Below are 57,671 nucleotides of genomic sequence, written 5' to 3'. Positions count from 1 at the left end.
GCGACCTGCGCGTCCATGACGAGGAGATCGCCGAGGCCCTGCGCATCATCCGCTCCGAGCACGGGCACGACGTCGTCGTCCTCAACGGGCACTCGACCGGCGGGCTGCAGGCGGTCATCTGGGCGGCCGACCACCCCGGGACCGTGGATGCGCTTGTCCTCAACTCCCCGTGGTTGGACCTGCGCGGCTCGGCGCTGGTGCGCTCCTACGGCTCGGCCTTCGTGGACCTCCTCTCGCGGCGGGACCCCGAGCGCGTCATCGGCGAGCCGGGCAGCGGCGATGAGGACAACTACGTGGCGGCCCTGCACCGGCGCTGGCGCGGCGAGTGGGACTGGGACCTGGCGCTCAAGCCGGCGCCGTCCTTCCCGGTGCGGGCCGGGTTCCTGGCGGGGATCCGGCGTCTACAGCGCGAGGTCCACCACGGGCTGGGGATCCGGGTGCCGATCCTCGTGTGCTGCTCAACGGCCAGTGGCGGCGTCAAGGCGAGCCTGGAGGAGGCGCAGCGCTCCGACGTCGTCCTCGACGTGGAGCAGATCATCGACCGCTCCCAGTACCTGGGCGACGACGTGACCGTCCGCCAGATCCCCGAGGGCGTCCACGACCTGGCCCTGTCCGGGCCACTGGCGCGCGCCGAGTACCTTCAGGCCATCATGCGCTGGCTGGACAACCGCCTGCACTGAGCGCCTGCGCTGAGTCGCTGAGCCTCAGTCGCGGCGCCCTAGTCGCGGAGCGCGGTGAGCTGCTCGGCGAGCTCGTCGCTGACCCGTTCGACGACCTCGAGGGTGTCGAGGAAGTCGGCCATGGTGCCGTACCAGGGGTCGGGCACGTTGAGGACGCTGCGGGAGGACCCGCCTGCGGCGACCGCCTCGACCTGCTGGGTGGAGGCCGGGTCGAGCTCGCGGTACATGCGGATGCGGTCGGGCTCGGCCCCCAGGCTTGCGGCGCGGCGCTGGAGGACGTTCCAGTGGGAGTCGGTCATGGCCAGCAGGAGGTCGGCCTCGGTGATCTCGGCGTCAGTGACGCGGTGGGCGGTGTGGGAGGCGATGGCGATGCCCGTGGCGCGCGAGACGTCGTCGGCGCCGACGCCGTAGCCGGCCTCGGTCAGGACGCGGCGGGCCCGGGAGTCGATGGGGTTGCCACGTTCCTCGTCGGAGACGCCGGCGGAGGTGACGGTCACGCCGCCCGGCCCGGAGTCGGAGATGCCGGCGGCGGCGAGGCGGTCGCGCAGGACGATCTCGGCCATGGCGGAGCGGCAGATGTTGCCGGTGCACACCATGACGACCCGGTAGGGGCCGACGCCGCGGCGGCCGGGCAGCACGGCGAGCGCAGTGGAGGTGGCGGAAGAGGCGGAGGCAGGGGCGGTCGTCTCGGTGCTGGCGTCGGAGGAGCTCACATCCCGAGCCTTGCGCACGCCGAGCTCGCCTGTCCACTGACCTGTCCACTGATGCAGCCTCCCGGCACCGAGGACGTGCGCTCGCCGACGGGGCCATCCCACGCGTCCGGGGACTTTTGCTCGCGGCCGGGGACACCCTGCGCGTGCGGGGACCGGATTCCTGTCCCCGACGGCGTCGAATGCCCCCGCCCGGAAGGACACGCACCCGGCCGCGCAGAATGTCCCCGCAGGCACAAGATGAAGCGTGCGCGCGGTCGTAGGGTAGGTCGCGCAGTCGCGCCTTCAACCCTCGACAGCGCGGCATAAGGCTCGACCGCGACGGCGAGGCCTGCGTGCCGGTGTTGTACAGGCGGGCTGCGCGGCCGGGCGGCTGCTCGGACCCCGGTTACAGCGCGCGGCCCTCGAGGACGTCGGCGACCCAGGAGCGGGCCACGACGAAGTCCTTGTCGCTGGTGCCGGCCAGGACCGCCGTCGGGCGGGCGTCCAGCCGCGGGTAGGAGCCCAGGAACCGCACCACCGGGCAGGTGCGGTGCAGCCCGATGAGGGCGGCCTGGACCCGCTCCTCGCGCACGTGCCCCTCGACGTCGATGGAGAAGCGGTAGCGCCCCAGGGAGTCGCCCACGGGCCGGGACTCGATGCGCGAGAGGTTGACGCCGCGGGCGCTGAATTGCTCGAGCATGTCCAGCAGGGCGCCGGAGCGGTCGTGCGGGAGGTGGACGAGCAGGGTGGTCTTGTCGGCGCCGGTGGGCTCGCCCACGCGGCCGGGCCGGGTCACCTTGACGAAGCGGGTGACGGCGTCGGGGTTGTCCGCCACGCCCCCGGCGATGACCTCCAACCCGTATTGCTTGGCGGCCAGCGGGTTGCACAGGACTGCCTGGAAGCCAGTGTCCCCCTCGGTGGTGGCCAGCGCGCGGGCGGGCGCCGAGGTGGAGGTCCCGGCGACGTACACGGCCTCGGGGAGGTTCTGGTGGACCCAGCCGCGGCACTGGGCCCAGGCGTGCGGGTGGGTGGAGATGGCGCGCACGTCCTCCAGGCGGGTGCCGGGGCGGCCGGCCAGGACGAAGGTGATCGGCACGGCCATCTCGGCGGCGATGACCAGGGGCGTGGAGGCCACGAGGTTGTCCAGCGTGGCGTTGACCCCGCCCTCGACGGAGTTCTCAATGGGCACGACGGCGGCCTCCACTGTGCGCTCGCGCAGGTGGTCCAGGGCGGTGGGCACGTCCGGGCAGGGGTCGAGCTCGACGTCGACGGGGGCGACCTGGCGCAGCGCCATCTCGGTGAAGGTGCCGGCCGGCCCGAGGAAGGACCAGAGCGGAGCGGGAGCAGTCATGGGCACAGGGTAGCCAGTCCGGGCGGTCGGGCCGGTGGCGGTTTGCTCCGTGGAACGCAGGGGCTCTCACCGGCGGGTCCGGTCCCGCCGCTTGGCCTGGTCCGGAGGGAACAGCCCAGGTCCGGCCAGAGCCGGCCTCCCACAGACTCCCCCGCCACCGTCGTAGGACCCCGCGCCCTCCCGCGGCGGCGGCTGGCCTGGCAGGCTGGGGCCATGAGTGTCTTCCGCAAGCACGACGACGGCCCGGTCTCCACCGCCCTGGAGGCGCAGGGCCTGACCTGGCTCGCCGAGGCGATGGCCGACGGCGGGGCGCACGTGGTGCCGGTGACCAGCGGCCCGGGCTGGCTGGAGGAGCCACGCCTGACGACGACCGGCGTGACGCCGGCCGGGGCGGAGGCCTTCGGTCGGGCACTGGCCGTCACCCACGCCGCGGGCGCCCCGGCCTTCGGGGCGGCGCCTCCCGGCTGGGACGGCCGGGCGCAGATGGGCCGCTCGGACATCCGGCTGCGGCCGCACGCCGTCGAGGAGGGCGAGCCGCGCCGCTGGGGCGAGTTCTACGCCGAGGACCGGATCCTGCCCTACCTGCAGCCCAGTCGGGACAACGGCTCGATCAGCGCCGGCGGGGCCCGAGTCGTCGAGCGGCTGTGCGAGCGTCTGCGCGACGGCGACTTCGACACCGACCAGCCGGCCCTCGTGCGCGCCAGCGCCCGCGAGCGCGGCGCGCGGGTCGCGGTGGCCCGCACGCACGGGGACCTGTGGTGCGGCAATGTCCTGTGGACCCCAGCAGATGAGGCCGCCCAGTGGGCGCTGCCGCGGGCCGGGCTCGGGCCGCAGGAGCCTGACCCCGGGCAGACACCCGTGGGCGGGCCAGCCGGCGGGCCGACGGTGGTCGGCGTACTCATTGACCCGATGGCGCAGGGCGCGCACGCCGAGACCGACCTGGCGGCCCTGGGCGTGTTCGGGCAGCGCTACCTGGATCGCATCTACGCGGCCTACCACGAGGTCTCGCCGCTGGCGGAGGGCTGGCGCGAGCGGGTGGGCCTGCACTCCTGGCACATCCTCATGATTCACGCCTTCCTCTTCGGCGGGGGCTATGGCGGGGAGGCAGTCGCCGTGGCCCGCCAGTACCTGTGAGCGGCCCGGCCCCGTAGGCTGGTCGGGTGAGACCTCGACGACGTCAACAGCGCCTGGTGCGCGGGGTCGTGTACGTCCTCGTGCTGCTGGTGGTCATCGGCATGATCCTGGCGGTGGTGGGTCCGGCCCTCGCCACCGCGGCCCCGACGGCGCCGGAATCCGAGGCAGCACCGGCGTCCCAGCAGGCCTCCCAGCCGGCCTCCGATGCCGCCTCGTCTTCGCGCTCGTCTTCGCGACCGGCGCCGGTGGTCGTCCTGGCGACGAACAATCTCACCTGGGCGGACCTGCAAGCACAGGCCTCCCGCGAGGGCGCCGGTCAGGACTCCGATTCTTCCGGCGTCGGCCCGGCGGCCGACCGCCTGTTGGCCTTCGCCGGGCGGGGCGAGCCGATGAACCTGTCCGTGCGCACTCCGGCTGACCGCACCTGCCCGGCCGACGCCTGGCTCACCCTGGGCCGGGGCAGGCGCGCGAGCGCCGTCGAGGCGTCCGCTTCCTGCGCCGGCCCCACCGCCGCGATCCCCCACAGCACCCCCCTGGTCGGGGCGCTCGGGCAGGACGTCTCGATCCAGACCGTCGGCCCCGGCACACAGCTGGCCACAGGAGCACCGGGGAGCTCACCGGGCAGGCCAGCCCCCGGGGCGCCGTCGGTGGCCGATGCCCTGACCGCCGACGCGGACCTCACCTTCATCGACACCGCGAGCGCCGCCTCCACCGACGCCGAGCGGATCGCCGCCCTCGACGAGGCCCTGCGCACCGTCCAGGAGCAGTCGCGTCCCGGCACTCGCATCCTCGTCGCCTCCCTGGCCGACGCCGAGGCCCCCGGCCCCCAACTGGCGGTCCTGCCCGCGGGCACGAGGAGCGCGCGCGGCACCTCCGGGGGTCTTGTCGTCGGCGACTCCACGCACCAGGCGGGCCTGGTCCAGCTGACTGACCTCACCCCGACTCTCGTCTCCGCCCTGGCCGGCCGCCGCGACCCGGCCTTCGACGGCCACGCGCTCACGCTGCCCGAGACCGGTCGCGCGGGCGTGGCAACGACCGACACAAGCACCGCCACCGGGGGAGCCCGTATCTCGGGGCTCGCCGACGATGCCCTGCACGCCCGCGCCTCCCAGGCCACGGTCATGCGGGCCGGCGCCCTGCTCATGGGCCTGGCCGTGGCGCTCCTGGTCTGGGCGGCCGTCGCGCTGCGCGCCCCGAAGGCGAGCCGGCGCGAGGTTCTCCGCCGCCGGGTCACGTGGGTGGCCGTCTACCTCGGCGGCCTGCCGACGGCGTTGCTGCTGGTCAATGCCGCCCCGTGGTGGCGCGTGGGGGCCCGGGCCGGTTCTCCCTCGGGGTGGGCCTCACTCGTCGCCGTGGTCGCGGCCGCGCTGATCGCGGCCGGGATCGTGGGACTGGCCGCCGGGATCGTGGGACTGGCCGCCGGGATCGTGGGACTGGCCGCCGGGATCGTGGCGCTGGTACGGCGGCGCAAGCGGCCCCGCTCCGCCACCTCACCGAGTCCGTCACCCTCAGCGGTTGGTGCCGCAGCCACCCCCGAGCCGACCGGTTCCGCTGGCGCCCCCTCCGCCCAAGGAGAGGCCACGGCCGATCCGCCGCCGGGCGAGGCCGACGGCCCCGAGCCCGCCTTGCCGTCTCCACCCCGCAACGGAGCGAGCCTGACGGCGCTGCTGGTTGCGGCGGCGATCCCGCTGGCCTGGCTGGTCGACGCCGCCGCGGGCGCGCCCCTGGCCTTCAACAACCCGCTGGGCATGAACGCGGTGGTGGCGGGCCGTTTCTACGGGGTGTCGAATACGGCTTTCGCGCTGGTGGCCGGCGCGCTCATCGTCGTCATCGCCGGCGTCTGGGAGGTTCTGGGCGGCGGCCGGCGGAGCGCGCTGCTGGTGACGGCCCTGCTGGGCGGGGCGGCGCTGCTCGTCGATGGGGCCCCTCAGCTGGGCGCGGACGTGGGCGGCGCCCTGACTCTGGTGCCGACGCTGGCCTTCCTCGCTGCGGGCCTGGCGGGTCTGCACCTGAGCTGGCGGCGCTGGTTGGCCATCGGGGCCGCAACGGTCCTGGTGGTGGGCGGCTTCGCCGTCGTCGACCTCCTCCGGCCCGGTGGGCCCACGCACCTGGGGCGCTTCGCCCGTCAGGTGGCCGACGGCTCGGCCGCCGGCGTGCTGGGGCGCAAGGCCTACGCGCTGGTCGGCCCCTTCGTCACGAAGCCGGTCATGGCGGCAGCCCTGGCCTGCGCCGTGGTCATCGTGGTCGCGGCCCTGTGGTGGGGGCGCCGGCAGGTACGGGCCTGGCGCTCCGGCACGAGCCCCTACGCCTGGCTCGCCCCCGCCGCCCACGGGGACATTCCACGCGTGGGGGGACGGGAATCCGGTTCCCCAACGCGTGGAATATCCCCCTCCGCGCGATGGGTGACGACGGCGCTGAAGTCCCTGGGTGTACTGACGCTCGTGGCCGTCCTGGTCAACGACTCCGGTGTCACGATGGCCGGCTTCATCCTGGCGTCCGCCGCCCCCGCCCTGCTGGCGCTGACGCTGGCCGGCAGTGAGTCGGCGCGCTAGCTCTCGGCCGTCTCCGAGGCGGCCTGCGAGCCCTCACCGTGATGCGGCTTCTCCGCGACCTCGACGTCGTCGTCGGCCTTGGGGGGCTGCGGCACGGCACGGTAGGCGAAGAAGTGGTCCTGCTCGGCGGCCGCCCTCTCGAAGGAGGCGCGCGGTACGCGGTGGCGGCGCAGCTTGCGCCGGGTCACGGCCCGCAGGACGTCCTTGTACTGGGAGGCGCGGTGCATCGTGCCGGCCCGGTCGTTACCAGTGACGCGGTGGGTGATGTCACAGGGGACCTCGATGACGGCGAGCCCGGCCACGAGGACGTCGATGGTCAGGCCGACCTCCACCCCCCAGCCGTCGGCCAGAGGCACCGCCTTCTCATAGGCCTCACGGCTCAGGCATCGCTGACCGGACAGCGGCGCCACGGGCAGCCACCCAGTGGACAGCGAGATGGCCCGCCTGGCGGCGCGCACGACCCGGCCGCGGCCGCCTGCCCCGGACTGCTTGGGAGGAACCGCGATGGACATGTCGGCCACGCCGTCGACGACCGGAGGCACCAGCTCGGCGCAGGAGGCGGCCGAGTCCCCCAGGTCGGCATCGATGAACAGCAGCAGCCGGGCGGGACCGTCGGAGTAGTCGCGCATGGCGACGACGGAGGCCCCGGTCTCCATGGCGGAGGCCTTCCCGCGTGAGACGGAGTGGCGGACTGTCACGGCCCCGGCGGCGCGGGCGTGGTCCTGGGTTCCGTCGGTCGAGCCGTCGTCGACGACGATGACGAGGTCCACTCGCGGGATGGAGCGGCAGGCCCGGACAGTGGTGGCGATGCGCTCAGCCTCATCCTTGGCAGGGATGACCACGGCAACGCGCTGGTCGGGCCGCTTGGTGGAACTCACTCCCCCAGGGTATCCAGACTCCCGGCCTCCAGCCGATACCTGAGCGCCTCGTTATCGCACGCCTTTTTTGTGAGGCCCGTCAAGTTCTGCGATCTCATGCCATGCGGCGTGGAATCCTCGGGATTCGCGCGCAGCACAGGCACACCCACCGACCCCCGCGCACGTCGCGCCGACCGCTGCGACACGCCGATGCACCACGAGGAGAGCACCCCTCGCCACTTTCAGACTTTCCTGGGTGATCTTGTGTCAAACCTTCAGCATGGGACCACGGTCCCCGGAGAAACTGAGAAATCTTGCAGCAATGAATCAGGATTCCTCATTCGGGAGCTAGAGTCACGTATTTCGGCATGTCACACCCGGTTCTCGTGGCACAGTGGAGACAAGGAGCCCGTCAACGGAGCCGGGTTCCGCCGGCGCATTTCGCGTCCTTCCGTGTGCCGGGGCGACTCCCCTGCCGCCCCGGCACGCCTTGGTCCTCCAGCCCTGCATCCTTCATGCAGGTCAGTGCAAGGCGCTTGCGAGCAGATCGAGCCCCACGCTGCCCAGGTCGATGCCCCGGTTGTGGAAGGCGCGCAGATCCAGCTCGCCGCCCTCGGTGCGGGCCTGCGCCTGGGCACTGCGCCGACCGGCCTGCCAGACCCGTTCCCCCACCGCGTAGGCCAGCGGCTGGGCCGGCCACCCCAGGTGCCGGGAGACCTCGAAGCGCAGGCGCCCCTCGGAGATCACGGTGTGGTGGCGTAGCACGGCGGTGACGGTCGCCCGGTTCCACTCGTGGCAGGCCCCCGGGAGGGCGGCGACGTCGTCGGGCACGGGGAGCCGGGAGTGGACGCCCAGGTCCACGAGGACCCGGGCCAGGCGCCACCGGCGTGCCGCCAGGCGGCCGAAGCGGTCCTCGGGCGTGGGCATGAGCCCGAGCTCGTCGGCGAGGGACTCGGCGTACAGGCCCCAGCCCTCGTCGCAGCCGGGCACGGAGCCCAGGTAGCGCTGCCAGGCGGTCAGGCGCGTACTGGTGGCATGCGCGCCGACGTGGACGTGGTGGCCCGGAACCGACTCGTGCAGGACGGTGGTCCGCTCCATCCACGGCCACACCAGCTGCTCGCCGTCGGCCAGGGAACGCATGATGACGCCGGGCCGGCGCTCCCCGCCGGTTCCGCGCGGCTCCTCGTAGTGGACGGCGCCGTCGCCGGGCTCCCCGAGGCGCACCCGGGGGCGCCCCAGGCCGTCGGGCGGGTCGAGGATCCGGCCGACGACGGCGTCCCAGGCCTCGTCGGCCACTTCCTGCGCCCAGATCGTGTAGTCCTGCGCGCGCACGGCGCGGGTCGGGTCGGCGCGCAGGTGCCGGTTGAGGCTGCCGGCATCGGCGCCAGGCCCCAGGATGTCGACGGCGATGGCGTCCTGCTCGGCGATGACCCGCCCCAGCTCCTCGGTGGCCCAGGCGTAGGTCTCCTCGGGGTCCACCCGGGTGCCCAGGACGCGGCGCATCCACAGGGCGTGGCGCTGCGGGCCGACCCCCTCAGCCTGGGGCGCCCGCGGCGAGAGCGTCGTACGCAGGTGGGAGGCGAAGTCCAGCGCGGCGCGGCGGGCGACGATGTCCGCCTCCTGGAGCTGGACGTGCAGGGTGGCCGGCAGGTCCTCGGGCAGCCCCAGGGTCCGACGTCGGGCCAGGTCGCGCGCCTGCCCGGCGACGACGTCGACCTGACTGAGCGGGGCAATCGCACCGGCCTCGGCGGAGGCGGCCAGGGAGGCGGCCAGCCCCTCCAGTGCGGCGGGCAGCGCCTCCAGGCGGGTGCGGTGCAGGTTCCAGGCGTCCTCCCACTTGGCCTCGGCCTCAGCGAGATCCGCCTCCTCGGAGCCGGCACGGTCGGGGGCCTCGGGGGGCCGGTGCAGCTGGCGGGCGATCTGCTGGAACGGAGAGGAGAGGAAGCCGAGGTTTCCGCCCTCCTCCCCGGCGGAGATGAACTGGATGGAGGTCTCCAGACGCTCCAGGAGGTGGCGGCGCAGGAGCTCGTCGGAGCCGGTCGAGCGGTCGACGGCGGCCACGCGGTGGCGCAGGGAGCGCTCGGCACTGAGACGCTCGACCAGCCCCGCGGGCGAGTAGTCGGGCAGGATGGTTCCGCCGGGCAGACCGGTACGGGCGGCCGCCTCGGGGTCGTGTGCGCACAGAAGCAAGGCGTACTCGTCGGCAAGGTCGCGCAGGACGACGCCGGCCGCCGCGGTCTCGGAAGGCGAATGGACCGAGGAGCGGGTGGCGGACTGGGCGGAGGTGTGGGCGGCGGGCGCCGCGGAGGCGGCTGCCTCGACCTCACGCACGCTCAAGGGGACGCCGGCCGTGCGGACGGCCCGCCAGGTTCCTGAGCTCGGGTGCTGCGGATGAACCGGCGGCCGCTCGGGCGGCCCGGTGCTCACCGGGCTGGTGGCGGGGGCGGGTGCGACGTCCGCCGTGTCGGCGGGGGCGCCCTGCGGGTGGGAGTCGGCCGCAGAGGCAGCGGGTCCGGTTGGAGAGTGCTTCGAGGAGTGATCGGTCATAACAAGCAGGCCTTTCGCTTCACTCGCCGCATGGCGGGCGGGCCCGGCGGCGACATTGCCGTCTCACCAGGGCGCCAGGAAGCGGAACAAAGGTCCATAGGCGTCGCAGATCTGACGGCGAAGAAGATTGGATGAATTGGTGGGCGCCCCGCTCTGTTCGAGGGCGGTGGGCGCGGGCGGGAACTGGTACTGGTACTGGTGCTGATGCTGGTCCAGCCCCGGGGCACGTGACTCAACGATGAGCCCGGGCCGGGACCTCGGTAGCGGGCGAGGGAGCGGGACTCCCTGCCCCCTCCTGCCGGTGCGGAGGCCCGAGAGGGACTGGCCGGCGATCAGCAGGGGCTACCGGATAGCGGTCGAGGGGCATCGATGGCGGCCGGCCGATGAGCAGGAGCCCAGCAGGCTGACACGCATAGCCGTCAACCGCGGCGTGGAGCCGCAAACAGTACCGGTCATCAGTGCTCCTCTCATCCTGGACGGGCCGGGACGCCCCGGCGCGGGGCGCTCGTCGTGCCGTTGTTGTGCTGTGATGGTTGTGACACGATTGAAGGACGCTGTGGCGGCGGTGTCAAGGATCTGCGGCCGCGGTTCACCCATACCGATATTCGCGCAGGTCAGAGGTATCTTGACGATCGTCATGCATCGCTGCGCTGCCGCCATTGGGAGCGCTCACAGGCGAGTGCCGCGCCGTCGTCAGTCCGTACCCTCCGGCCCGGACCGACCGCATGGTGGTCACTCGTCATTGACAGCACGTGCCAGGTGTGCGCAACACGGCCCCTCCCCATCCACCCCGCCACGCCTGCCCGCCGCTTCCCGGACCGCCGCCAATGCTGAGGGGGACATTCCGCGCGGCCAGGTGCGTGTCCTTCCGGGCGGGGGCATTCGACGCCGTCGGGGACAGCAAACCCGTCCCCCAACGCGCAACACGTCCCCAGCCGGAAGAAAGTGTCCCCGCACGCGCAGGATGTCCCCACATGCCAGCGAGCTCTCGGAGACACGGCGTACGTTGGTCGTACCCAATGCCGCGCGCCTTCCGCTGAGTCGGTGGCACCGGTGCCCGCGGATGGCGACCGACAGCACCACCGCCGACACCACCTTCGTCCGCGCAGCCTTGCGCACCATCGTCACGATTGGAGACAGCTGATGACCGCTAAAACGACCCTCAAGAACACGGGCGACCGCACTCTCATCATCTACGCCCACCCCTACGACGGCTCCTTCAACCATGCCGTGCTCGAGACTGCTACCTCCGCCCTGGACAAGGCGGGCCGCCCCTACGACGTCGTCGACCTCTACGCCGACGGCTTCGACCCGCGCATGCCCACCGAAGAACTGGCCCTGTTCACGGAGGGCGGCACGCTGGACCCGCTGGTGAGCCACTACCAGAAGCTCATCGAAGGGGCCTCGCGCATCGTCATCATCGCACCGATCTGGTGGAGCGAGGTGCCCTCCATCGTCAAGGGCTTCGTCGACAAGGTCATGAAACAGAACTGGGCCTACCACCCGACTGCCTCCGGGGTGAAGGGGCACCTCACCCACATCCAGCAGGTGCTGGTGCTCACCACCTCAACCGCCCCGACCTGGTTCCTGCGCCGGTTCTGCGGCAACTACGTCGGCTCGGTGTTCCTGGGCGCCGTCCTCAAGCAGCTGGGCATGGGCGGGCGGAGCTGGGTCAACTTCGGCAAGGTCGGCAAGACCGGCCGACGCCAGCACAAGAAGCACCTCAAGCGCGTGGCCCGGCTCGTGGTGAAGTGACGCATGAGCCCCGGTGTGACCGCGGCGCGCCAAGCCGAGCTGAACTCGGGACGAGACGAGTCCCGAACCCTGGCGGAGATCCTGGCCATCACCCATTCCGCACTTCTGACGCAGGTCGTGCCGGAGGCGCCCGAGGGGCTGGTGGAGGCGGCCAAGCACGCCGACTCGCTCGGCATCCTGGCCCGTATGCAGACCATGGGCGAAGCGCTGTATACGCACCTGGGTCACTCCGCCTGCCTGGATCTCGCTGACCACCCGGCCGACACCGTCCGGGGCTGGGCGGTCTTCGCCCTGGTCTCCCAGGAGAAGGACGCCGACGTCGACACGCTGTTGGCCCTGGTGCGACCGGCCGCGGACGACCCGCACTTCGGAGTGCGCGAGTGGGCATGGATGGCGGTGCGACCGCACCTGGTGTCCCAGCTCGACGAGGCGATCCGCGCGCTGCGGCCATGGACCTCGGAACCCTCGGAGCGCATTCGGCGCTTCGCCAGCGAGTCGCTGCGTCCGCGGGGCGTGTGGGCGCGGCACATTCCCGCGCTCAAGAAGGAGCCCGAGCGGGGCCTTCCGCTGCTCGAGCCGCTGCGTGCCGACTCCTCCCGCTATGTGCAGGACTCTGTGGCGAACTGGATCAACGACGCCGCCAAGACCCAGCCCGCCTGGGCCAGGGAGCTCTGCGAGCGCTGGCAAGAGGAGTCGCCCACCCCCGCCACCGAACGGATCATCAAGCGAGCACTGCGCTCGATCCGGTGATGGTGTCGGCCGGCTGGTGGCCGAACCCGGACGGGCTGTCCTCTCAGTAGTCACGTGCCCCTCGACGGGGGCATTCCACGCGGCCGGGTGCGTGTCCTTCCGGACGGGGGCATTCGACGCCGTCGGGGACAGCAAACCCGTCCCCGAACGCGCGAGATGCCCCCGGCCGGAAGAAAGTGTCCCCACACGCGCAGGATGTCCCCGGCCGTGAGGGAATGTCCCCATCAGCGGGGCAACGTCACGGCGCTGGCATACTTCGGTCGTGCCCGATACCGCTCGCCTCCCCCTGAGTCGGTGGCGCCTGCTCCCCCGCCGCCTGGTCCAGTTCGCCCTCCTGGAGCTGGCCTGCTGCGCCTTCGCCATCGCCATCTTCGTCGGACTCGCGGCCAGTGCCCTGATCTGGAAGTACACGAATCCGCCGATCGCCCGTTACGACGCCCTGCTGATCTACGTCGTCGTCGTTCAGATCGCCTTCGTGGCCCTCAAGCAGGAGACCTGGCGCGAGCTCGGCGTCATCTGCGCCTTCCACCTCATCGGGCTGGCGCTGGAGGTGTTCAAGGTCCACACCGGCTCCTGGGCCTATCCGGACGCGGGAGTGGTACGCGTCGGCGGGGTGCCGGTCTTCTCCGGATTCATGTACGCCTCCGTCGGCTCCTACATCTGTCAGGCCTTCAGGCGCCTCGACCTGCACGTGGGCGGTTTTCGGTGGTGGCCGGTGAGTCTGCTGGCCGTGGCTGCCTACCTCAACTTCTTCACCCATCACGTCATCGTCGACCTGCGCTGGGTGATCGCGGCCGGTTTCCTCATCGCCCTGTGGGGAAGCGCCGTCCACTTCACTGTCGGCGGTGACCGCTACTGGATGCCGACGACGGTGGCCTTCATCCTCATCGGGGGCTTCCTCTGGCTGGCGGAGAACCTGGCCACGGCGCTGAGCGCCTGGCGCTACCCCAACCAGGCCGACGGCTGGCACCTGGTGCATGCCGGCAAGTTCGGCAGCTGGGCGCTGCTCATCTCGCTGAGCTTCGTGCTCGTGGCCGCCATCAAGGCCAAGGAGGGCACCCTCTACGGACGCGGCCTGCCGCGCGTGACGCGCCGGCGCCTGCACATCGCCGAGACCTGAGCCGCGCGCTGCGGCCCCGGGTTCACCGTCCACCCATTCGACCTGTACGTCTTCACGTAGGGCTGCGCACTGCGCACGCAGGCCCACCACCACGTCCTCGTCACGTCGCCAGCGAGCACCGGCCTACCGCGATCTCTCGACCGACAGGCCCACCACCTGACCCCACCACCGACACTGACGGGGGCATTCCGCGCGGCCGGGTGCGTGTCCTTCCGGACGGGGGCATTCGACGCCGTCGGGGACCGGATTCCCGTCCCCCAACGCGCAAGATGCCCCCGGCCGGAAGAAAGTGTCCCCGGGCGCGCGAGATGCCCCCGTCAGCGAGGGGCCGGTCAGACCAGCAGGAGGAGTCGCCCGCCCCAGCCAGCACCGATCCGGGCATTCTTCGCAGTACCCGGCAGAAATTCCGGAGGGCGACGCGACGAATGCCCGGCTCGACAAGAAAAAGAGTCAGAGATTGACCTGGCGGGAGATGATGCCGGCCTTGGCGCGGCGGACCTCGGGGCTCAGGGGGCTGGTGTCGGCCAGTGCTGCCTCCAGGCGCTTGCCCATGGCCTGCAGCGGCTTGGTGAGCTCCTCGGCCTCCGTGCCGGCGACGAGCTCCCACACCGGGATGGCCAGGCCGTTGGCCCGGAAGGCGCCGACAAAGCGCGCCCCCTCCTCCAGGTCGGACTCGCGCGCGGCGTAGATGCGGGCGAAGGCGTTGAAGAACTCGTCCTCATCCTCCCCACGCGCCCAGCGCACGAACTCCTTGGCGCCCAGTCGGCACCAGTAGGCGTGCTCGACGCCGGGAACGGGCCGGGTCGGGGCGATCTCCTCCTTGGCGCGCTCGATGGCCTCCTCGATGACCTGGCGTGCCTGCTCGTTCTCGCCGGCCGCCTGCGGGTCGATCCAGAAGTCGAAGGTCTCGCGCACGGAGACGACCGGCGGCTCAGTGGTGTCGAGGATGTCCTGGAGGCGCGGGCCGGGCTCGGGCAGGCCGTCGGTACGCAGGGCCTGGCCCTCCGGCAGCTCGAGGGTGGCCAGGACGGCGGCGGCGACGTCGCGGGAGGCGTCCCCAGAATGCATGGAGGTCTGCATGGCCACGAGGACCTCGCCGTCGGAGCGCTTAAGCCCCTGGACGAACTCGGGAAGGAGCGTGACGAGCTGGACCTGCTTGCCCCCGTACTCCTTGGTCAGGCGCACGGTGGCCGTGGCGGCCGGGATGATCTGAGCCATCGCCACGAGGTCCTCCTCGGCCGGCAGACCGGCGAAGGGACGGGCGACGAACTCGATGCTCTGCTTGCGGGGCTTGGCCGACGCGGGGGCTGGACGGCGCCCGTGGCGCTTCTTCTTCGACATGCCCGTCAGCCTACCGGCCACGCGGCGCCCCACCCAGGCCGACGGCGAGCCGTCACCGGCCCATGACGCGCCTCACGGCAGTTCTCCCCACCGGTTCCCCCGACGTCACAGGGAGAACAGTCCCGCCGCCGCATGGAGTGGGGAATGCTAGTCCCATGCGATTCAGTGCGGTGGGCCTTCGGCACCTGGGGATCCGTGTTGCTCGAATGGCCTGGAGCAGCCGGCTGCTCCAGACTGCACTCGTGCTCGTCGTCATCAGCGTCTTCCTCACGCTCGCACAAGCGTGGGCTCAGCAGCGACCAGTCATGGCGTCCTCACTCACTCAACCGGAGGCGCCGGCGTACTCAACCTGGCAGGCCTCGGCCGAGACGAATGAGACGACGTCATGCGACACCTCCACCGGCACGAGCCCCGCACCGGGAACCCAGTGGAGTGAGGCCTGGCGCTTCGACAGCGGAACCGACCCATCCGCGACTCTGAGCTCCCCCGTGATCCACCGATGCGGGAACTACCTCGTTGTGGAGTCCCGCGGAGAGAAGGGCGCTCTACGCGGTTACCTCCTTGACAAGACAGGCCCAAGGATACTGTGGGAGCTGCCGGACAAGAACATCCACGTATGGGGATCTCCATGGTGGGGCGGGCACTTGGTTCTCAATCACGAGATTCTCGATCCGGCCACCGGGCGCACAGAAGCCGCCCCGTGGTCCTCAGACGACTGGCCGTACGTCATCTCCCCTCATCTCATCATCACCTGCGACACCTACAGCAGCACCAACCGGTGCAGCGCCTGGGACTGGAGCGGCGGGCGGCCCACTCGGCGCTGGGAGCGCAGGTACGACGCCCAAACCACCCCTCTGCCGTCACGAATCGCAGGAGATGACGCCACTGGAAGCATCCTGGTGTCGGCCGTCTCGGTTAACAACAACTATGCGGCACGGACTGGTCTCATGAACCTCGCTGACGGGAGCGTCCGCACCGACTGGGCGGGCGAGGATCTGGGGAGGGAATCGACATACATCCCCGCGCACGACGGGTGGATCCACATCCCCCGGGACTCCGAGACCGCTGAGGCCTACTCCCTTCAAGGAGAGCCGAGGGGGACATTCCCCCTCTCCGGGAGCAATGCGGCGCTGCTCCTGTCGGAATCGGGAACCCCCACCGTGGAGCAGTTCCAGCGGGCCTACGAATCGGGGGACCTCTCCTGGGCCACGTACACCGTCGAGTGCGCCTCCCCCAGCGCCTGCACCTTCAACGGCACCCCCGTGACGCTGCCCCTCGAGAAGGGCCTCGACCGGACTCCGGGGCGAGGCACGCTGCAGCTCGGCTGGCATCTCACCAGCGACCGACACATCCTGGCGGCCCCGTTCGCATTCCACCGCCAGTGGAGCCAGGCGACAAACGATGAAACATCCCTCGTCATCGACACCCGCACGTCGCGGGTCATCGCCCCTCCGGGGAGATTGGCGCATATTCAGGCCAATCTCACCGACTCGCACCTGATGATCGGCATCCACGGGACCGAGATCGTCGGCTACATGCCCACCGCGTGACGGTCCGCCTACACCCGCACCGCGGTTGCCGTCGACGTCGCGGCAGCGGCATTGGCGACCGCATCACGACGTCGTGCCACCGCCGTTTCCACGGCGGCCACGAGGCGAGAGATCCGATCCAGCTCAGCCAGCGCGGCAGCCGGAGAAATCTCGCCTTGATCCAGGCTGTTGGTCAGCTCTCCCAGCCTCCGATTCTGGTGGCCGACCCAGTTCTGGACAGCCTCGACCTGGAGCCCGGACCGGCGGCGGCTTGCGGATCGCACCATCCGGGTGACTGATCTCAGGCGCTCAAGAACCGGTTCCTGCAGCTTGCCCCAGACCTGCTCCCAGGTCGGGGACATCGTCAGCATGGACACGGTGTCCACGATGACATCGTCGCCGTCATCAAGGGCTGCGGAGCGCCGCTCGAGCTCCAGGGCCTCGTGTTGAACGCTCTTGCTGAACCAGTCGATGCCTCGAGGTTCACCGAATCTGTTCCAGGCGCGTGCGACGTCGTCATACTCGGCCTCGAAGCGCTGGTAGCGCTGTGCGAGCTGATGTGACTCCGGTGAACCGGGCTCGAGCGTTCCCACGCGTAGGGCGGTTGAGTCGTAGTCGTAGGTCACCTGTGCGTAAGAGCGGGCGGCTGCTCTTGCTCGACGACGGGCACTGAGCCCTCTCCGACAGTAGATGACGAGCCTGACCACTCCTGCCGCGCACAGCACCCCTGCACCGACAACGCCGATGCCCGAGACCGTCATACCGTAGGGACCCAGGTAGGTCTCGGCTTGACGTCCCATCGCCACGACACCGCCGTTCCAGTCCTGAGCGGCGAAACGTGACGCCGCCGCGTCCTGGATGGCGACCTGCTCGGATCGCTCCAGTGACACGTCTGCGCCGGGGTAGAAGGCCATCTGGTGCGCGTGAGGGGCCACCGCAATGACAACCACTCCTTCTTTCCAGCGACCTCCGCCCGAGGCTCGAAAGTCCTGCCGGTAGTCGAAGATGTTCTCGGCGTAGTTCGCGGTAGCCGCATCCAGGTTGTTGATACCCCACCCCGTCAGCGATACGACTTCAAAACGAATGTCTTGCCGGAATCTCAGACTCTGCAGATCACGCTGAAGAGCCCGGGAGTCGAAGATGCCGGCTTCGTCGCGAACATTGACGGTGGGGGCATGGCCTTGCCGGAACGGACCGAGAATCGCGAGTGGAAGCGCAGAGATCATCAGCGCACATAGCGCAATATTTGCAACAAACGTGATGACATCGGAGGTGTTGCGCCGCTGACGCTCCGGAACAGTTCTCCCTAAGACCATCGTATTGCCCACTTCCGCTTCTTGCTGGGTTCACGCTTCCACCAGGGATCCCTAAATAGCAGGGCATACCGGTAGGCGTTGTACACATCCATCACTGGGATACTCACGGACAGTGCACCCACGCCCTCAGTCGTTACCGCGACCTCATCAACCGCGGGCGACCTCGTGAGCATACGCACAGTGCTTGACATTCGCGACACTCCTCCCCACCGGTCAGCGGACTTCAGCCCCTCGACGTCAGGAGCATCTTGCCCGTCACGCCCGATTTGAGCACCACCCAGCATCATGGAGATCTTCGAGCGCGGGCTGCTGCTCCACGAATTCATGTACTTCTTGTACCGGCGACGACACCTCCTCCTCTCACCCCTCGACATTCCGGCAAACACCCCATCGACAAAGCGTTCCGCGACCTGCCTCAGTTCCGAAACCACGCGACCCAGAACATCGAGCCCCTCCGCAGGCCTTATCTGACCTTGAGACAGCCTGCCTTCAAGGCCGTCGACCATCGAACGCAGGGAGGCCACCTGCTGCATTGCACTCGTGAGCTTTGAGTCATACGCGCGCCCGCCTGATGCGCCGAACCGCTTGACTGCCTGCATATCTGCGAACACCGCATCGCACTCGTTCTGCCACGCGTCTCGCCAGAACTCGGTCAGAGACAACAGTCGGGCACAGTTGATGACCGCCTGCTGAACGGCATCCAATTGCATTGAGTAGGCTTTGACATAGGCTGCTTTATTCCCCACTCTCAGTCCGTACCACTGAAGTCCTACAGGAGTCCCCAACGCACTCCATGATCGCTCAAGTCGACGATAGTGCTTCTGAAGCACCATATACCTGGCAAGAACCTGAACCCCGTACGGCTCGTCAACAGGAATGAGCGACATGAACGCACTCATATCGGCACGCCGGCCAACGAGCCGCTCGTAGGCCTGCCGAGCCTCCTCAATGCCCGAGCGCGCTATTCTTCCTCTCGTCAGATAGTATCGAAACCAGAGGTTGGCAGCAGCCATGAAGATCAAGAACAGTGCGGTGACCCTGAACATCCTGGTAAAACCCAGGTGCCAGCCGATATAGGAGGAGGCAGTTCTCACGGCAGTGACCACGAGCGCATCCTCGTCACGGTCACTCTGGGTCAAATACTTTTGAATCGAGTACCACACCGCACTTTGGCCGTCCGAGTCAATCTCCAGATTCGGCCCGTAAAAGAAGTTCCTCCCCTGTCCTGCCAGCACATCATCATAGTCAGTATGTGGCGCTTGAGCGACGATCATCACGTTATCGGCCCAGCGCCCTGAGTCCTCCCACGAGATCCATGGGACATCCGTGGGGTGGGTGCGAGCGTAGTTCCGCACTTCCTCCTGAAGGCTTTCAACTTTAGAATTGGGGAGGTTCACGACCACCACATGGGTCGCCTGCCGGAAGGTGAGCTTCTCAAGCTCCGACTTGACCTGGTCCCGATGAAGAATTCCGGCCTCATCATGGATCTCCACTGTCGGGTGAAATTGTTTCGCAGGATAGAAGGGGGATTGTCCGCCGTTGATAATGAATGGCGCGACCACAAGTGCTACACCAATAAGGAGATTACCTACATACCCGAGGATCGCTCGTAACCCACCGAGCTCAGAGACTGTTGGCGGCTTCTTCACAGAGCAGCACCCCCAGGATTCTGGATCGTGTCCACCCGAGTCGCGGCGCCGGTATTCACAGCGGCGTCGAGCTCGATCAAACTGGCCGTCCTCTCAGCGAGACGAGCGGCCTGAGCACGAATACCGCGACCGAACCATTGAGCACCGCGCGGCTCCCCGAAGTCCTTCCATGCTCGACTGACGGTGTCATACTCGTCCTGGAATCGTCGGTAGTCGGAACCAACATCCCGACTCTGGCGGGACCCCTCCGGCAGGGTTCCCGCCTGCAGCTCGGTGAGATCATAGTCGTAGACGACCTGCATCATCTTCTTGTGGGCAGCCCTGCCAAGGCGCCGGGCCGTGACGCCCCGCCATATGTAGAAGGCGAGCCATCCGCTTCCCGCCATGAAGGCGAGGACCGCTCCGGCCACCCGCATCATCGCGCTGTTCCCACTGTCTGAACCGATGTATGTCGCCAGCTGCTGCCCCATCGCCACGGCTCCGCCATCCCAGTCGTTCTGGGCGTAGTGGCTTCCCGCGGCGTTCTCGATCGCCTCCCGCTTGTCGGCAGACAGCTGCAAGTCCTTCGCCGCATAACAACGCACCCACCGCGACTCGGGCGCCACGACGAAGAGGATCGTTCCATTCACCGGACTATCGACTCCGGTTCCCTGGAACCAGGGGGAGCCCTGCGTACTGTCGCCAGCGTACTTGACGGTCTCCTCGTCAATGTTGCCGATACCGGCCCCGGGGACCGAGAGCACAACGATACGAACCTCACGATCGTAGTGCTGCGCCTCCAGACCGCGGCGAAGAGTCTGCTCGTGATAGATGCCGGCCTCATCGCGGACGACCACATCGGGACGATGCCCAGATGCGGAGGGGTAGAGGAGCACCGCCGGCAGAAGCAGGATCGCGATCAACGCTCCGGCAATATTCATCACGAACATTGCGACCGCTCGAAGACCTCCAAGGCGGATGATCGCAGATTGCTTCATGTGACATTCCTTGTTAATAACCGAGCCAACCTCGAACGACGTACCACCTCCGCTCTCGGCAGGTTGAGGTTAGCAGCATCAATCGACCGCTCTAGACCAAATGTATTCAGTTCGTCGTTGCGGACCAGTGGACCGGCGCAAAACCCGGCTCAGAAGCTCGAGGAGGAGCCCGCCCCGGAGAATCCGCCGCCACCCCCGGAGAAGCCACCCCCTCCCGAGGATCCGCCGCCCGGGGTGAAGGTTGACGCCGCGCTGTAGCCCATCACCAGGGACGAGACCGGGACGAAGGAACGGAAGGCCGCATTGTCGAAGCCAGTGAGGCCGGCGATCGCCGGCGACGCCGAGTTGACGCGGATCGTGGCATGGGGGTCGTACCTGCCGTAGCCGCCGCCCAGGGACCAGGCGCCGCTGTAGGCGGCGTACCGACCGGAGCCGCGGTAGCTGTTGAAACGGCGACGGCGCTCATCGGCGTACCGCGAGGTATCGACGTCGATGGCGTAGCGGGCCAGGCCGTCGGCCTCCCCATGGGTGGCGTCGGCGATCCGGTCGAGCTCGTCGAGGGCCTGAGACGGCTGGAGCCTGCCCGCCGAGAGGTCCATGGTCATGTGGTAGAGGCGCTCATGAAACCAGCGAACCTTCTCCCGCGTACCCATCGTGTTGACCGGCAGCCTGCCGGAGGAGTCGATCTTGTGGCACAAGGTGAGGAGCGCCTGGAGGTCCTCCAGGGCCGGCCCCTGCTCGTTGTACCAGGCCTGCTCCCAGCCACGGTCCTGGTTGAGGAAGGTTGCGGTGTTGGCGACGACGTCGTCAAGCGTGTCCAGCGCGGCCGATCGTCTTCGCAAGTCGGTCGCCCTGCGGAGCATGGAGAGACCGAACCACTGGGTGCCTCGGGGGCTGCCGAAGTCTTGCCATGACCGGGTCAGGTTCTCGTACTCGTCGCGGAACCAGCGGTAGCGGGCCATGACCTGCGCCCCGTGGGGCTCCTCAGTGGGGATTCGCTGGGCGTGCCGTTCAGTGGCCCTGTAGTCGTGAGCGACCTGCGTGTAGTGGCGCAGCGCCTCACCGGCCCGACGGCGGGCCATGAGTCCTCGCCACAGGTAGACACCGATACCGGCGGCACCGATCCCGGCGACCGGGAAGGACACCTGCAGGAGGAAGGCTCTCAGGTCGCTGCGAGGCTTACCGACGTACTTCGTGGACTTCTTCCCCATGGAGACCAGACCCCCGTCCCAGTCCTTCTCCCGGAACTGGGACTTAGCGGCTTCCTGGATGGCGTCCTCCTGGCTGCTCATCACCTTGACGTCCTCACCGAAGTAGCAGCCCACCTTGCGCGAGTCGGGGGCGACCGCCAGGATCACCAGGCCGTCACTCCAGTACTTGGGGTTCGACGTCGAGACCCACGGAACATCAGTGTCGCTCGCATGCGAACGGGCATACTCCAGCACAGCGTCGTCGAGGTTGGAGACGTCCTCACCCGGCACTGTCAGGACAGCCAGGTGGACCTGCTTGCGGAACTCAAGGTTCTTGAGCTTGTCGCTCAGTGCTGCGCTGTCAAGCACGCCGGCCTCGTCCTGGACCTCGATCGTGGGCCGGTAGGTGGCCACCGCCTCCTTCTTCGATGGCCAGAGCCATACGATCAGCGGCGAGAGGACCATGGTCAGGCCCAGGACCATGATGGCGGTGAAGGCCACCACTGAACGGGTTCCGCCCGAGCGTGTGGCGGGGTTCTGCCCCAGCTGCTCCATCCGAGCCCCACTTCCCTCCTGAATCCCTACTGACCGAACGTTTTCAGTGCCGATCCTAGCGGGGGCCGGGCGGCCCCGGAGGCGGGCAGAGGCAGTATCGACAGGGCCCGCCCGCACCGGCTCAGAAGCTCGAGGAGGAGCCGGAACCGGAGAAGCCGCCACCACCGCTGTAGCCGCCGGAGAAGCTGCTTCCCGAGAAGCTGGACCCGGAGCCGGAGCTGCTCGACGGCGTGTAGGAGGAGGCCGAGCTGTATCCCACCACCAGGTCGGAGACCGGGGTGAAGGAACTGAAGGACCCGCCGGCACCGACGCCCGAGCTGGACGAGCCGGATGAGCCGATGGCAGAGATGGCCGGAGACGAGGGGTTGAGGCGGATCGTCGAGTGCGGGTTGTAGCTGCCGTGTCCCCCGCCCAGGTACCAGTAGCCGGCGTAGGCGGCATCCGTGGACGAGACCGAGTCGTCGTAGCGACGACGGCGCTCGTCGGCGTAGCTGGAGGTGTCGGCGTCAATGGCCTCGCGGGCGAGCCGGGAGGCCTTCGTCTTCGTCTCACTGGCGATCTCGTCGAGCTCGTCCAGCGCAGCCGAGGGCTGGAGCGAACCGTCCTCCAGCCCGGCGGTCATGTCGTCCAAGCGCTGCTTACGGGAGCGGACCCAGTCCCGCTCCTGCTTGGCGCGCTCAGCGATCGAACCGTTCTCGGCGGCGTCGGAGCTGTCGACCTGATGGCACAGTCTCCGCAACGACTGCAGGTCCTCCAGGACCGGCCCCTGCTCGTTGCTCCAGACGCGATCCCAGCCGGGCGACAGGCTCAGGAAGGTGGCGGTGTTGGCGATGACGTCGTCGAGCGAGTCCAGGAGCTCGGAACGCTTCTCCAGCTCGGTGGCCCGTCTCAGCACCGACATGCCGAACCACTGGGTGCGGTAGGGGTTGCCGAAGTCCTGCCAGGAGCGGGTGACCTTCTCATACTCCTCACGGAACCACCGGTAGCGGGCCATGACCTGGGCACCGTGCGGCTCATCCTCGGGGATCGTACCGGCCAGGAGCTCGGTGGTCTCGTAGTCGTGGGTGACCTGCGAGTAGTGGCGCAGCGCCTCGCGCGCCCGGCGTCGCGCCGCGAAACCGCGCCACAGGTACCACCAGAGCCAGATGAGGCCCACGAGTGCCGAGATTCCGGGCAGGACGTAGGTCGTGCCCACGTCGCCACCGCCGGGCCGACCGATGACGTCGGCGGTCTTGGCCGCCATGGAGAGAGTGCCCCCGTACCAGTCGGCCCGGCGGTACTGTTCCTTGGCGGCGTTCTGGATGGCGGCCTGCTGCTCCAAGGGGACCGCGACATCCTCACCGAAGTAGCAGCCGACCTTGCGCGCCTCCGGGGCGACCGCCAGGATCACCAGGCCGTCGCTCCAGTAGTTGGGGTTCGACGTCGAGATCCACGGGACGTCGGTGTCGCCCTGGTGCAAGCGGGCGTACTCCAGCACCGAGTCGTTAAGATTGTCGACGTCCCAACCCGGGACTGTGAGCACGGCGACGTGGACGTCCTGACGGAAGCGCATCGCCCGGATCTCCTTGGCCAGTGGCTCGCTCTGGAGCACCCCGGCCTCGTCATGGATCTCCACGCTGGGGTGATGGCTCCCCCCGAAGGGCCAGATGACCATGATCGGCAGCACGGCGATGAGGGCCAGGCTCACCACCACATTGGCGACGAAGGCCGTCACCGACCAGATTCCACCGAGCCCGACGATGCCGGACCGTTTCATGTGCCTCATCAGCACTTCCTTCCTCTGACGTGAGCGTGGCGTGTGAGGTGTGCCGACGTCAGCATCCCGGGAAGGTCCCGTCCCCGAGATATCCCGCACCGGCATTCAGGAGCCGTCGCGGACCGGCGTGGCCGACAGGCACGACGGCTCTCCCATTGGCACCAGAGCTGACCGGGTTCCAGTAGCCGGCGTTCCTTCCGGGTCCGACGACGTCCGGCAGGGCGTGGGTACCCGGACGGGCGGAGGCTTCGCCGTCGAGAGAACCGAGAGAGCTGCTGAGGGCAGGCTCCGCACCGGCCGCACTGAGCGACAGGCCATGCCCCGCCCGGCGAGCATCGGCCGCCATCCAGGCAAGCTCGTCAAGCGCCGCCGAGGGCTGCAGCAAGCCGGCCGACAGCTCCGCGGTCATCTCGCTGAGGCGCTGGTGGTGGGCCCGCACCAGCTCGCGCACCTCCACCGTGCCGCGGGGAGTGAACGCGTAGGAGTCGATCCACTGGCACTGGCTCAGGAGCAGGTCGAGCTCATGAAGAACCGGCTGCTGCTCCTGGCGCCAGAGCCTCTCCCAGTTGGAGGACAGGCTCAGGAATGCGGCATTGCTGGCGATGATGTCGTCGGTCGACTCCAGCGCGGCCGAGCGTCGCTTGATCTCACGGACCCGCTGGAACACTCCCGGTTCGAACCACTGGGCGCCCCGGGGGCTGCCGAGGTCCTGCCAGGAGCGGGTCAGGCTCTCGTACTCGTCGCGGAACCAGCGGTAGTGGGCCATGACGTGGGCGCCGCGGGTCTCGCCTTCAGGGATGAGACGGGCATGGAGCTCGGTGACCTCGTAGTCGTCGGTGACCTGCGCGTAGTGCCGCAGCGCCTGCTCGAACATGCGCCGTGCGGACAGACCGCGCCACAGGTAGTAGGCGATCCCGCTGGCGCCCAGCAGGGCCGGCAGGAGCGTGAGGGCGGCGAGCGAGGGCGCCCACGCCGCTACGGCCACCGGTGAGAGCACGGCCGCCAGGCCCACAGTCATGATGATGCAGAAGGACAGCAGCGAGCGGATCCCTCCGAGGCGGATGACGAGGGGAAGGCGCGTGGGCGGCATCGTCTTCCTCTCATGAAACCTCGACGTGGGTCCTGGCCGGCTGGTGACTCTGCGGCCGCCGGCCGTGCCTCATCCTTACCCGCGGTCACGCCGTCTGCCATGGGGAGAGCAACACGGGGCGCCCTCGACGAGAGGACACCCCGTGGACGTGGAACCGGGAAAGAGCCTAGTGAACGGGTCGCCCCACCGGCAGGGTCAGACACCCCGTGCTGGTGGGGGCGGCGCCCCATCGGATGCAGCCGGCCCCGGTTCGCACCCGTACGACCAGCGCCGGTTGCGCGAGTGCCGGCGTGGCTTCGGGGACGGCTCTCGATCGGACCGGCTCAGGACCGGGCGGCTCAGGACCGGGCGGCGATGGCCTCGATCTCGACGCCGGCCCCCAGCGGCAGGGCGGCCACCCCGAAGGCGGCTCGGGCCGGGAGGGTCTCGCCGGTGAAGTAGCGGGCGTAGACCTCGTTGACGGCGGCGAAGTCGGCGATGTCGGCGAGCAGGACCGTGGTCTTGACGACGTCGTCGTATCCGAGCCCGGCCTCGGCCAGGATGGCGCCCACGTTCTTGAGGACCTGCTCGGCCTGGGCCTGGATGTCTCCCTCGACGAGCGCGCCGGTGGCCGGGTCGAGCGGCACCTGCCCGGAGACGAAGACGAGCGAGCCGGCCCCCTGACCGGTGGAGACGCCCTGGGAGTAGGGGCCGACGGCGGCGGGGGCGTTGGTCGTGGCGATACGGCTGACGGTCATGGGTTCCTCGTTCCTGCTGGACGCTGGGGTTCGGCCGCGTTCCCGGCGGGCGGAGTGGCGGCCCGGGTGGCAGCGCAGTGGCGCCGACGCCCGGGCCAGACTACCCATGCCTTTCGCATCGCCCGCTTCCTAGACTCGGGGTGGTCGACCGCATCGGGGTCGGCGCACCCCGCTTCGCTCCTATCGAAGGACTGCCGTGAAGCTGCCCTCCATCCCCTCGCGCGACGACCTGACCGCCCGGGCCCGTGGCCTCGCCGGACAGGCCGCTTCCGGCGCCGCCAAGGCCGCGGACACGGTGTCCCGGGCCGCGGCCGGCGCGGCCGCCCAGACCTCCCAGCGCCTCGGCGTCGACCGGCTTCCAGGCCTGCCCGGCCTGTCCCGGCCGGCGAAGGATGACGGAGCCCCGATCGACGTCGACGCCGGGCCACAGATCACGGGCACCGCCTTCGCCCGGACCCTCGCCACCGCCTTCGCCGCCCGTCCTCACACGCGCAGCGCCAGGAGCCTCCTCATGGGCGCCGACTTCCTGCGCACCGGCCTTCGACTGGGAGGCCGCGAGCGCAAGCAGCTCAAGAGCCGCGGATTCGCAGCCGAGACCACTGGCGCCACCGGCGCGCCCGACCTTGATGTCGCCGAGCTCATCCACGTCCACGGCCGCCGCCTCCCCAATCTCATGCGCAACGCCTCCTACCGGGTCATCAAGCGTGACGTGCGCGCCGTCACCGACCACGGATCGGCTACCGGCTCACTGCACTGGATCGGCGTCTCGGAGCAGGAGCATGCCCGGGGCGCCATGGGGTGGACCCGCCTGTGCGTGGACACCGATCAGACGGACCGGCTGCCCATGCTCTCCGGGGACCATCACCTCGACGTCGTCATCGCTCCGGTGGGTCAGGAGCCCGGCGAGTACGCCAGTGACATGGCCGGCCTCCTGCCGCAGGGGATACCGGCTGAGGCGTGGCAGGCGCTGACCGCCGACCCGACCCGCCCGGTCACGCGCCTGCACCTGCTGGGCCAGGACCGTATCGGGGTCGACGCCGGCGGAGACACCTACACGTTGTTCAGGAACGTGCCGCACACGGTGCGCGGCTCGCTGCTCATCATGGGCAACCGGGTCAGGCGGGCCGAGCTGTGGCTGGCGGATCGTGCGAACATCGACATCCTGGAGTGGCTGCCGGTGTAGGTGTAGGGGCACCGGGTCTCACCCATCGGGCCTCGCGCCCACCGCTGGCCACCCGCCTCCAACCCACCACCTCCAGCCCGCCGGTCGGCAGCACGGGCAGCCGCATGGCCCCGACTGGCCGCGCCCGCCCCGCCGCCCGGGACCTACGGCACTTCCATGGCGGCCCTCGCGGCGAGCCCTCCCACAACGCCGTCGTCGTCGGACATAGAGCCCCGCCGATCACCGCGTCCCGGCCTCGGAACGGCCAGTGTTTCGCACAGCGAAACGGGCTGATCCGGCCAGTGGCACGTGACACACTGTGCCCATGCACGCACGCGCAGGACAGCCAGCACAGCCCGAAGACCTCATCGACGTCGACGAGGTCGTCTCCGCCTACTACGACCTCGTCCCCGACCCCGCCGTCCCGGCTCAGAAGGTCGTCTTCGGTACCTCCGGGCACCGCGGCTCCTCTCTGGACACCGCCTTCAACGAGGCCCACATCGTGGCCACAACCGCGGCCATCGTGGAGTACCGCCGCTCCCAGGGCACCGACGGCACCCTCTACCTGGGCCGCGACACGCACGCCCTGTCCGAGCCCGCCTGGCGCACCGCCGTCGAGGTGCTCACCGGGGCCGGGGTGACCACCGCCGTCGACGCCCGGGGTGCCTACACGCCCACCCCGGCCGTCTCACACTCCATCCTCCTGGCCAACGGCGCCGGGACCGAGGCGGGGGTGCGCACGAGCGGCCCCGGCCTGGCCGACGGCATCGTGGTGACCCCCTCCCACAACCCGCCACGCGACGGCGGCTTCAAGTACAACCCGCCCACCGGCGGCCCGGCCGGCTCCGAGGCCACGACGTGGATCGCCAACCGCGCCAACGAGCTGCTCGCCTCCGGGTGGCAGGACGTCCCGCGGGTCCCGGTCGCTGAGGCCCTCGACGGCCCCCACATCATCAAGCACGACTACCTGGAGACCTACGTCACCGACCTGGAGAGCGTCATCGACCTCGAGGCGATCCGCAAGGCCGGCGTGCGCATCGGGGCCGACCCGCTGGGCGGCGCCTCGGTGGACTACTGGGGCGCGATCGGTGAGCGCTACGGCCTGGAGCTCACGGTGGTCAACCCCGAGGTGGACCCGGCCTGGCACTTCATGACCCTGGACTGGGATGGCAAGATCCGCATGGACTGCTCCTCCCCCAACGCTATGGCCTCGCTGCGCTCGACGATGACGCCCGACGCCGAGGGTAAGACCCCCTACGACGTCGCCACCGGGAACGACGCCGACTCCGACCGCCACGGCATCGTCACCCCCGACGGCGGGCTGATGAATCCCAACCACTTCCTGGCCGTGGCCATCGAGTACCTCTTCACCCACCGGCCCGGCTGGCCCGCCGACGCCGCCGTCGGGAAGACCCTGGTCTCCTCCAGCCTCATCGACCGGGTGGCGGCCGCGATCGGGCGCACTCTCATCGAGGTGCCGGTGGGCTTCAAGCACTTCGTGCCCGGGCTGCTCGACGGCTCGATCGGCTTCGGCGGCGAGGAGAGCGCGGGGGCGTCCTTCCTGCGCAAGGACGGCACCGTGTGGACCACGGACAAGGACGGCATTATCCTGGCCCTCCTGGCCAGCGAGATCATCGCCGTCACCGGCAAGTCCCCCTCCCAGTTGCACGAGGAGCAGGTGGAGCGCTTCGGCGCCAGCGCCTACGCACGCATCGACGCCGCCGCCTCCAAGGAGGAGAAGGCCAAGCTCGCCGCCCTGGCCGCCGAGGACGTGACCGCCACCGAGCTGGCCGGCGAGGAGATCACCGCCCGGCTGGTCGACGCGCCCGGCAACGGGGCCCCCATCGGCGGGCTCAAGGTCACCACCGAGGACGCCTGGTTCGCCGCACGCCCCTCGGGCACGGAGGACGTCTACAAGATCTACGCCGAGTCCTTCAAGGGGGCCGACCACCTGGCCCAGGTGCAGGAGGAGGCCAAGAAGGTGGTCGCCGCGGCCCTGGGCGACTGACGGCGCGCTGACCTTCCCTGCCCACCGAGCCGGGCATTTCTCGAGGCCCCGACAGTATTTCTGTCGGGCTACGCGAGAAGTGCCCGGCTCAGCACCTGCCCGCCTCCTGCCCTGCCTCACACCACCCTGTCTCTCGCCGCCCTGCCCACGGGGACATTCTGCGCGTACGGGTGCGTGTCGTTACGGCCGGGGGCATTCGACGCCGTCGGGGACAGCAATCCCGTCCCCGGGCGCGCAGGATGCCCCCGACCGGAAGAAAGTGTCCCCACACGCGCAAGACGTCCCCGGTCGCGGGGGCGGGACGCGCGGAGACGGTAATGCATGCTCGACGTCGATCTACCGACTGGTGAAAATATGGTCATGGGTACCACCGACTCCCCCGTCCTCCACATCCGCACGGCCCGGACAGCCCGGGCGGAGCAGGCGCAGGACGCGGCCATGGCCGCTGCCCTGGAGGCCATCTGCTTCCCACCCGAGCAGGCCGCCAGCCCGACAACGATCGCCGAGCGGATGGCTACCTACGCCGACCACTTCTGGCTCATCGAGGACGAGGGCGGCATGCTGCTGACGCTGGTCAACGGACCGTGCACCCACGCGCGCGATCTGAGCGACGAGATGTACGAGGCGCCCACGATGCACGACCCCGACGGGGCCTGGCAGATGATCCTCGGCGTCGCCACGGCTCCCGCGGCTCAAGGGCAGGGGCTGGCCACCCGACTGCTGCGCACTGTCATCGAGACAACGCGCGTCCATGGCCGCCAGGGCCTGGTGCTCACCTGCCTCGACGACCTCGTGGGCTTCTACGCGCGCCTGGGTTTCGTCGACGAGGGCCTGTCCGCCTCCCACCACGGCGGCGTGCCCTGGCACCAGATGCGGCTCACCCTGGTCTGAGCATCCCGCAGCATTCGGAGCTTCACCCGAGCGGTGCCGTCTTACCCCGCACTACCCCACGGGGACATTCCACGCGGCCGGGGGCGTCTCGTTCCAGACGGGGCCATTCGACGCCGTCGGGGACAGCAATCCTGTCCCCGGGCGCGCAGGACGTCCCCGGCCGGAAGAAAATGTCCCCGAACGCGTGAGACGCCCCCGGCTGGAGTGGAACGTCCCCGGGCGCGCCGGACGTCCCCGGGCGCGCAGGATGCCCCCGGCCACCACTGCCGTCATCGCAACCACCACCTGGCCCACCCACCACCGCAGTGTCCCCACACGCGCGGAAAGTCCCCGCAGATGGCGACTCGCCGGATGCCACAGGTCGCCGGGTGCAAGCCCCCTCCACAGGGCTGACGCCGTCGGGCGCCTCCTCCCGCGCTTCGCCCCACGATGGGAGACATGAGTGCCACCATCCTCGAACGCACCGACCTCGCACACAGTCCCAGCCCAGCACCATCGCTACCGCTGCTCCTCACCTCCGACCCGGTCATGACCGGGGCATCCCGTCTGTTCGCGGGCCCGGGACTCACCCGCATCGCTCCGGGGACCTACGTGCCCTCCCAGGAGTGGGCGGAGGCCAGGCCGGACCTGAGGCACATGACCCTCATCCGGGCCGCGATGGTCAAGACCCGCGGCGACGTCGTCCTGCTCGGCCCATCAGCGGCCGTATGGCTCGGGCTGCCCCTAGTGGGCCGCCTCCCCGGCCGAGTGCAGTGCCTCCGCCTCAGCGAGGCCCGGGCGCGCACAGCACTGCTTCAACGCCACCGCCGCCCCGGCCTGAGCGACCTGCTCAACGCATCCGGCACCCACACCTCGTCCGTCGCCGACACGGTCGTTGACCTGGCCCGGTGGGGCGGGCTCACCCAGGGCGTCTGCGCCATGGACGCCGCCCTGGCCGCCCACCTGTGCACCCGCGCCGAGCTGAACGACGCCGTCGACCACCTGGCCACCGGCGCCCGCGGCATCCGCAGCGCCCGCACCGCCGTCCACCTGTCCGACGCCCGCTCCGAGTCCCCCGGCGAGTCCCTCTCCCGCGTGCGCATGTGGCAGGCCACCCTGCCCCGCCCCGACCTCCAGCACGAGGTCCACATCGACGACCACACCTACCGCCTCGACTTCCTGTGGCCCCGCACCAAGGTGGTCGGCGAGTTCGACGGCCGCATCAAGTACCGCAAGAACAGCTTCGGCAAGGACGCCGAGGACACCGTCCTCAACGAGCGCCGCCGCGAGCTCGCCCTGACCCGCGCCGGTTACGACGTCGCCCGCTGGACCTGGGAGGAGGCCTGGCCAACCGACGCCCCCGCCATGCTGCGCGAGCTCGCCCGCCACGGCATCCACCCCACCGGGGTGCGCTGGTAAGACGCGGCCGAGCCGGGCACCGACCTAGCCACGGGGACATTCCGCGCGGCCGGGTGCGCGCCGCCCCAGACGGGGGCATTCGACGCCGTCGGGGACAGCAATCCCGTCCCCCAACGCGCAGGATGCCCCCGGCCGGAAGAAAGCGTCCCCGCACGCGCAGAACGTCCCCGACCGGAAGAGAACGTCCCCAGCCAGCTCTGGGGGCAAGCGATTAGGGTGAGGGCGTGAGCCAGTCACGCCCGTCGAGGCCGTCCAAGCACCACGTCGAGCACCCCTCCGCGCACACCGATCCCCCGCGCCCGACGCCGGCCGCCGGATCGGCGGACTCCCCCGCGCCTTCCGCATCCTCCGCGCCAGCGGGCTCCCCAACGAGCCCGGAGGCCGCGTCGACCAACCAGGCCCTGACTCCGCCGGGAGCCACCACGGCGCCCTCCGGCACCACGGCGCTGCGCCGAGCCCCCTCTCAGCAGTCCCGCCCCGGCCCGCAGGACGACATCATGCTGGCCACAGGCAAGCCCCGGCAGACCGCGCGCCCCAAGCCCCCCACCCAGGAGCAGATCCGCCGCCAGCCCGGCCGCAAGGCCTGGGTCCCCAACCAGCACGGGGCCTGGTCGATGCTGGTGCTGCCGCCGATCGTCGGCTGGGTGGTGGGCGGCTTCAGCTGGGTGAACCTCCTGTTCCTTCCCGCCTGGTGGGGCGGCTACCTCACCTACTGGTCCTGGTCGCAGTGGCTGCGCACCCGCTCGGCCCGCAAGCGCGCCCTCATCATGCTGCCGCTCCTGGTCTACACCGGCTGGACGGCCTCCCTGGCCCTCATCACTCTGCTGGTGGCGCCCTACCTCATCCAGTGGGCGGTGCCTCTGGCGCCACTGTTCGCCATCGCGTTGCACCAGGTGTGGCGCGGTCACGAGCGCTCACTGCTCTCGGGGCTGTCGACGACGACGGCCGCCTCCCTCATGGCGGCCGTCACCTACAGCCTGGCGGTGCGCGGCGACGGCGGCTTCCTGGGCCTGGGGACACCGAGTTCCCCACTGCCGGGGGCCTCCCCCAGCGGCGCCCTGACGGGCTGGTCCTGGATGTGGCTGGCCACGGCGCTGACGGCCGCCTACTTCGGCGGGACGGTCCCCTACATCAAGTCGATGATCCGCGAGCGCTTCAACTACACGCTGCTGGCCGGCACGGTGGCGGCGCACGCGGTGGTGGCGGTGGTGACGTGGTGGCTGGCGTCGTCGGGGATGCTGCCGTGGGGGCACGCCGTCCTGTGGGTGGTGCTGACGGTGCGGTCGCTGGTCATGCCGCTGTGGCAGTGGCAGCTGGTGCGTGCGCGCCACCGCCCGCTGCGCCCGGGGACGATGGGCATCGTCGAGGTCTTCATGTGCGTGGCCTTCCTGGTGACGATCTCAGTGTGACCAGGCGTGCGACGACGCCGTCACCCGCCCCAACCTGTCGGCGGACCCGCTCCGGCGAGCCTCAGTGCTCGGCGCGCCAGGCGGCCGCAGCGGCCAGGACTCTCTCGTTGTCCGACGTCGTCCCCACCGAGACCCGCACGCCCTCACCGGCGAAGGGCCGCACGAGGATGCCGGCGCCGCGGAAGTGCTCGGCCAGCGTCGTCGTCTGCTCGCCCACGCCAAGCCAGAAGAAGTTGCCCTGAGCCTCGGGGACCTGCCAGCCCTGGGTACGTAGGGCCTCCACGACCCGGTCCCGCTCGGCGGCGACGGCGGCCGAGCGCTCGGCGGTTCGGGCCAGCTCTCCCTCCCCCAGGGCCGCAGTGGCGGCGGCCTGCGCGGGCAGGTTGACCCCGAAGGGTGTGGTCACCGAACGGATGGCGGCGGCCAGGCCCGGCTCGCACACGAGGTAGCCCACGCGCATCCCGGCCAGGGCGTGGGCCTTGGAGAAGGTCCGTGAGACCACAAGGTTGGGGGCCCCGGCCAGGAGGGTGAGGGCGTCGCCGGCCCGCGGGTCGGTGACGAAGTCGAGGTAGGCCTCGTCGATGAGGACGACGACGTCGCGCGGCACCCCGGCCACGAGCTCGGCCAGCTCCTCGGCGGTCAGGATCGTCCCGGTGGGGTTGTTGGGGGTGCAGGCCATGACCACGCGGGTGCGGGGAGTGATGGCCGCCAGCATGGCGGGCACGTCGTGGCGGGCATCGGGGGTCAGCGGGACGCGCACGGCCCGGGCACCGGCGACCGCCACGCAGATCGGGTAGGCCTCGAAGGAGCGCCAGGGGATGACGACCTCGTCGCCGGGCTCGCAGACGGCGTCGAGCAGGTGCTGGATGAGGGCGACCGAGCCATTGCCGACGACGACCTGCTCGGCCTCCACGCCCCAGCGGCGGGCGAGGGCCTGCGTGAGGCTCTCCCCAGTCATCTCGGGGTAACGGTTGACCCCGGTGGCGGCGCGGGTGATGGCCTCGACGACCGCGTCCTGCGGCGGATAGGGCAGCTCGTTGGAGGAGAGCTTGGCGATCTGCGCCGCCGTGGCGGCGTCGGGGCGGGCCCCGGGCACGTAGGCGGGCAGGGCGGCGACGTCGGGGCGGATGCGCACAGTCGTCGAGGGGGCGCTCTCCGAGCCCCCGGCGGGTGACGCGGGACTGGGGCCGCCGGGCACTGGGGTCGCTGCAGGATTCATGCCCCCATCTTGGCACCGGCACAGGTTGCCCGGGCACAATGGGTCCCATGGAGATCGTGGCACGAACCGTCGGAAACGCGGCCGGCCTGTGGCTGGCTACGCGCCTGCTGTCCGGGCTGAGTGTGCCCGAGGGTGTGGGCACCTCCCACATGTGGCTGAACCTGCTGGTTCTGGGCCTGGTGCTGGCGCTGGTGAACTCGCTCATCAAACCGGTGGCGAAGTTCCTGACCTTCCCGCTCTACATCATCACCTTCGGGCTGTTCGCCCTGGTGGTCAACGGCGCGATGCTCTCGCTGACGGGCTGGCTCACCGACCACATCGCGGCACTGGGCGCCGGCGGCTCGGTGCCGCTGGGGCTGGAGGTCGCCTCCTTCGGCTCGGCGGTGGCCGGCTCAATCATCGTCTCGGTGATCTCCTCGATCATCGCCGCGATGCTCGTGCGCCACGAGGACTGAGGTCGACGACGTCGGAGGTGCACCGGACGGCTCAGCTGATGCCGGCCGGCGTCGCCCAGCGTCACCCGGCGTCGCCCAGTGCCTCGCGGAGCAGGCCGCCACCCGCGCCCCAGCACACGTCACCACCGTCATGACCTCACACCTAGTGCTCGCCCGTCGACTGCGGGCTCGGGGTGGGCCGGGGGTAGGAGGGTTGCGCCGAGGGCACCTTGCCCCGGTAGGTGGCGCCGCCCTTGTAGATCCCGTTGGGGTCGGTGTTGCGCTGGACCGCGAAGGTGTACTCGGTGGTGGTCGTCCCCTGCTCGCCGGCGCCCGAAGCCCGCGAGAAGGACTTGTTCCAGTCGGCCAGCTCGGGCGCCTTGTCCTCCAGCCCCTCAGCGGCCTGGGCGTAGGCGGAGGAGGCGTGCGGGTAGCCGTTCGTGCTCGTCTGGTGGGTGTCGAGCATCGCGACCTGCCGGTGGGGGCCGGTGGGTGTGGGGGCGGCGTCGAGCCCGGGGACGGCGTCACCGGTGTTCTCCAGGTGCAGGGCGTGGACGTCGTCGGGGATGTCCGCTCCCGCGGTGGGCGAGCCGGCGGTGAGGACCGTGGTGATGTTGTAACGCCCCTGGATCGCGGGGTCGGCGGCGATGTTGGAGACCGTGATCCCGCCCTGGGAGTGGCCGTAGAGGGCGACCTCCTCCCCCGGTTGGATACCGGCCTGGCGCATGGCGGTGACGACGCCGCTCTCCATGGCCGTGGGCGTGCCACCCACGGCCTCGAGGTTGGTGAGCAGGTCCTGCGGCTCGCCGTCGCCGGAGGTCCAGTCCGTGGTGCCGGGGACATAGACGACCCAGGAGACTCGGCCGTCGGCATGCTCGACCCGCTGGATGGAGATGACCCCGGCCTCCTCGTAGCCCTGCCCCAGGGAGTTCTTCGAGGACTGCACCTCCTGGCAGTGGGTGATGGTCTCGGAGATGCTCTGCGGGGACTTGGCCTCCTTGCCCTTGCCGGTCATACCGGGATTCACGGCGCTGGCGAGCCCGAAGGGGTCCTTGGCGGCGGGCGGCAGCACGGTCGATCCGGTGCCGCCGACGGGGGTGACCGTGACGCCGCTCTGGGTGCCGTAGACCCCTGCCCCGATCGCGGCGGCGTTCGCGCCCAGGACCATGGCGACGCGTTGCATGGACGTGAGGCTCGTGGTGTCGACGGTCTGTGTCCCGACGGCGACCTGCCCGGGCAGGCGCTGCTTCGCCCAGGGGTCGAGACGCTGGGAGACCTGCTGGAGGTAGGCCTGGACCGTGGCGGCCTCCCGCCCGGTCTTGGCATTCTTCAGCCAGCGCGTCAGCAGGACGATCCTGACGAGGTCCTCCTTGACCCACTGCTCGGTGGTCGGGTCACTGAGCAGGAGCTGGAGGACCTCGACGGCGGCCTGCCCGTCCTCGTTGTCCTTCACCAGCTCATAGAGCAGCCAGCTCGTCGCCGGTGAGGACGCCAGCAGAGTTGCGATCGTGGGGAACTGAGAGGCGATTGCGACGGACCCCAGCGCCATCTTGAGGAGACCGGAGTCGAAGGCCCGCACGTCCACGGGTCCCACCAGACCATTGACGGGAGTGGCCTTCCCGTCGGCCAGGGTGTGGGCCTGGGAGCAGGCGGTGACGTCGGAGGCAATGCCGCGCAGCGTACCGGCGACGGCCTCGAGCGACCCCGGCCCGGTGGTCAACGCATCCAGAGCCTGAAGAGCGTCGGACTTCTCCAGATCGACATCGAAACCGATATGGACACGTACATCACCCCAATCTCGGATGAGGCTGTCAATAGGAGAATGATCCTCATTCTTCGGCATAGGAACGCACTGACCATTAATGTCCTTCCACTTTGCACTTAGAGGGGCAAGAATGTTCGAAGTAAGAGGGCCGAATTGAGCTGTAGGTGGAGACGGAGACGGCGCCATACTCACTTCGGTGACCACGTTGGCAATGAGTGATCGCGCATCATCCAGGGATCCGGCCGCCGAGGTGAGGCTGTTGGCCAGGGAGTCAAGGTCACTCGTGTTCACGGAGACGGTTCCGCCCGACACCACCACCGCAGGGCCCCCACTCCACATGGTCCAGCTATGACCGGTATCCTCTGGAGCCGGCCCGGCGTACGGGGCCGGGGAAGTCTTGGGCTTCGGGGGCGCCGCCTTGGAGGCCGGCGACTCCGTCGCGTGGGGGTTCTGCTTCCAGGCGGGGTACGGACTGTCTCCGTCCATGGCAACCGGGCTCATGATGAGCTCGTTCCCACCGATGAGTTTCGAGACTCAACGACACCGACCTTGGAGGCGGCCGTGTCATAGCGCGTCGCCAGCGCGGTCAGGAGCCCGGAGGCATTCGTGAGCGCCGTCTGGCAGGCGGTGGAGTCCGCCCCCACCCAGCTGGCGGGGACCGAGGTGGGGAACTGAGTGACAGCGGCGTCGTAGTCCGCCCTGGAGCGTGACAGTGAGAAAGACATGACTCGACGGTAGGGCGACCTGAAGGCGGCCGCAGCGCCGGCTTGCAGCCCTGTGGATCAGCCCTGCACTCTGGCACCTGTGGCCCCCGGCGAACCACACGGCCGCGCGACCAGCGACAAGATGGGAGGATCCACACCGGCACTTACCCGCGACGTCCCCCGGAGAAGGAGACCCGCACATGGATCCCACAACGGAGGAGCTCCTCTTCATGGGCCTAGAGTGCGAGACCAGCGGCATCGAGGCCTTCAACACCGTGCGAGACATGGAGCACCTCGACGCCGAGGCCGCCGTCGAGCGGACTCGCACAATTCTGACCTGGCTGGCTTCCAGCAACATGATCGACCTGTTCCTGGGCAATCCGTTCACGTATGAGCCCGACCCCCACGACGGCGACCCGACGGGCACCGACCTCATCCGCGCGGACAGGCTCTGGACCATGGACGGCCCCGATGACAGATGGCTCTTCTACGACGCCACCCCCTGGGGCAGACTCATGCTCGAGAATTGGTGGGCCACACGCCGGGAGGCAGAGAGGGGCTCATCGCGCTGATCGATGGCCGGCCCCCACCGGCCCCACTGATATCCGGCCTCAGCCACCCAGCTCGGCCGCACACTCGCTCGGTAAGGGGCTCAGGAAAGGACTCGGCCCGCGGTCCGGTTTCCCGGACCGCGGGCCCAAGCCTCGCGAGGTCCTCCTGCTACCCGGCTTCCCATAAGGCCGGGGAGGCAGGACCTCCTTCACCAGAACGTCCGGTCCGGGCTCCCTAAGACCCGTTCCAGACTCGGAGACCTGCCAGTCATCGGGCTCCCCAACCCTCGTGACCGGTTCCGTCCGGCGGCAGTAACTATGTAACCCACCGATCCTGAGCGGACCCCCCGAATTCCCCTATGAACACGCTGAGAAATAGGCACCATTCCGCCATTTCTACGTAGTGTGCACCACATTCCGGCGAATACCCAGAATATTCCGGCACTTCTTCAGGGCCCTTCCCACGGCTCGTCCATCAAACCGAGGCCGGCGGCCTGCGCAGGCACACGACGGCGTCGGCCCGGTGCCCCTCCTGGCCGTCGGGCCCCGTCGCCTGCCGGTCCCGCTCCTCGCCGACGACGACCTCCCAGCCGGCCGTCGCCTCGGCCAGGCCCTCGAGGAGCTCGGCGGCCGTGTAGGTGCGGGCGTGGTGGGTGTGCCAGGGCGGGTTGACGGCGTGCACCGCGGTGAGCAGGTGCCCGCCGGGGGCGACGCGGGCGGCGGCGTCGGACAGGAGGGCCATGAGGTCCAGAGAGCCCGGCTCGTGGCCGCCGTGGACGTAGAAGCTCGTCACCAGGTCGAAGGGGCCGACCGGCAGGCCGTCTCCGGCGTCGTGCACGCGGCCGGTCACGCGCGAGGCGACCCCGAGCCGCTCGGCCTGCCCGGTCAGGCGCCCGATGGCGGTGGCGGACAGGTCCAGCCCGACCACCTGCCAGCCGCGCTCGGCCAGCCACAGGACGTCGGCGCCCTCGCCGCAGCCGATCTCCAGGGCGGTCCCGGGGCTCCAGTCGGTGGCGAGCTCCGGCAGCCAGTCGTTGGGGCGACCCGACCAGAGCTGCTCGACCGAGGCGTAGCGCTCCTCCCAGCGGGAGGCGGAGTGAGCGGCGTCGGACTGCTGATCGGAATGCTGCTGGCAGGGCTGCGTCATGCCGCGATCCTACCGACGCCGGGTCACCCGGCAGACGGTTCGGCGACGGCGCCCGGCGGCCCGGTGGCGACGCGAGCGCTCCGCCCGATCTATCCTCTGCCCATGACAATCGACACCTCCTGGGTCGCCCAGCGCAATGCCGCCTTCCTCGCCGACCCCGCCGCCCGCCTGGCCGGCAACGCCGTCGCCACCACGGACGTGGAGCAGGTCTCCCTGGACCGGACCACGGTGACCTCCATCGACACCTCCGTGTCCGACCTCGTCCCGGACGCCTCGATCACCGACCAGAAGCAGTCGGGGCGCTGCTGGGCCTTCGCCGGCCTCAACGTGCTGCGCGCCTCCATGCTCAAGGAGCTCGAGCTCGACTCCCTGGAACTGAGCCAGGCCTTCCCCTTCTTCTACGACAAGCTGGAGAAGGCCAACGCCTTCCTCACCCGCGTCATCGCCGAGGCAGACCGCCCCCTGGATGACCGCGAGGTCGTCGACTCCCTGTACTCCCCCATTCCCGACGGCGGCTGGTGGCCGGAGTTCGCGCGCCTGGTGGCCAAGTACGGGATCGTCCCGGCCTACGCCATGCCGGACACAGTCTCGGCCGGTAACTCCGAGGCGATGAACGAGCACCTGGCCACGCTGCTGCGGCGCACGGCCCTGCGACTGCGGGCCGCGGTGGCCGACGGCGCCGACCCTGAGCCGCTGCGGCGCACGGCCCTGGAGCAGGTTCACCGGATGCTGTGCATCCACCTGGGGACCCCGCCCGAGGAGTTCGTATGGCAGTACCGCGATAAGAACAAGGAATTCCACCGGGTCGGGACGCTCACGCCGCGACAGTTCGCGCAGCGCTATGTCACCGGGGTGGAGGAGTTCGTGGTCGTGGCCCACGACCCGCGCCCCGAGATCGCGGTCAACACGCGCTACGGCATGGGCCGCAGCGACGTCATGGTGGGCGAACCGGTCCAGGATCACGTCACCGCCGAGCTCGAGGTGCTCAAGGCCGCCGCGATCGCCGCGATCCAAGACGGCGAGCCGGTGTGGTTCGCCTGCGACGTCGCCAAGCAGCGGGACAAGAAGGCCGGGATCTGGGACGCCGCCCTGCATGACTACGAGGGCCTGTACGGGGTGGACCTGTCGATGACAAAGGCCGAGCGGCTGGTGGCGCGCGAGTCTGCGCTCACCCACGCCATGTGCCTGACCGGCGTCGACCTGGTCGACGGCGCCCCACGGCGCTGGCGGGTGGAGAACTCCTGGGGCGACAAGTTCGGGGACAAGGGCTTCCACACGATGAGCGACTCCTGGTTCGACGAGTACGTCTTCGAGGTCGTGGTGCGCGCGAGCCGCCTGCCCGAGGAGGTCCGCGCCGCCCTGGAGACCGAGCCCATCATGCTGCCCAGCTGGGACCCAATGGCCTGAGGTGGCGGGGCAGGCCCTGGCCGGCGCAGGCAGCTCGACGACGCCCCGCTCCCGGCCGTCCCGGCCACCGCGGCCGCCCGGGCCCGCCGGGCACTACCCCGTCCAGCACCCGCCCATCGCCGGAATTCTTTCGGCATTTTCTCCTGTGTTCTCAGCAGCAGGTCCTAAGCAAGCCTTCAACCATTCCGGTTATGGTTCGCCTTAGCACGAGATCAGACGACCGGGAGGCGGACACGCAGATGGCACGTGGTGGGAGGGGATTCCAAGGCACAGTGCTCAAGGCGCTGCGGGCGCCTGAGCACAAGCTCACGGTCACCGGGGTGCGCGAGCTGGCGCCCTACACGGAGCTGACTGTTCACTGTCCGAGCCTGCTGGGCACCGGTGCCGCCATGTTGCCGCCCACCGCCTGGGTGCGCATGTGGATCCCGCAGGGCGGCCGCCAGCACCAGCGCGCCTACACCATCACCCGCATCAACCGCGAGCAGGCCACCGCCATCATCCTGGTCCTGCACCATGAGCCCAGCGGTCCGGCGTCGCGCTGGTCGAAGCGGGTCAAGCCGGGAGCCACCGTGTCCGTCCAGGTCATGGGCGGCACCAGCTACCGCTTTCCCTCCCCCGGCGACAAGATGCTGCTGGTGGGCGACCAGGCCTCCGCGCCAGCACTCGCCGACGCCGTCGCCGCCTCCCCGCCGAGCAGCCTGGCCACCGTCGTCATGCTGGCGCCCGAGACCGGCTTCCTGCCCCTGGCTGCGCGCGACCATCGGCTCATCCGCGTCAATCCCGAGGTCTCCGAGGAGAAGCTGCTGGCCGCCGTCGACCGCACCCTGTGGGCGGACACCGGGGACCTGGCTCTGGACTGGGTCTTCATCGCCTTGGAGACCAGCGCTACTAAGGCGGTGCGGCGCCACCTGATCGCCTCCGGTCTGAGCCGGCGCAGCATCCAGCACCAGGGCTACTGGATCCGCGGCCGCGCCATGGGCACCACCCCCGAGGGTTGAGGCCCGGGCCCTGCCCTGAGGCTCGAGCCCTAAGGTCGTCCGCCGGTCGCCAAGCGGCGTCGACTCACCCTCCCCACCGGCCGGCCTCCGGCCAGGGCACCGGCTTAGACTGGGGATGTTCGCGACCGCAACCCGTTCGCCGAGGTGCTCGCCATGCGACTCATCAAGCCCGCCATTCTTGTCCTTGCCCTGACCGTCCTGGTCACCTCGATCGGGAGCATGCTGCTCGGGTGGCAGCTCAACAGCCTGACCTCATCGCTGTGCATGCTTCTGCTCGGCCTCATCCTGCTGCAGGCCCAGAACTCGGGTCCGGGCGAGCGCAGCCTGCCGCCGTCGGGCGTTCGGCTGCTGGGGGCCGTCGGAGTCATCCTCTCCGGGCTCGTTCTCGCGCGCGGCCTGTACCGGTCCGACGTCGACGTGCTCCTCGCCCTGCCCGCGCTGGGCCTACTGGGCTACGTCCTGGCGCGCAGTCTGAGGGACCGGCAAACCCGCGAGGCCACCTCACACACGACCTCGGCCCGATAGGGCCCGTCACCCCCCCCGGCCCCGGTCGCCAGGCCTCTCGGCGACGTCGATCGAGAACGTACTTTCGCGACGAGGACTGCGCTGTCCCCCAGATGACTGGGGGCGGAGACACGACATTTGGAGGAGAAGCACGTCCTCGGCGCGAAACGCAGTCCTCGACATGCGCCGTTCGGAATCAGGACCGCCGCACGCATCGGTAGCGGCGGCGCCCCGGCCAGCGCGGGTCCGACGGCGCAGGGTCGATGTCGAAGTCGAGCGCCCGGTAGAAGCCGACGGCATCGTCGTCGGTCTCGGCGACAACCTGCCCCGACACACTGGCAAGGGCATCAACGAGCGCCCGCCCGATTCCGTCGCCACGTAGCCCCGGAGCCACGGCAATGTACTCCAACACGACGCCATCGGGTCGAGACACGTAGGCAGCTACCGACGTGGGCACGCCCCGCGGGCCCGTACCCACGACCTCCATGAGCACTAGCTCCTCAGCAATGATCCTGCGCAGCTCGGCGTCGGGCAGTCCCGCGGCCTCGCGCATAAGAGCCAGCATCTGCTCACTGGCCAGGTCCTGCTCCACCAGAACTCTGACTGCCGCTCCGTGCTGGACCCGGTCCGTCGTCATAACCGCATTATCCACTGACCCGCACAGCACCCAAGGCATCACAGAGGCATCACATTCTCCCTGGTCGGAACCTACTTCACGGGTCCGGGGCCGGCGGGCCGTATAGGCTGGTGGCGACCGGGGAGTGCTCCCCGCCAACGACGACGGACCACTTGTTGAAAATGCCACAAGGATCCGGCAGGATTTTGCCCGGTCATACCATTCCCCACCATGTCCGCCCTAGAAGGTCATCTACCATGCGACTCCTCCCTCCAGTCGTCTTCACGCTTGCCACGACCGTCCTGGCCCTGACGGTCGGCGGCGGCCTGTTCGGCTGGGAAACCTCCCTCCTGACGCCTCTGAGCCTGCTGACGGTCAGTCTCATCCTCTTCCAGGCCCAGCACGTTCAGCGCGCCGAGCCGTCCCAGCGGATCCCGGGCCCCTCGATCCTCGCGCTGGCCGTCATCGGCCTGGGGCTGGCGGCCGCCCTGCTCGGCCACGGCCTCTACAGCCATGAGCCCGCCGCCGCCATCAATCTGCCGTCGGCCGGCATCCTGCTGTTCGTCGTCGTGACCGCCTACCGCCGACGCCGCCCCGAGGCCCAGCCCGCCCTCATCTCGACCCAGGAGGCCCCACTCGCAGAGATCGGTGCCAACCTGCCACAATGAGCGGCATGGTCGATCTCTCCGCAGTCTCCCCCGCCATCGCCCTGGGCCCCCTGGACGGCCGCTACCGCGCCGTCGCCGCCCCGCTGGTCAACCACCTCTCCGAGGCCGCGCTCAACCGGGCCCGCCTGCAGGTCGAGGTCGAGTGGCTCATCCACCTCACCGACGGCGGTGTCCTGCCCGGCGCCCCCCGCCTGAGCGAGACGGAGAAGAGCTACCTGCGCGGCGTCATCGAGGACTTCGGGGCTGAGGAGATCGCCGAGCTCGGCGCCATCGAGGCCGAGACCCGCCACGACGTCAAGGCCGTCGAGTACCTCCTCAAGCGGCGCCTGGTCGCGGCCGCCCAGGCCCCCGGCGTCATCGGCGCCGACGGCGGCCCCACCGTGCTGCCCACGGTCGGCGAGATCGTCCACATCTTCTGCACCAGCGAAGACATCAACAACCTCTCCTACGCCCTGACGATCCGGGGTGCCGTCGAGCAGGTGTGGCTGCCAGCCGCCCGCGGGCTGGTCGAGGACCTGGCCGCCATGGCCCACGAGCACGCCGACGCCGCCATGCTGGCGCGCACGCACGGCCAGCCGGCCACCCCCACGACGCTCGGCAAGGAGATGGCGGTCCTGGCCCACCGGCTGCGCCGCCAGGTGCGCCGCGTCGAGGCCACCGAGTACCTGGGCAAGATCAACGGCGCCACCGGCACCTTCGGCGCGCACGTCGTCTCCGTGCCCGGCGCCGACTGGCAGGCCGTGGGGCGCGGCTTCGTCGAGCACCTGGGCCTGACCTGGAACCCGTTGACCACCCAGATCGAGTCCCACGACTGGCAGGCCGAGCTCTACTCCGACGTCGCCCGCTTCAACCGGATCGCCCACAACCTGGCCACGGATGTGTGGACCTACATCTCGCTGGGCTACTTCCACCAGCGCCTGAGCGCGCAGGGCTCCACCGGCTCGTCGACCATGCCGCACAAGGTCAACCCGATCCGCTTCGAGAACGGCGAGGCCAACCTGGAGATCTCCTGCTCGCTGCTGGACACGCTGGCCGCCACGCTCGTCACCTCCCGCCTCCAGCGTGACCTCACCGACTCCACCACGCAACGCAACGTGGGCGTGGCCCTGGGGCACTCGCTGCTGGCGGTGGACAACATCCGTCGGGGCCTGGCCGGGCTCGACGTCGACCGCGTCCGCCTGGAGGAGGACCTGGAGGCGACCTGGGAGGTGCTCGGCGAGCCCGTCCAGCAGGCGATGCGGGCGGCCGCCGTCGCCGGGGCGACGGGCATGGCCGACCCCTACGAGCGCCTCAAGGAGCTCACCCGCGGCAAGAAGGTCACGCCCGAGGGTATGCGCGAGTTCATCTCCGGGCTCGGCATGCCCGACGACGTCGAGGCGCGGCTGCTCGCCCTGACGCCCGCCACCTACACGGGCCTGGCCGCCGAGCTCGTCTCCCACCTGGACGACTGAGGACCCGCGGGCAGGTCCAACACTGACCCAGTGTCCACAGCGCTGACATCAGCGCGCCAGCCCTCGAAGCGCCTGACACAGATCGTTGGAATCCAGGGGTTTCTTCTCAGGCTGGGAGGTCAGCGCGGTGTTGATGTCAGCACCGTGGACACCAAGACCTCACCAGGCCTCTTCCCTTCGGCCCCACCCTCACCTCTAGGACCGCCAGCCTGCCCCGGGTTCCCGCCCGAGCGAGTGTCTCAGACGTGAGGAGACAGCACAGATGATCCCCAGCTCGTGGAGTACACCCGAACCGTAAGGCAGCGCTCCCTCCGATCATCGCCGCCTCCTGCAAACCCCGCGCGATTCGACTTCCCCACGATATACAAAGCCAACCAGAGGCAATTCATGTGTGAGTGGATGTTCTGTCTCTATAAATTGAGAACGTGCAGACGTATTGAATCCAGAATGATTCATTCAACTCCAGGTCAAACCGTAGACCGTCGACGATGCCACAAACAGCAGAACTGACGCTATCGCAAACATTGCCTTAGGCGCCGTCCCGGAAGATCGAATTGAGCCGACGGCGCCAAGCAACGCAGCAACCATTCCGACAGCACCTAGCATCCGGGCGGCCAATATATGTCCACCATCGACGGCGATGAGAATACCGGCCGCAGCTGTCGCGGCGACACCGACGACGAGTCCAACGATTGTCCTCACACGAACAGAATTTCCAGGACCGGCGGATCCACTCATAGAAAATACTCCTGGCTAGAAGGGCGCTAGACATCTCTGCGCCGAAGGATCACCGCAGAAACTCAACTTCCAACGATTATCCAAGCAACGATGACGACAATTGCGAGCATGACGCCGACATGAGAGGGGGAGTCGCTCGACATCAACTCTAGTCCAGCATCAGAGGGAAGCACCAACGAGGCGCTACTTATCAGAATAGCACAGATCACGTCCAACTGGGACCCGAAAGACAACCAAGATCGCCCCGGTAAATCAGGAAGTCGGGGACCGGAGGAAGTGGCCGACGAGACTCATCTGGAGTGCCCGCGAAGGGGATTCAGTACCTCACTGAAAAATGCCCGCAAAGCTCGTGGGCCGTGGTGGGCACGATAAGTGGGTTGCCCGGTGCAGGCCGGGGCCGTGATCTCCCCAACCTGTCGGGGACGGCCTGTTGCATCAGGTACTTTCCCAAGCCCGGGCAGTCAGCCCCGTAGGTCTGGATCAGGCGCTAGTAGACGCCCCCGGAGGCCTGGACCGGAGCGTGGTGCTCACCGGCGAGCAGAACCTCGAGACGCCTGGCCTGGGTGTCGATGAGCAAGCTGGCTCCGGTGTGCAGGGTGCGCCGGGGCGAGAGGCAGGCTCGATCAGAGCCTCAGCCCGACTATCAGACCTGACACCACCCGAACTGCACGAGGGTCGGGATCCACTGGCAGAGGGTCGGGTGTACTCCACAGGGTCCGGGGATTCGTGCAGTACGCACAACCCCCGACCAATACACCCCCACCCTCGTGCAGTAGGCCGCTCTAAAGTGGACCCGGCTCAGATCATCGTCGAACCATGACTTCTGAGTCCCCTGCGCGAGCACCTGAAGGGGCCAGGCAGGGACCGGTGGGGTTACCCCCGAGGTGAGAGAACCTGGATGCGCCGCCAAGAACCTGGCGGACCCACTCCCCGCACAGCCACGTGTCCACAGCGCTGACATCAGCGCGCCAGCCCTCGAAGCGCCTGGCACAGATCGTTGAAATCCCGGGGTTTCCTCCCAGGCTGGGAAGTCAGCGCAGCGCTGATGTCAGCACCGTGGACACTTCCAGGCCTTCATCGACACTCCACGGCCCTTCATGAACACCTCATCGACACTTCATGCACACTCTGGCGCCCTTCATCGACAATCAGGGGCCTTCTCATGGACACTTCGACGCGTTTCGGGGTTCAGGGCCCAGGCGGCGCCCGGCTACCCGACGGCGGCTGAGGGCTGGGCCGGGGGCACGGCGCCCCCGGTCAGGAGCTGGCGGGCGCACAGCCCGGCGATGCACTCCTCGGCCGGGTTGAGGCCGAGCCGGTTGACGTCGATGTGCAGCAGGTCCAGGGCCCGGCGCCCGCCGGTGCCCGCCCCCATGACGCCGATGGCGCGCCCGGCGTCGTCGGCCAGCTCACCCACGGCAGCCGCCGCCTGACTCCAGGACGGGATCTCATCGAACTGGAACTCGATGACCTCCAGCAACTGCTGAACGATCGGCCCCAGGGCACTGCCGTCACGCAGGTGCGCGGGGAGCCGCGAGCCCCACATCCGCAGGTGGGCGGAGAGCAGCTCGGCCTCGGGCAACGGCGCACTGCGGGCCGCCAGCGCCAGGAACCGCGCCGCCAGGGCCGCCCGCGGCACCGGCCGCGGAATCTGCCACACCTGATGGTCCAGGCACCATCGGCTCGAGACGTAGAAGTGCCGCTCGGCCTCCTCGACACCGGCCACACCCCCGTACTTGTCGTACTCGGGGCCGTAGACGCCGAAGGTGATGCCGGGCCGGCTCGCGCCGATCCCCCCGGTCATCGGATCGGAGACGAGACGCTCGACCGTGCGCGCCTCGGTGCGCTGAGCCATGGCCCCCAGCTCGCGCATGCTCGCGTAGGCCTCATCCAGAACGCCCTCAACGGCCTTGAGCCGCAGCCGGATGTGGTGCCCGCGCAGGTCCACGAAGCGCAGGAAGTGCGCCGAACGGATGTCCCACTGGCCGCGGGCCCGGGTCAGCCACTGGGCGACCTCGGGCAGCAGGGCGTCGGTGTCATCCCCGCCGGCGCAGTAGATCCGCGCATACAGCCAGCCGACCCCCTCACGCTGACCGGCCATCGCCGCACCCCGCTGACGCATCGCGCTGTGCTGGGCACGCAGGTTGCCGAAGTCGGCGGCCGCCATCTCCAGGGGCTGGATCCCCGGGATCGAGCCACCCGCCTGCGACGTCGCGCCCCCCAGGCCGACCATTCCGGCCTGGCCGGCCTGACCGCCCTGACTGGGCTGGCCCACCTGATCCATCTGGCCCACCTGGCTCTCCGGCCCGGTGCGCTCCGCCTGCTCACCGACCCGCGAGCGCCCCCCGAGCCAGCGCAGCCTGCGGGAGCGGATGAGCCGGCTGGGCTGGTTGCGCTGCTCGCGCCGGCTGGACTGGACGTCGTCGTGCGTGCTCATGCCATGCCTCCCAGGTTCTTGGGCCACTGGAGTCCCACCAGGTACTCGGCCACCGTCGGCTCACCGTCCTGGGTGAGCCCCAGGGCCTCGCCGCGGGCCGGTAGGGCCTCGACGAAGCTGATGTGGGCGGCGCCGGGGTCGATCCAGCCGCGCAGCGCCAGCAGCGACACCGGTGAGGTGAGATCCACGTAGCGGGGCTTGTGCTGGTCGAAGGTGGCGCCCTGGGAGGGCATGTGCTGGTGGACGAACACCTCCGTGGGTATGCCCCACTGCTTGCGCAGGTCGTCCATGTGCAGCAGGGTCGTGGTCAGGTCGCGGTCCATGAGCGGGGCGATCTGGTGGGCCGGGAAGGTCCAGGACTCGCGGCGGGTCACCAGGCGGCCGGCCACGTTCCGCTCGGAGTGCATCACCTCGTCGGGCAGGGGCCCGCTGAGGTCCCGACGGCGGCTGGTCCAGTGGTCCGCGAACGGGGGCAGCCGGGACCAGGGGTCGCTCAGCAGCACCAGCCAGGACAGGTAGCCGCCCAGGAGGTACTGGGGGGTCAGGCCCAGGTAGGCCAGCCCAACGGGCCCGGCGTCGTCGGTCAGGAACAGGGTGCTCGTGGCCGGGTCGTGGACGAGTCGCAGGGAGCTGAGGGGGACCGCGTCCGGCGCCCCCGGCTCACCGGGCAGCCCCAGCGGCGGCAGGAGCCCGCAGGAGACGGCCTGACCGGTGTTGCACTCGGTGCTGGCCTGGATCTCCAGGACCCTCTCGGTGCCCCAGGAGCTGCGGATCCGCGTGGCCAGGCGCTCCCGGAAGCCGGAGCCCAGGAGCCGGTGGAAGCGGGCCTGGAGGGAGCCGTTGGCGTTGGTGAAGGCGTTGACGACGGTCAGGCCCCCGCCGGCGGCGTAGGTCCGGGCGCTGGGGGCCACCGGCTGGAGGAAGGCGCCCAGGTGCCTGGGCGAGCCGGAGAGCCCGCCGGACAGCGCGGCGCGCTCCTCATCGGGACCGGCGGCATAGTCGAGCCCAGCGGCGCGCAGCATCTCCTGATCGCCGTCGGGGGCGTGGGCGATGGTCATGAAGAAGGCCAGCGGGTCCTTGCACACCCCGCCGTTTCCGAACAGGGAGACGAAGCGGGCCACCATGAGGTCGTAGATGTGGGAGCGGGCCACCCAGGGGTCGGCGAGCTCGCCCAGGGTCTTGACGTCCTGCTCGAAGGGGGCGTCCTCGAGAGGGTCGACCCAGCTGCGGGTCGACTCTCGGTCCTCGTAGAGGAAGCCGCTAGGGCGCTCACCGAGCTCGCCGTCGGGGAAGACGCGCTCGGCCAGGCGCACCGTGCGGTTGAGGAGCTCGGCGCGGCCGGGCCCGTCAGCGGCGCCGACGGCGTCGTCGAGCCGGGCCAGCCAGGCCAGGTCCTTGCCCCACTGGCGCTGCTGCTCCGGTGAGAGCGAGGCGGCCAGCAGCGGGAAGGGGTTCTCCCCGCGGTACCAGGGCACGTGCGGCACGATGGCGCCGGAGGCCAGCAGCCGCTCCAGGCGCAGGCGCGGGTCGGTGCCGCCCACGCGCTCGCAGGCGTCGCGCACGCTGAGCACGGCGTGCATGCCGCCGCCGGTGAGGGCGTCGTGGGTCTCCTGGAGCCAGCGGGCGGGCTGGATGGTCTCCTGGCGGAAGACCATGCCGTTGCCGTACTCGTGCTCGCCGACGACGGTCAGCGCCTCCGCCTCGACCTCCCGGGACGGGTACTGGCCGTAGGCGCCGGCCGCGTCCGGGCCGGGAGCCGCGCTGTAGGAGCGGCGCACGGGGGCGGGCTCGAGGTAGAGGGCGCCGTCGGGAGCCAGGTCCTGGGCGGTGGCGCTCAGGATGCGGTAGGCCAGGTGGGTGGCCACCATGCGGTGGCTGCGCCCGGTGGAGGGCTGGCCCGCCTCGTTGACGGTGGTCAGTCCCGAGAAGGGGCTGGTCTTGAGGGCGGCCCGGGTGGCCAGGGTGTAGAGGGTGCGCAGGACGCGGGGGTCCTCGAGCCGGCGGCCGCGGGTGGCCAGGGTGGAGACCAGGGCCGGGGCGGCAATCGCCAGGGCCTCCTGGTAGCCGGGCTCGTCGAGGCCGGCCGCCAGCAGCTCGCGGCTGCGGTCCAGGTCGACGTCGACCAGGACGGCCAGGCGGGCTCGGGTCTCCTCCTTGCGGGCCACCAGGGCGTCCCAGCGCTCCAACAGCGCGCGCAGCTCGGCGGGCAGGGCCGCCAGGACCTCCTCGGACAGGTCGGTGGCGCGCCCCTGGAAGACGCAGCGCTTGGCGCGCAGGACCGGGCGGCGCTCGGCCTTGTCCAGGGTGGGGACGATCTCGTAGAGCGGGTCGAGCAGCTGGTCGGCGGCGCCGTCAAGGACCTCGTCGAGCCGACGCAGGTAGTCAAGGGTGCCGATGACGGCGGCGCTGGTCTCGGGGACGGCCCGCACCGGCAGCCCGCCCAGGCGCACGAGGGTCGGCAGGGCCACGGCGGGCTGGGCCAGGGCCGGGGGCTCCGGCTCCGGTGCCGGTACCGGCGCTGGTACGGCGGAGGTCGGAGCGGATGGGATGGGCTCCCCGGGGGTCACGGCGGACACGGGCTGCGGCTGTGGCTGTTGGGAGGGGGAGGCACCGGCACGAGAGAGAACCGGCTGCGTCATAGGAGGAAACCTTTCAAGAGGGCGTACAGCCAGTAGCCTATCCATACAATGCTCATCACGAAGGCCACCAGTCCGAGAAGAGAGCACGCCAGCCCGTAGATGAAGTAGCCCCAGCGCACCGCGGGCCGCATGACGGCCAGACCCGGCGGCAGCGGCTGGCGCGTCAGGATGCAGCGCAGCACGAACATGGAGCGCCCGCGCAGGTTGACCGAGCCGGTGGCGGCCTCGACCGCGGCGACGCCGTCGGACTGGGTGAGGGGGTTGAGGTTGGTGACGAGCATGGTGAGCTGGAAGGCGCACAGGGTCAGGGCCACCTGGCGCACCGTTCCCGTCGAGGCCCAGGCGACGGCCGCCTCCAGGCCGCAGACGACGCCGTCGGAGAAGATGCCGGCCAGGGCCAGCATGGTCAGACCGCGCCGGGAGCGCACCCGGTAGGAGTCGGTGCGGTCGACGTAGGCGATGGGGATCGCCCAGAACATGAGCGCCACCCCCAGTCCGCGGATGGGGGTGCCCAGGTAGCCGGCGACGATGGCGTGCCAGGACTCGTGCAGCAGGATGCTCACCAGCTGGATCGCCACCGCCGTGACGAAGACCAGGACCCTCGGGCGGGGGCCCCCGGCCAGGGAGCTGAGCGCCATGGCCCCGGCCGCATACCCGCAGGCGGCCAGCGCCAGGAAGACCCAGCTGAGCGCGGGGGCCGGCAGGCGCTGGAGCAGGGTGACAACAGGAGCGACGATCCGGTGGTACTTGCGGGCAATGATGATGCGGGGCAGCCACCAGCCCCCGCTGCGGCGGGGCCTCTCGACCTTGAGGTGGCGGGCCCGGCGGGGCTGGGCCGTGTGGCGTCCACGGCTGCGCCTGGTGCGCGCCGGGGCCGCCGAAGCGGCGGGGGCGGCGGGGTCGGCGGGAGCGGGGTCGCCGCCCGCCAGGAGGCCCTTGTCGCGCAGGTTGTCGACCAGGCCCGTGATGCGCTTGGCGCCCGCCTCGTCGATGTCCTGGGGCAGCTCCTCGATGATGGTCGGCAGGGGGCGCACCCCGTCGAACTGGCCCACGATGAAGGCGGCGGCCGCGCCGAGCCGGTGGTACTTGCCCGAGTCGGAGTCGAACAGCATCGGCTGGTTGTCCATCCCGACGATGAGGCTCACCCCGCGGCGCAGGCGCGGGATCGGGCTCGTCGGGCGGCTACCAGGGATCGTCGGCGTTGTCCTCGCCGTACTCATCACCGTGCTCATCGTGGGCTCTTGGCTCCCTCAGGTCGGTTCACGGGGCTCCGGGGTACCACCAGTGGCGGGTAGGGAACCGCGGTCCCCTACCCGCCACCATGGGGTCGTCAGCAGGACGTCGTCGACGCGCTGGCAGCGCAGGCCGGGCACGAGGCCGAGGCCGCGCTGGCCGGGCACGAGGCCGAGGCGGCGCTGGCCGGACAGGACGCGCTGGCGCTGCTGAAGGCACAACCCAGGGCGTTGCCCTCGGGCAGCTCCTCGACGCCGAAGTCACTGTCGGCGAGGGTGAGATCAATCGAGCTGTTCGTCATATGCTGTTCACCTCCTTCTCTCAGATGTCTGGTGGGCAGGAGCGGGGCCCGTTCGGGCCCCGGGGGTCCGGTCTGCCGGGACCGGGCCCCAACCCCGCGAACGGGGTGGTCTGTGGAACTCTGTGACGCGGTATGCAGTTCTGGGTCCGTCTGGCCGGCGGTGGACCAGCAGGTGGGCCGACGGCGCTCGCGGCGGGCGGGCCGGGACTAGCCGGCCGCCTGATAGGGCGGTTCTGTCTGCCGACTGGCGATGGTGACGGCGAACATCTGGTGGCGGCTGACGCCGTCGGAGTCCAGCAGGTGGCGCACCGCCGAGGTGGCGAAGCCGGCGAAGACCGTCCCCACCAGTCCCCGAGCGGCGGCGCGCAGGTGCAGCGAGTAGATGAGGGCGGCGCTGCGGCTCATGGTGAAGCGGTAGCCGGCGGCCCCGCCCCAGGCGTCGGCCTCATCGAGGTTGGCGGCCACCGAGACGATGGCCCCGGCGCGGGCGAACTCCTTCTGCACCGCCATGCCCTCGATCTCCTCGGCCGGCGGCAGGGGGCGGACGAGGTCGACGCCGTCGAGCCGCACCCGGTAGATGCCGGGCTCGGCGCCGCCCGGGCCCAGCAGGAGCACGAAGGGCTCCAGGGGGCAGGCCGCCGCGTCCGTCCCCCAGGTGCGGGCGTCGTCGGCCAGGGCGTCGCGGACCATGCCCAGGAGGGCCTCGGCCTCGAGCGGCTCGGTGCCGTAGGTGGTCGACGACGAGCGGCGCTCGAAGGTCTCGTGCAGGCTGTGAGGGTAGGGGTCCTGGGGGCCGGGGACGAGCGCGTCCGGCACCCGGCAGTCCAGCGGCGGGCGCGGGCGTCGCGCGGCCAGGCCGTCGGAGGTCGGCTCGGCGGGGCGCGTGTCCGTTCCGGCGGAGAAGCCGGAGATGAGCTCGCGCAGCGTCTCGAAGTCAGTGCGCACGGCGGCCTCCCAGGTCGACGACGATGCAGGCCGGTTCCCGGGCCGGGTCGGTGCCCAGCGCCCGGGCGATGCGCTGCTCGTCCCAGCGGGCCCGGGCGCGCAGCGGCACCCCCAGGGCCTCGGCGACCAGGCGGATGACCTCGAAGGAGCAGCCGCAGTCCTGGACCGCGATGCGCAGGGCGAAGGAGAAGTACTTGCGGGCCACCTTGTCCACGTTGCCGGTCAGGACGATCCGGGCGCCGACGCCGTCGGGCAGGAGATCCGACCCGGCCCCCGCCGCTGCATCCGTCCCTGCATCTGTCACGTTGCCCGCCGCCTCGGGGGCGGGGCCGATGAGGGCCAGGGCGTGGTCGCGCTCGATGTAGACGTAGGTGCCGGGGGCGAGCCGCTGCCCGGCCGCCGCCCCCGTGACCTCCTGGCCGCTCTGCTCGTGCTCAGGCACGAGGACGTAGGCGGTCACCGAGCCGATGTTGCCGCCGGCGGCCGTCCAGCGGCGCAGCTTGGCGCTCAGCGGGGCCTGGGGGGTCTCAACCGGCTCCGCTCCGGTGGGTTCGGCGCCGAGCGGCTCGCGCACGCCCACCGACAGGGCCAGGATCGTGGCGAGCTCGCTCAGGGTGGGGCGGGCGAGGACGTCGGGCTCGGCGCCGTCGTCGGTGAGCGGGTGCGCGATCGGCCAGGGCTGGTCGAGGCGCTCGAGGTCGGCCGGCGGCAGGGGCGTGCGCGGGCAGACCGGCCAGTCGCGGAACTCGCGCTGGAGGCGCAGGTTGGAGGGCTTGTAGTGCTGCTGGTGGCCCTTGGAGTCGACGAAGGCGGCCGGCGGGATGGCCACGGACTGCTCGTAGCGGGCCCCCACGGGGGCCGAGGGCGCCACCGGCACCGGCTCCTCGCCGGCCCCGGCCACCGAGCAGATGGGGCAACCGGGGCGGGAGACGACCGGGCGGTCGGAGTAGGTGAAGGTGGCCAGGTCGGTGCGCCGCGCGTCCCCGGGAAGGTGGGTGACGGTGGCGCGGGCGATGAGGGCGGCTACGGCCCGGGCGGCCAGGCCGACGATGATGTCGTGGCGGGCTGCCTCGGGGCGAGGGCCGATCTCGGGCTCGTCGGCGCAGGCGCAGGCCAGGCAGGGTGAGAAGGACTCGTCGACATAGGGGCCGACCGTCACCGCCTCCTGCTCGGCGCGCACCCGCAGCAGCGCGATGCCCTCCTGCCGGCAGCGGCGCGCCACCTCCTGGGAGCGGGCCGTGGAGTCGGCGGTCTCGACGAGGACGGTGAGGGTGTCCCCGCGGCGGGGGGCGCTGTCGAGCCTCACCTCGGGCAGGGTGGGCTCCAGGGCGGCGACCATCTCTCCGGCCAGCTCGGCGTCCCCCACGACGGCGACCCGGGCGGCGGCCAGGCGGCGGGCGGCGTCCTGCCAGGAGTCGTTGACGCCGGTGGAGTCGCCCAGGCGGGAGAGCAGCCGGGCCAGCTCGGGCGGCGGGTCTCCGGGGGCGGGCTCGGTGTCGCCCTCCTCGACGATGCCGCCGGTCCACAGCAGGGAGACGGCCTCGAAGGCGGCCTGGGGGCCGACGCCGGTGACCTCGCCGATCTCGTCGAGGGTGCGGGTGCCGTCGCAGGCCTGGAGCAGGGCGCCCATGTGCTCGCGGGCGAAGACCCCACCCAGGACCTGGCTCTTGCGGGCCCCGTCGATGATCCAGCCGGTCTCCTCGGGCCGGGCGCGCAGGCCCAGGCGCACCACGGGCTTGCGGGGGATACGGAACTGCAGGTCGCGGCGGGCGGCGCGGCCGACGTCGCCGGCGCGCATGACGGAGCCTGTGGCATCCCCGGCCATTTCAGGCCACCTCCCCACGCCGCTCGGGCAGGAGGGCCGCGAGCGCGGGCAGGCCGTCACGGCGGCCCTCGTAGCGGCCCGAGCAGGTCTCGCAGCGGTCCACGGCCACGGTCGGCGAGCAGGTGGTGATGCCGGAGACGAGGTCGATGGTCCACACCTGGCCACCGATCGGGGCGACGTCGTCGGTGCCCTGCGCAGCCGGGTCCTGGGGGTCGGGGGTGTCGAGGGTCTGCAGGGCCAGGGAGATGAGGCCGGCGCCCAGGAGCACGTGGTGGTGGGCGTAGGCCTGCTCCAGCGGGCCGTGCTCGGAGACGACCTCGGGGGGCAGGGGGCGGTAGCCGTGCTGGCGGCGGCGCCGGTCGTAGCAGCGGTAGCAGGCGCTGCGGCCGGGGACCACGAGTGGCCCGCAGCGCAGTTCGGTGGGGAAGAGCTCCAGGCCCAGGGAGGGCATCCCCCGGGTGAAGGACAGGGTGTCGAGGTCTTCGCGCAGGCCGGTCTGGTCGGGGTCGGCGATGAGGACCGCACGGTCGGCGTAGGGGATGTAGGCGCTGACCAGCCCCTGGTCGACCGGGATGACGACGTCGCCGGGCCCGGCCAGGCGCGTGGCGACGGCGCGCGCGAACCCGCCCTGGGGCAGGTAGGCCGTCACCGGCCCCGTGGGGGCCTGCGGTGCCGGCGACTGTGCCGGCTGTGCGGCCGGTGCGGGCAGCGTCGTGCTCATGTCGGGTCGGGGCTCCTGGGTGTCGGTCAGTGAGGCGGACGGAGATGCGGGCATCGGGCTCAGGCGAAGGGCTGGCGGACGGGGTTGATCCCCGCCTCGTCATGGACGGTCAGGCCCATCGCTCGGGGCGCCTGGTAAAGGCGGGGCGTGGCGAGGTAGCGGGCGTGGTGGCTGAAGGACAGGGGCATGGCCTCGGGGATGAGGGCCTTGATGACGTGCATGCCGACCTGGCGGGCCTCGTCGGTGGTGATGTCGACGACGATGGCCTCGGCGCCGGCCCGCTCCAGGTTGGCGACGACCTGCTCGAGCGGGTCGGGGCCGGCACTGCCGCTGGCGCCGTCGGGGCTGTCGCTGCCGGCTGCGGGCCTGGACGCCGTGAGGGTGCCGATGTCATCGAGGGCGTGGACGGGCCGCTCCCCCTCCAGGAGGAAGTCGAAGACGTGGCGCATGGACAGCTCGGCGTCGGCCAGGGCGCCACCGACGACGGTGAGGTCCTGGCCCTTGATCTCCTGGGCGCGCGGGCCGCGGGCGTGGCTGCGCAGGGCGATGCGCAGGGAGGCGAGCTCGCGGTAGATCTTGGCCAGCGCCCGCTGCGGGTCGATGTCGCAGGTGGCGGCCACTACCTGGGCCAGCTCGGGGTCGACCTGGGAGGTCTGGACGGCGTAGAGGGTGGGGACGCCGTAGTCGGTGGTGGCGTCGAACAGGTGGGTCTCCAGCTCGGTGGAGGTGCCGACCCGGTGGTACTCGGCGACCTCCTCCCCCAGGCTGGAGGGGTCGACGGCGACCGCGGGCAGGCGCAGGCGCTGGAGCCAGGTCAGGGCGATGGAGTCGCGCTCGATGACCTCGAGCAGGCCGCCCAGGACCGCCTCGCGCAGGTCGGAGTGCGCGGCGGTGCCGGTGGAGATGGGGTTGACGAACTGCTCGGAGGGGGTGCGCACCGGGAAGTTGAGGTACGTCAGCACCGCTGGGACGAAGACCTCACGGCCGCGGGTCAGGGACCAGCCGCGCACCCATCGTAGGGGGACGCGGGGGTCTGAGGCGATGAGCCCGCAGTCGGGGTCCGCCAGCTCGGTGGCCGAGCACGCCGGCCAGCGCTCCGGTCCGATCGCGGCCTCGCCGAGACCGGCGGGGGTGTCCCACACCAGCTCCTCCTCCGTCCATGAGCAGCTGGAGTAGCGCTCCATCGTCTCCACAATCGCGATGTGTCTGGCGCGATCGGCGTCGATGGCCCCGCCGGCCCCGTCGAAGTTGCCCGCCTCGGCACGGTGATTCCAGGTGCGCTGTGACCTCAGCGCCTCAGAGGGATCACCCAGAAGACCGGTCCAGATCGCGAAGACCGGCTCTCCGGCCGCTTGGGGCAGCTCGGTGGAACGGGAAACCAGGCCGAAGGGAGACTCGAGTAACGCAGCACGAGCCAGTGATGGCGCGACGCCCTCAATGAGCGCAGAGCGATACACGGACCCTCCTTCCTGGGAACGACAGAGGAGGCACACTTGGGGAAGTGCCGTTGGACATGAGCCTGCCGGAATCCGACGGGGCCTCGCATCGCCCTTTGATCTATTGCTTTCCTCGCCGTTTGGATGGCCCCCTCCACCTTTCGTCGGGGCGCGTCTGAGGGTGTTTACACGGCGATCATCTTTTTTCAGGTAGTTTGTTCACTGTTCCCAGCAGACCGCGCCCCCCACTGATCGCGGACTGCACACATCTGCCCAAGGAGACTCATGTCTTCCCAGATTTCTCCCGATTGTGTCGGCCTGGCCCTGGTCGACGACGACGCGATGGCCCTGGCCCATCTGGAGTCCTATTTCTCCGACGTCGAGGACTTCACGATCCTCACCGCGACGCGCTCACCTCGCGCCGTCCTGCGATTTGTGCAGTCCCATCAGGTCGACGTCCTCATCACCGATGTCCACATGGAGCACATGGACGGCGTGGAGATGACCCGGGAGGTGCTCCGCCTCTCGCCGTCGACCCGGGTCATTCTGCTGACCACGGTGGACACCGACGAGGACCTCCTGCAGGGCCTGGGAGCCGGGGCCAGCGGCTTCCTGCTCAAGAGCGCACCGGCTGAGGAGATCATCGCGGCGGTGCGCACGGTCCACTCCGGGGCGAAGGTCGTGGCCCCGACGCCGACGACGCGCCTGATCGACTACGCCCTGGCCTCCGTGCGCGGTGCGGACGGCAGCGTCCACCTCTCTCAGCGGGAGCGCGACGTGCTCCGCCTCCTGTGCGAGGGGGCCTCGAACCGCAAGATCGCCTCCCTGCTGGCGATCGCCGAGGCGACGGTCAAGTCCCACATCACCGGCCTGTTCCACAAGACGGGGACGGTCTCACGCCTGGAGATCGTGGTGTGGGCCTTCAAGCACGGCTACGCCTCCAACAGCCCCATCACCATCCCGGCCGCCAGCGCCCCGAGCGGCTCGACCCCGGGCTCCGCCGCACCCTGAGGCGCGACCACTCCCTGGGGCCGCACCCCCACCCCCTTGACCCCCTTGCGCCTCAGCCGTTGAGGGCCCGGATGACGATGAACAGCAGGGCGAAGAGGATCCAGCCGATGATCTTGGCCGGGCTCGTGCTGGACGGCGACGACGGGGCCGACCTCCTGGCGCTGCGCGAGGAGGCCGGGGCGTTGTAGCGCCCCATCCCGAAGGAGGCGCCGGGGATCCCCGGTGCACCGGAGGGCGGCGGAGGTGCGGACGGCAGACCGACGGCGGGCGCTCCTCCCACGGCCCAGGGGTCGGCCTCCACCCGGCCCGGGGCGGCTCCAACAGGCCCGGCAATCCCGACCGGCCCGGCGAACCCCGGCACCGGGTAGGGCGCCGCGGGCGCGAAGCGTCCGGGCGGCATCGGGGCCGGGGGCGCAGGCATCGTCACCGCCGGCCGCTGCGGAGGCGGGGCGGGGGCCTGCGTGACCCGGGCCGC

The 57,671-nt window shown here is 70.3% G+C and carries 46 protein-coding genes (2 of these 46 cut by a window edge); 20 read left to right on the top strand and 26 right to left on the bottom strand.

Features of this window, described 5'->3' with window-relative positions:
- Window positions 1–680: the 3' portion of an alpha/beta hydrolase gene (locus tag JJJ14_RS00705; RefSeq protein WP_201444410.1), read on the top strand. The gene continues 316 nt to the left of window position 1, outside the view; 680 of the gene's 996 nt are visible here — the last part of the coding sequence; its start codon lies off the left edge, out of view; its stop codon occupies window positions 678–680.
- 38 nt (window positions 681–718) lie between these two features.
- Here JJJ14_RS00705 and JJJ14_RS00700 read toward each other — a convergent pair whose 3' ends face one another.
- Together JJJ14_RS00700 and pheA are read right to left on the bottom strand one after the other, a co-directional pair.
- Entirely contained in the window at window positions 719–1,276 is a 558-nt protein-coding gene (locus tag JJJ14_RS00700; RefSeq protein ID WP_201445031.1) for a low molecular weight protein-tyrosine-phosphatase, read from the bottom strand.
- Between the two features lie 502 nt (window positions 1,277–1,778).
- Window positions 1,779–2,723, bottom strand: a complete 945-nt coding sequence (gene pheA, locus JJJ14_RS00695) for a prephenate dehydratase (RefSeq protein ID WP_201444409.1) — start codon at window positions 2,721–2,723, stop codon at window positions 1,779–1,781.
- A gap of 213 nt (window positions 2,724–2,936) precedes the next feature.
- Between pheA and JJJ14_RS00690 the strand changes: the two genes are divergently transcribed.
- Together JJJ14_RS00690 and JJJ14_RS00685 are read left to right on the top strand one after the other, a co-directional pair.
- A complete protein-coding gene (locus JJJ14_RS00690; protein ID WP_201444408.1) occupies window positions 2,937–3,857 on the top strand; it encodes a fructosamine kinase family protein in 921 nt (306 codons plus the stop codon).
- Window positions 3,858–3,883: 26 nt separating this feature from the next.
- Window positions 3,884–6,409 (top strand): hypothetical protein, encoded by a 2,526-nt coding sequence (locus JJJ14_RS00685; protein ID WP_236592862.1) that lies wholly within the window; start codon window positions 3,884–3,886, stop codon window positions 6,407–6,409.
- On the opposite strand, the gene JJJ14_RS00680 is transcribed toward JJJ14_RS00685, so the two are convergent.
- Complete coding sequence (locus JJJ14_RS00680; protein ID WP_201444407.1) at window positions 6,406–7,287, bottom strand: glycosyltransferase family 2 protein; 882 nt, start codon at window positions 7,285–7,287, stop codon at window positions 6,406–6,408. The two genes, JJJ14_RS00685 and JJJ14_RS00680, sit on opposite strands and share 4 nt — an antisense overlap.
- 501 nt (window positions 7,288–7,788) lie before the next feature.
- Window positions 7,789–9,813, bottom strand: coding sequence for a DUF885 domain-containing protein (locus JJJ14_RS00675; protein ID WP_201444406.1), 2,025 nt, complete (start codon window positions 9,811–9,813; stop codon window positions 7,789–7,791).
- 1,143 nt (window positions 9,814–10,956) lie between these two features.
- Here JJJ14_RS00675 and JJJ14_RS00670 point away from each other — a divergent pair.
- The 3 genes from JJJ14_RS00670 to JJJ14_RS00660 all read left to right on the top strand — a co-directional run bounded on the left by JJJ14_RS00670 (window position 10,957) and on the right by JJJ14_RS00660 (window position 13,438).
- Entirely contained in the window at window positions 10,957–11,568 is a 612-nt protein-coding gene (locus JJJ14_RS00670; RefSeq protein WP_201444405.1) for an NAD(P)H-dependent oxidoreductase, read from the top strand.
- A 3-nt stretch (window positions 11,569–11,571) separates the two neighbouring features.
- Window positions 11,572–12,318, top strand: a complete 747-nt coding sequence (locus tag JJJ14_RS00665; protein ID WP_201444404.1) for a DNA alkylation repair protein — start codon at window positions 11,572–11,574, stop codon at window positions 12,316–12,318.
- A 262-nt stretch (window positions 12,319–12,580) separates the two neighbouring features.
- Window positions 12,581–13,438, top strand: a complete 858-nt coding sequence (locus tag JJJ14_RS00660; protein ID WP_201444403.1) for a DUF817 domain-containing protein — start codon at window positions 12,581–12,583, stop codon at window positions 13,436–13,438.
- A 450-nt stretch (window positions 13,439–13,888) separates the two neighbouring features.
- Here the strand turns inward: JJJ14_RS00660 and JJJ14_RS00655 are convergent, their stop codons facing one another.
- The gene (locus JJJ14_RS00655; protein ID WP_201444402.1) at window positions 13,889–14,779 is read right to left on the bottom strand and encodes a DUF5926 family protein; all 891 of its coding nucleotides are present in this window, start codon (window positions 14,777–14,779) and stop codon (window positions 13,889–13,891) included.
- Between the two features lie 305 nt (window positions 14,780–15,084).
- On the opposite strand from JJJ14_RS00655, the gene JJJ14_RS00650 reads away from it, so the two are divergent.
- Entirely contained in the window at window positions 15,085–16,329 is a 1,245-nt protein-coding gene (locus JJJ14_RS00650; protein WP_236592861.1) for a serine/arginine repetitive matrix protein 1, read from the top strand.
- 8 nt (window positions 16,330–16,337) lie between these two features.
- Here the strand turns inward: JJJ14_RS00650 and JJJ14_RS00645 are convergent, their stop codons facing one another.
- The 7 genes from JJJ14_RS00645 to JJJ14_RS00615 form a co-directional block, all read right to left on the bottom strand.
- A complete protein-coding gene (locus tag JJJ14_RS00645) occupies window positions 16,338–17,636 on the bottom strand; it encodes a DUF5129 domain-containing protein (protein ID WP_201444400.1) in 1,299 nt (432 codons plus the stop codon).
- Window positions 17,615–19,273: a DUF5129 domain-containing protein gene (locus tag JJJ14_RS00640; protein WP_201444399.1), complete on the bottom strand. Its 1,659-nt coding sequence runs from the start codon at window positions 19,271–19,273 to the stop codon at window positions 17,615–17,617. The genes JJJ14_RS00645 and JJJ14_RS00640 overlap by 22 nt, the downstream gene beginning before the upstream one ends.
- Window positions 19,270–20,250 carry a DUF5129 domain-containing protein gene (locus JJJ14_RS00635; protein ID WP_201444398.1) on the bottom strand — a complete coding sequence of 327 codons (981 nt, stop codon included), beginning with the start codon at window positions 20,248–20,250 and terminating at the stop codon, window positions 19,270–19,272. The genes JJJ14_RS00640 and JJJ14_RS00635 overlap by 4 nt, the downstream gene beginning before the upstream one ends.
- A 149-nt stretch (window positions 20,251–20,399) precedes the next feature.
- Entirely contained in the window at window positions 20,400–21,995 is a 1,596-nt protein-coding gene (locus JJJ14_RS00630) for a DUF5129 domain-containing protein (RefSeq protein ID WP_201444397.1), read from the bottom strand.
- 121 nt (window positions 21,996–22,116) lie between these two features.
- Window positions 22,117–23,760, bottom strand: coding sequence for a DUF5129 domain-containing protein (locus tag JJJ14_RS00625; RefSeq protein ID WP_201444396.1), 1,644 nt, complete (start codon window positions 23,758–23,760; stop codon window positions 22,117–22,119).
- Between the two features lie 49 nt (window positions 23,761–23,809).
- Window positions 23,810–24,841, bottom strand: a complete 1,032-nt coding sequence (locus tag JJJ14_RS00620; RefSeq protein WP_201444395.1) for a DUF5129 domain-containing protein — start codon at window positions 24,839–24,841, stop codon at window positions 23,810–23,812.
- Between the two features lie 338 nt (window positions 24,842–25,179).
- Entirely contained in the window at window positions 25,180–25,578 is a 399-nt protein-coding gene (locus tag JJJ14_RS00615) for a RidA family protein (protein ID WP_003788269.1), read from the bottom strand.
- Between the two features lie 196 nt (window positions 25,579–25,774).
- Between JJJ14_RS00615 and JJJ14_RS00610 the strand changes: the two genes are divergently transcribed.
- The 5 genes from JJJ14_RS00610 (at window position 25,775) to JJJ14_RS00590 (ending at window position 32,446) form a co-directional block, all read left to right on the top strand.
- The gene (locus tag JJJ14_RS00610) at window positions 25,775–26,761 is read left to right on the top strand and encodes a hypothetical protein (RefSeq protein ID WP_201444394.1); all 987 of its coding nucleotides are present in this window, start codon (window positions 25,775–25,777) and stop codon (window positions 26,759–26,761) included.
- Between the two features lie 304 nt (window positions 26,762–27,065).
- Window positions 27,066–28,748 carry a phosphoglucomutase (alpha-D-glucose-1,6-bisphosphate-dependent) gene (pgm, locus tag JJJ14_RS00605; RefSeq protein WP_201444393.1) on the top strand — a complete coding sequence of 561 codons (1,683 nt, stop codon included), beginning with the start codon at window positions 27,066–27,068 and terminating at the stop codon, window positions 28,746–28,748.
- 360 nt (window positions 28,749–29,108) lie between these two features.
- Window positions 29,109–29,639, top strand: a complete 531-nt coding sequence (locus JJJ14_RS00600; protein WP_236592860.1) for a GNAT family N-acetyltransferase — start codon at window positions 29,109–29,111, stop codon at window positions 29,637–29,639.
- 438 nt (window positions 29,640–30,077) lie between these two features.
- On the top strand, window positions 30,078–31,037 hold the full coding sequence (locus JJJ14_RS00595) for an endonuclease domain-containing protein (RefSeq protein WP_236592859.1): 960 nt from the start codon (window positions 30,078–30,080) through the stop codon (window positions 31,035–31,037).
- 224 nt (window positions 31,038–31,261) lie between these two features.
- Window positions 31,262–32,446, top strand: coding sequence for a YwiC-like family protein (locus JJJ14_RS00590; RefSeq protein WP_201444390.1), 1,185 nt, complete (start codon window positions 31,262–31,264; stop codon window positions 32,444–32,446).
- Between the two features lie 61 nt (window positions 32,447–32,507).
- On the opposite strand, the gene hisC is transcribed toward JJJ14_RS00590, so the two are convergent.
- The gene (gene hisC / locus JJJ14_RS00585; RefSeq protein ID WP_201444389.1) at window positions 32,508–33,665 is read right to left on the bottom strand and encodes a histidinol-phosphate transaminase; all 1,158 of its coding nucleotides are present in this window, start codon (window positions 33,663–33,665) and stop codon (window positions 32,508–32,510) included.
- A gap of 47 nt (window positions 33,666–33,712) precedes the next feature.
- On the opposite strand from hisC, the gene JJJ14_RS00580 reads away from it, so the two are divergent.
- On the top strand, window positions 33,713–34,120 hold the full coding sequence (locus tag JJJ14_RS00580) for a phage holin family protein (protein WP_101559048.1): 408 nt from the start codon (window positions 33,713–33,715) through the stop codon (window positions 34,118–34,120).
- Between the two features lie 142 nt (window positions 34,121–34,262).
- Here the strand turns inward: JJJ14_RS00580 and JJJ14_RS00575 are convergent, their stop codons facing one another.
- Both JJJ14_RS00575 and JJJ14_RS00570 read right to left on the bottom strand, forming a co-directional pair.
- Window positions 34,263–36,203, bottom strand: coding sequence for a hypothetical protein (locus JJJ14_RS00575; protein ID WP_236592955.1), 1,941 nt, complete (start codon window positions 36,201–36,203; stop codon window positions 34,263–34,265).
- Between the two features lie 158 nt (window positions 36,204–36,361).
- Window positions 36,362–36,589 carry a hypothetical protein gene (locus JJJ14_RS00570; RefSeq protein ID WP_201444387.1) on the bottom strand — a complete coding sequence of 76 codons (228 nt, stop codon included), beginning with the start codon at window positions 36,587–36,589 and terminating at the stop codon, window positions 36,362–36,364.
- Window positions 36,590–36,768: 179 nt separating this feature from the next.
- Here JJJ14_RS00570 and JJJ14_RS00565 point away from each other — a divergent pair, with 179 nt between their 5' ends.
- Window positions 36,769–37,140 carry a hypothetical protein gene (locus tag JJJ14_RS00565; protein ID WP_201444386.1) on the top strand — a complete coding sequence of 124 codons (372 nt, stop codon included), beginning with the start codon at window positions 36,769–36,771 and terminating at the stop codon, window positions 37,138–37,140.
- 454 nt (window positions 37,141–37,594) lie between these two features.
- On the opposite strand, the gene JJJ14_RS00560 is transcribed toward JJJ14_RS00565, so the two are convergent.
- Complete coding sequence (locus JJJ14_RS00560) at window positions 37,595–38,266, bottom strand: class I SAM-dependent methyltransferase (RefSeq protein ID WP_201444385.1); 672 nt, start codon at window positions 38,264–38,266, stop codon at window positions 37,595–37,597.
- Window positions 38,267–38,368: 102 nt separating this feature from the next.
- On the opposite strand from JJJ14_RS00560, the gene JJJ14_RS00555 reads away from it, so the two are divergent.
- The 3 genes from JJJ14_RS00555 (at window position 38,369) to JJJ14_RS00545 (ending at window position 41,196) form a co-directional block, all read left to right on the top strand.
- Window positions 38,369–39,673, top strand: coding sequence for an aminopeptidase C (locus JJJ14_RS00555; RefSeq protein WP_201444384.1), 1,305 nt, complete (start codon window positions 38,369–38,371; stop codon window positions 39,671–39,673).
- Between the two features lie 239 nt (window positions 39,674–39,912).
- Window positions 39,913–40,671 (top strand): siderophore-interacting protein, encoded by a 759-nt coding sequence (locus JJJ14_RS00550; RefSeq protein ID WP_201445029.1) that lies wholly within the window; start codon window positions 39,913–39,915, stop codon window positions 40,669–40,671.
- A 153-nt stretch (window positions 40,672–40,824) separates the two neighbouring features.
- Entirely contained in the window at window positions 40,825–41,196 is a 372-nt protein-coding gene (locus tag JJJ14_RS00545) for a hypothetical protein (RefSeq protein ID WP_201444383.1), read from the top strand.
- Between the two features lie 175 nt (window positions 41,197–41,371).
- Here JJJ14_RS00545 and JJJ14_RS00540 read toward each other — a convergent pair whose 3' ends face one another.
- On the bottom strand, window positions 41,372–41,812 hold the full coding sequence (locus tag JJJ14_RS00540; protein ID WP_010612800.1) for a GNAT family N-acetyltransferase: 441 nt from the start codon (window positions 41,810–41,812) through the stop codon (window positions 41,372–41,374).
- Window positions 41,813–42,048: 236 nt separating this feature from the next.
- Between JJJ14_RS00540 and JJJ14_RS00535 the strand changes: the two genes are divergently transcribed.
- The gene (locus tag JJJ14_RS00535; protein ID WP_075390142.1) at window positions 42,049–42,459 is read left to right on the top strand and encodes a hypothetical protein; all 411 of its coding nucleotides are present in this window, start codon (window positions 42,049–42,051) and stop codon (window positions 42,457–42,459) included.
- 5 nt (window positions 42,460–42,464) lie between these two features.
- Window positions 42,465–43,910 carry an adenylosuccinate lyase gene (gene purB / locus JJJ14_RS00530; RefSeq protein ID WP_201444382.1) on the top strand — a complete coding sequence of 482 codons (1,446 nt, stop codon included), beginning with the start codon at window positions 42,465–42,467 and terminating at the stop codon, window positions 43,908–43,910.
- 1,948 nt (window positions 43,911–45,858) lie between these two features.
- Here the strand turns inward: purB and JJJ14_RS00525 are convergent.
- The 8 genes from JJJ14_RS00525 to JJJ14_RS00490 all read right to left on the bottom strand — a co-directional run bounded on the left by JJJ14_RS00525 (window position 45,859) and on the right by JJJ14_RS00490 (window position 56,206).
- On the bottom strand, window positions 45,859–47,085 hold the full coding sequence (locus tag JJJ14_RS00525; protein ID WP_201444381.1) for a thiopeptide-type bacteriocin biosynthesis protein: 1,227 nt from the start codon (window positions 47,083–47,085) through the stop codon (window positions 45,859–45,861).
- Window positions 47,082–49,724: a lantibiotic dehydratase gene (locus JJJ14_RS00520; protein ID WP_236592858.1), complete on the bottom strand. Its 2,643-nt coding sequence runs from the start codon at window positions 49,722–49,724 to the stop codon at window positions 47,082–47,084. Before JJJ14_RS00520 ends, JJJ14_RS00525 begins: the two co-directional genes overlap by 4 nt.
- On the bottom strand, window positions 49,721–50,956 hold the full coding sequence (locus JJJ14_RS00515; RefSeq protein ID WP_201444380.1) for a PqqD family protein: 1,236 nt from the start codon (window positions 50,954–50,956) through the stop codon (window positions 49,721–49,723). The genes JJJ14_RS00520 and JJJ14_RS00515 overlap by 4 nt, the downstream gene beginning before the upstream one ends.
- A gap of 98 nt (window positions 50,957–51,054) precedes the next feature.
- Window positions 51,055–51,258, bottom strand: a complete 204-nt coding sequence (locus tag JJJ14_RS12675; protein ID WP_020992058.1) for a thiocillin family RiPP — start codon at window positions 51,256–51,258, stop codon at window positions 51,055–51,057.
- Window positions 51,259–51,465: 207 nt separating this feature from the next.
- The gene (locus JJJ14_RS00505) at window positions 51,466–52,203 is read right to left on the bottom strand and encodes a hypothetical protein (RefSeq protein WP_201444379.1); all 738 of its coding nucleotides are present in this window, start codon (window positions 52,201–52,203) and stop codon (window positions 51,466–51,468) included.
- A complete protein-coding gene (locus JJJ14_RS00500) occupies window positions 52,193–54,028 on the bottom strand; it encodes a bacteriocin biosynthesis protein (protein ID WP_201444378.1) in 1,836 nt (611 codons plus the stop codon). The genes JJJ14_RS00505 and JJJ14_RS00500 overlap by 11 nt, the downstream gene beginning before the upstream one ends.
- A gap of 1 nt (window position 54,029) precedes the next feature.
- A complete protein-coding gene (locus JJJ14_RS00495; RefSeq protein WP_236592857.1) occupies window positions 54,030–54,803 on the bottom strand; it encodes a cyclodehydratase in 774 nt (257 codons plus the stop codon).
- Between the two features lie 5 nt (window positions 54,804–54,808).
- Window positions 54,809–56,206: a YcaO-like family protein gene (locus tag JJJ14_RS00490; protein WP_201444377.1), complete on the bottom strand. Its 1,398-nt coding sequence runs from the start codon at window positions 56,204–56,206 to the stop codon at window positions 54,809–54,811.
- 264 nt (window positions 56,207–56,470) lie between these two features.
- Here JJJ14_RS00490 and JJJ14_RS00485 point away from each other — a divergent pair, with 264 nt between their 5' ends.
- Entirely contained in the window at window positions 56,471–57,196 is a 726-nt protein-coding gene (locus tag JJJ14_RS00485) for a response regulator transcription factor (RefSeq protein ID WP_075378752.1), read from the top strand.
- A 52-nt stretch (window positions 57,197–57,248) separates the two neighbouring features.
- On the opposite strand, the gene JJJ14_RS00480 is transcribed toward JJJ14_RS00485, so the two are convergent.
- Window positions 57,249–57,671, bottom strand: the 3' portion of a protein-coding gene (locus JJJ14_RS00480; protein WP_201444376.1) for a variant leucine-rich repeat-containing protein. It continues 576 nt past the right edge of the window; only the last 423 of its 999 coding nucleotides appear in the window; its start codon lies beyond the right edge, outside the window; its stop codon occupies window positions 57,249–57,251.

It is taken from the genome of Actinomyces sp. HMT 175 (genome assembly GCF_016694895.1).
Classification (GTDB): domain Bacteria; phylum Actinomycetota; class Actinomycetes; order Actinomycetales; family Actinomycetaceae; genus Actinomyces; species Actinomyces oris.
The sequence above is the reverse complement of the archived record's forward strand: the minus strand, read 5'-3'. Positions and strand labels throughout refer to the sequence as shown.

What these genes read in the sequence shown, in the direction of transcription:
- JJJ14_RS00700 (WP_201445031.1), bottom strand. Translation starts at nt 1,276, where the DNA reads ATGGTGTGCACCGGCAACATCTGCCGCTCCGCCATGGCCGAGATCGTC.
- pheA (WP_201444409.1), bottom strand. Translation starts at nt 2,723, where the DNA reads ATGACTGCTCCCGCTCCGCTCTGGTCCTTCCTCGGGCCGGCCGGCACC.
- JJJ14_RS00690 (WP_201444408.1), top strand. Translation starts at nt 2,937, where the DNA reads ATGAGTGTCTTCCGCAAGCACGACGACGGCCCGGTCTCCACCGCCCTG.
- JJJ14_RS00675 (WP_201444406.1), bottom strand. Translation starts at nt 9,813, where the DNA reads ATGACCGATCACTCCTCGAAGCACTCTCCAACCGGACCCGCTGCCTCT.
- JJJ14_RS00670 (WP_201444405.1), top strand. Translation starts at nt 10,957, where the DNA reads ATGACCGCTAAAACGACCCTCAAGAACACGGGCGACCGCACTCTCATC.
- JJJ14_RS00665 (WP_201444404.1), top strand. Translation starts at nt 11,572, where the DNA reads ATGAGCCCCGGTGTGACCGCGGCGCGCCAAGCCGAGCTGAACTCGGGA.
- JJJ14_RS00655 (WP_201444402.1), bottom strand. Translation starts at nt 14,779, where the DNA reads ATGTCGAAGAAGAAGCGCCACGGGCGCCGTCCAGCCCCCGCGTCGGCC.
- JJJ14_RS00650 (WP_236592861.1), top strand. Translation starts at nt 15,085, where the DNA reads ATGGCGTCCTCACTCACTCAACCGGAGGCGCCGGCGTACTCAACCTGG.
- JJJ14_RS00635 (WP_201444398.1), bottom strand. Translation starts at nt 20,250, where the DNA reads ATGAAGCAATCTGCGATCATCCGCCTTGGAGGTCTTCGAGCGGTCGCA.
- JJJ14_RS00630 (WP_201444397.1), bottom strand. Translation starts at nt 21,995, where the DNA reads ATGGAGCAGCTGGGGCAGAACCCCGCCACACGCTCGGGCGGAACCCGT.
- JJJ14_RS00625 (WP_201444396.1), bottom strand. Translation starts at nt 23,760, where the DNA reads ATGAGGCACATGAAACGGTCCGGCATCGTCGGGCTCGGTGGAATCTGG.
- JJJ14_RS00620 (WP_201444395.1), bottom strand. Translation starts at nt 24,841, where the DNA reads ATGCCGCCCACGCGCCTTCCCCTCGTCATCCGCCTCGGAGGGATCCGC.
- JJJ14_RS00615 (WP_003788269.1), bottom strand. Translation starts at nt 25,578, where the DNA reads ATGACCGTCAGCCGTATCGCCACGACCAACGCCCCCGCCGCCGTCGGC.
- pgm (WP_201444393.1), top strand. Translation starts at nt 27,066, where the DNA reads ATGCACGCACGCGCAGGACAGCCAGCACAGCCCGAAGACCTCATCGAC.
- JJJ14_RS00600 (WP_236592860.1), top strand. Translation starts at nt 29,109, where the DNA reads ATGGGTACCACCGACTCCCCCGTCCTCCACATCCGCACGGCCCGGACA.
- JJJ14_RS00595 (WP_236592859.1), top strand. Translation starts at nt 30,078, where the DNA reads ATGAGTGCCACCATCCTCGAACGCACCGACCTCGCACACAGTCCCAGC.
- hisC (WP_201444389.1), bottom strand. Translation starts at nt 33,665, where the DNA reads ATGAATCCTGCAGCGACCCCAGTGCCCGGCGGCCCCAGTCCCGCGTCA.
- JJJ14_RS00580 (WP_101559048.1), top strand. Translation starts at nt 33,713, where the DNA reads ATGGAGATCGTGGCACGAACCGTCGGAAACGCGGCCGGCCTGTGGCTG.
- JJJ14_RS00575 (WP_236592955.1), bottom strand. Translation starts at nt 36,203, where the DNA reads ATGTGGAGTGGGGGCCCTGCGGTGGTGGTGTCGGGCGGAACCGTCTCC.
- JJJ14_RS00570 (WP_201444387.1), bottom strand. Translation starts at nt 36,589, where the DNA reads ATGTCTTTCTCACTGTCACGCTCCAGGGCGGACTACGACGCCGCTGTC.
- JJJ14_RS00565 (WP_201444386.1), top strand. Translation starts at nt 36,769, where the DNA reads ATGGATCCCACAACGGAGGAGCTCCTCTTCATGGGCCTAGAGTGCGAG.
- JJJ14_RS00560 (WP_201444385.1), bottom strand. Translation starts at nt 38,266, where the DNA reads ATGACGCAGCCCTGCCAGCAGCATTCCGATCAGCAGTCCGACGCCGCT.
- JJJ14_RS00555 (WP_201444384.1), top strand. Translation starts at nt 38,369, where the DNA reads ATGACAATCGACACCTCCTGGGTCGCCCAGCGCAATGCCGCCTTCCTC.
- JJJ14_RS00550 (WP_201445029.1), top strand. Translation starts at nt 39,913, where the DNA reads ATGGCACGTGGTGGGAGGGGATTCCAAGGCACAGTGCTCAAGGCGCTG.
- JJJ14_RS00545 (WP_201444383.1), top strand. Translation starts at nt 40,825, where the DNA reads ATGCGACTCATCAAGCCCGCCATTCTTGTCCTTGCCCTGACCGTCCTG.
- JJJ14_RS00540 (WP_010612800.1), bottom strand. Translation starts at nt 41,812, where the DNA reads ATGACGACGGACCGGGTCCAGCACGGAGCGGCAGTCAGAGTTCTGGTG.
- JJJ14_RS00535 (WP_075390142.1), top strand. Translation starts at nt 42,049, where the DNA reads ATGCGACTCCTCCCTCCAGTCGTCTTCACGCTTGCCACGACCGTCCTG.
- purB (WP_201444382.1), top strand. Translation starts at nt 42,465, where the DNA reads ATGGTCGATCTCTCCGCAGTCTCCCCCGCCATCGCCCTGGGCCCCCTG.
- JJJ14_RS00525 (WP_201444381.1), bottom strand. Translation starts at nt 47,085, where the DNA reads ATGAGCACGCACGACGACGTCCAGTCCAGCCGGCGCGAGCAGCGCAAC.
- JJJ14_RS00520 (WP_236592858.1), bottom strand. Translation starts at nt 49,724, where the DNA reads ATGACGCAGCCGGTTCTCTCTCGTGCCGGTGCCTCCCCCTCCCAACAG.
- JJJ14_RS00515 (WP_201444380.1), bottom strand. Translation starts at nt 50,956, where the DNA reads ATGAGCACGGTGATGAGTACGGCGAGGACAACGCCGACGATCCCTGGT.
- JJJ14_RS12675 (WP_020992058.1), bottom strand. Translation starts at nt 51,258, where the DNA reads ATGACGAACAGCTCGATTGATCTCACCCTCGCCGACAGTGACTTCGGC.
- JJJ14_RS00500 (WP_201444378.1), bottom strand. Translation starts at nt 54,028, where the DNA reads ATGGCCGGGGATGCCACAGGCTCCGTCATGCGCGCCGGCGACGTCGGC.
- JJJ14_RS00495 (WP_236592857.1), bottom strand. Translation starts at nt 54,803, where the DNA reads ATGCCCGCATCTCCGTCCGCCTCACTGACCGACACCCAGGAGCCCCGA.
- JJJ14_RS00485 (WP_075378752.1), top strand. Translation starts at nt 56,471, where the DNA reads ATGTCTTCCCAGATTTCTCCCGATTGTGTCGGCCTGGCCCTGGTCGAC.